This window comes from Streptomyces musisoli, assembly GCF_016741855.1.
Lineage (GTDB): Bacteria > Actinomycetota > Actinomycetes > Streptomycetales > Streptomycetaceae > Streptomyces > Streptomyces musisoli.
This window is the reverse complement of the sequence record NZ_JAERRH010000003.1, coordinates 112,810-169,078: the sequence shown is the minus strand read 5'-3', so window position 1 is coordinate 169,078 and position 56,269 is coordinate 112,810. Positions and strand designations below refer to the sequence as shown.

Here is a 56,269-nt window from a genome sequence, read left to right as displayed (position 1 = left end):
GGCAACTCCCGAGCCGAGATGCCAACGCCGGCGCCAAGCGCCCGAAGGGGCGCGGGGAACTGCGCGACCGGCCCAAACCGACCCGCGGCTGACCACGACCCGCACCGTCCGGCAACTCCCGAGCCGAGATGCCAACGCCGGCGCCAAGCGCCCGAAGGGGCGCGGGGAACTGCGCGACCAGCCCAAACCGACCCGCAGCTGACCACGACCCGCACGGACCCGCAGCTCCCCACGACCCGCACCGTCCCGCGCAGCTCCCCACGACCCAAACCGATCCGCAGCTCCCGGCCCAGTCGTCTCGCAGCTCCCCCCGGCCCCCGACCCAGTCGGCCCAAGCCGAGCGCAGCGGTTACGCGTCGCCGCCCGCCGCCCCCGGATCCGCCGCCGAGACGTCCAGCAGCTGGTACCGGTCGATGGCCTGCTTCAGCACCGACCGGTCGACCTTGCCCTCCCTCGCCAGCTCGGTCAGCACCGCGACCACGATCGACTGGGCGTCGATGTGGAAGAAGCGGCGCGCCGCGCCCCGGGTGTCGGCGAAGCCGAAGCCGTCGGCGCCGAGGGACTGGTACGTGCCGGGCACCCAGCGCGCGATCTGGTCCGGAACCGACCGCATCCAGTCGGACACGGCCACGAACGGACCCTCGGCCCCGCTGAGCTTGCGCGTCACGAACGGCACCCGCTGCTCCTCCTCCGGATGCAGCAGGTTGTGCTCCTCGCACTCCACGGCCTCGCGGCGCAGCTCGTTCCAGGAGGTCGCGGACCACACGTCCGCCTTGACGTTCCACTCCTCGCCGAGGATCTTCTGCGCCTCCAGCGCCCACGGCACCGCCACGCCCGACGCCATGATCTGCGCCGGGATCGAGCCGTCCGTGCCCTCGCCGATCCGGTGGACGCCCCTGACGATGCCCTCGACGTCCACGTTCGCCGGCTCGGCCGGGTGCCGGATGGGCTCGTTGTAGACGGTGAGGTAGTAGAAGACGTCCTCGCCGTGCGGGTGCTCGGCCGAGCTGCCGTACATCCGGCGCAGACCGTCCTGGACGATGTGCGCGATCTCGTAGGCGTACGCCGGGTCGTACGCGACGCACGCCGGGTTGGTGGACGCCAGCAGCTGCGAGTGGCCGTCGGCGTGCTGAAGTCCCTCGCCGGTCAGGGTCGTACGCCCGGCGGTCGCGCCCAGGACGAAACCGCGCGCCAGCTGATCCGCCATCTGCCAGAACTGGTCACCGGTGCGCTGGAAACCGAACATCGAATAGAAGACGTACACCGGGATCAGCGGCTCGCCGTGCGTGGCGTACGCCGAGCCCGCCGCGATCAGCGAGGCCGTGCAGCCCGCCTCGGAGATGCCGTCGTGCAGCATCTGCCCGGTCGGAGACTCCTTGTAGGCGAGCAGCAGCTCCCGGTCGACCGACTCGTACTGCTGGCCGAGCGGGTTGTAGATCTTCGCACTCGGGAAGAAGGAGTCCATGCCGAAGGTGCGGTACTCGTCCGGCGCGATCAGCACGAACCGCTTGCCGATCTCCTTGTCCCGCATGAGGTCCTTCAGAAGGCGCACAAAGGCCATCGTCGTCGCGATGGACTGCTGACCCGTGCCCTTCTTCACGGTCGCGTACGCCTTGTCGTCCGGCAGGGCGAGCGGCTGCGAGCGTACGACGCGCGTCGGGACGTAACCGCCGAGCCCCTTGCGGCGGTCGTGCATGTACTGGATCTCCTCGGTGTCCCGGCCGGGGTGGTAGTACGGCGGCGGGCCGGACTCCAGCTCCTTGTCGGAGATCGGCAGGTGCAGGCGGTCCCGGAAGCGCTTGAGGTCGTCGACCGTCAGCTTCTTCATCTGGTGCGTGGCGTTGCGGCCCTCGAAGTTCGGCCCCAGCGTCCAGCCCTTGATCGTCTTGGCCAGGATGACCGTCGGCTGGCCCTTGTGCTCCTTGGCCGCCTTGAACGCGGCGTAGATCTTGCGGTGGTCGTGACCGCCGCGGCCCAGGTGCAGGATCTGGTCGTCGGTCATGTTCTCGACCATCGCGCGCAGCCGGTGGTCGTCGCCGAAGAAATGCCGGCGGATGTAGTCGCCGGACTCGGTGGCGTACGTCTGGAACTGGCCGTCCGGGGTCGTGTTCATCTTGTTGACCAGCACGCCGTCGCGGTCCTGGGCGAGCAGCGGGTCCCAGGTGCGGTCCCAGACCAGCTTGATCACGTTCCAGCCGGCGCCCCGGAAGACCGACTCCAGCTCCTGGATGATCTTCCCGTTGCCGCGCACCGGGCCGTCCAGCCGCTGGAGGTTGCAGTTGACGACGAAGGTGAGGTTGTCCAGGCCCTCGCGCGCGGCGATGCTCAGCTGGCCGAGCGACTCCGGCTCGTCCATCTCGCCGTCCCCGAGGAACGCCCACACGTGCGATCCGGAGGTGTCCGCGATGCCGCGCGCCTGCATGTAGCGGTTCATCCGCGCCTGGTAGATCGCGCCGAGCGGGCCGAGGCCCATGGAGACGGTCGGGAACTCCCAGAAGTCCGGCATCGAGCGCGGGTGCGGGTAGCTGGACAGGGCGTTCGGGTACTTCGACTTCTCCTGGCGGAAGCCGTCCAGCTGCTCCTCGGTGAGCCGGTCGAGCAGGTAGGCGCGCGCGTAGATGCCGGGGGAGGCGTGGCCCTGGAAGAAGACCTGGTCGCCGCCGTCGCCCTCGTCCTTGCCGCGGAAGAAGTGGTTGAAGCCGACGTCGTACAGCGAGGCGGAGGAGGCGAAGGTGGCGATGTGGCCGCCGACGCCGATGCCCGGGCGCTGGGCGCGCGAGACCATCACGGCCGCGTTCCAGCGGGTCGCGTTCAGGATCCTGCGCTCGATCTCCTCGTTGCCGGGGAAGAACGGCTCACTCTTGGTGGGGATCGTGTTGACGTAGTCCGTGCTGCGCATCTCGGGCACGGCCACGCGCCTCTCGCGGGCCCGCTCGATCAGGCGCAGCATGAGATAGCGGGCCCGCTCCCGGCCGCGCTCGTCGACGGCGGCGTCGAGGGAGTCGAGCCACTCCTGGGTCTCTTCGGGATCGAAGTCAGGAACCTGACTCGGAAGGCCGCCAATGATGATCGGATTGCGATCGGATCCGGAAGCCACGCTGTTCCTTACCTGTCAGAGGGCCAGTTTTTTTGCACCTGCCTACACCGTTCCCCATCGTGTACCTCGGGAAGGCGTACGTCATCTCCATCGTCGTCCCCGCCGGTGCGCCACCGGTCAAAACGCAACGATACGCCCGGGGTGTGACGTGCATGGCAAAGTTGTTCGAGCGACGTAACACTGGATGATTCCGAACCGTGCAAACCGGGCACATCGGTGTGATGTGGGCTCCGGAAAAGCGCGATACGGTGCCAGGAGTTGCGGCGACACGGCCGGGATCATCACCGTTTCGACGGTCCCGACGGCCGGGTACTTGCGCGATCCGCCCCGTCCGTGTGGACTACGGCCAATGCTTCGCGCACGCGCGTGGCTGAGATATTCACCAAGACATGATCAGGAGGCAACCCGTGAGCGCGACCGCGGACCACGCGGAGGAGCGGACGAACCCTGCCGCCAGGCTGGGGTTCCAGCCCGGGCAGGTGGTCCAGGAGATCGGCTACGACGACGACGTCGACCAGGAGCTCCGCGAGGCCATCGAGGAAGCCGTCGAGGGCGACCTGATGGACGAGGACTACGACGACGTGGCCGACGCCGTCGTGCTCTGGTTCCGTGACGACGACGGCGACCTGACGGATGCGCTGGTGGATGCCACCACGTACATCGAAGAGGGCGGCGCGATCCTGCTCCTGACGCCGAAGACCGGCCGTTCGGGGTACGTGGAACCGAGCGACATCCAGGACGCCGTCACGACGGCCGGCCTGACGGCGTCCAAGAGCGTCAGCGTGGGCAAGGACTGGAGCGGCAGCCGGCTGGCGACGCCGAAGGCGGCCAAGTCCAAGAAGTGACCGCTTCGTCATCACCGGACGGGCCGGGATCACCCGGCCCGTCCGTCACTCCGCGGTGATCGCTGCGTAGGCTGGAGCCGGCTTTCTGCTCTGCTCTCATCCGAACGGCCCACCGAAGGGAAACACGACGATGGCGATCCAGGTCGGCGACAAGGCGCCCGACTTCGAGCTCAAGGACAACCACGGCCGGACCGTGAAGCTCTCCGACTTCCGCGGCGAGAAGAACGTGGTCCTGCTCTTCTACCCCTTCGCCTTCACCGGCGTGTGCACCGGCGAGCTGTGCGAGCTGCGCGACAACCTGCCGAAGTTCGCCGACCGCGACACCCAGCTGCTCGCGGTCTCCAACGACTCCATCCACACCCTGCGCGTCTTCGCCGAGCAGGAGGGCCTGGAGTACCCGCTGCTCAGCGACTTCTGGCCGCACGGCAACGTCTCGCGCGCGTACGGCGTCTTCGACGAGGACAAGGGCTGCGCCGTCCGGGGCACCTTCATCGTCGACAAGGAGGGCGTCGTGCGGTGGACCGTGGTCAACGGCCTGCCGGACGCCCGTGACCTCGGCGACTACGTGAAGGCGCTCGACACCCTGTGAGCCGGCCGGGGCCGACACCGGCGATTCACCGGCTCCAGGGTCTGCGGGGAGCGGGAACCCGTCACTAGGATCGGCTCGTTGATCCCATATCCGAAGCACGACGGGGCTTCCCGCCCCGGAACACCACATGGAGGACCCGTGGGAGTCAGCCTCAGCAAGGGCGGCAACGTATCGCTGACGAAGGAGGCCCCGGGCCTGACCGCCGTCATCGTCGGTCTCGGGTGGGACGTGCGCACCACGACCGGCACCGACTTCGACCTCGACGCCAGCGCGCTGCTGCTGAACAACTCCGGCAAGGTCGCGAGCGACCAGCACTTCGTCTTCTTCAACAACCTCAAGAGCCCCGACGGCTCGGTCGAGCACACCGGCGACAACATCACCGGTGAGGGCGAGGGCGACGACGAGCAGATCAAGGTCAACCTGGCCGGCGTCCCGGCCGACGTCGAGAAGATCGTCTTCCCGGTGTCGATCTACGACGCCGAGAACCGCCAGCAGTCCTTCGGCCAGGTCCGCAACGCGTTCATCCGCGTGGTGAACCAGGCGGGCGAGCAGGAGATCGCCCGCTACGACCTGAGCGAGGACGCCTCCACCGAGACCGCCATGGTCTTCGGCGAGCTGTACCGGCACGGGGCGGAGTGGAAGTTCCGCGCCATCGGCCAGGGCTACGCCTCCGGTCTGCGCGGTATCGCGCAGGACTTCGGCGTCAACGTCTGACGCGTCACGGCCCTCTAGTCCGGCGCCGCACCGTTTGGGGGCGGCGCCGGACGTGCAGGACAACCAAAGAAGCACCACCAGGGGAGGACCAGCATCATGGGCGTCACGCTCGCCAAGGGAGGCAACGTCTCCCTCTCCAAGGCCGCACCGAACCTCACCAACGTCCTGATCGGGCTCGGCTGGGACGCGCGCTCCACCACCGGCGCCCCCTTCGACCTGGACGCCAGCGCCCTGCTGTGCGGCGCCGGCAACCGGGTGCTGGGCGACGAGTGGTTCGTGTTCTACAACCAGCTCAAGAGCCCCGACGGCTCCGTGGAGCACACCGGTGACAACCTCACCGGTGAGGGCGAGGGTGACGACGAATCGATCCTGGTGGACCTCGCCAAGGTCCCGCCGCAGTGCGAGAAGATCATCTTCCCGGTCTCGATCCACATGGCGGACGAGCGCGGCCAGACCTTCGGCCAGGTCTCGAACGCCTTCATCCGCGTCGTCAACCAGGCCGACGGCCAGGAGCTGGCGCGCTACGACCTGAGCGAGGACGCCTCCACCGAGACCGCGATGATCTTCGGTGAGCTGTACCGGTACCAGGGCGAGTGGAAGTTCCGTGCAGTGGGTCAGGGGTACGCGTCGGGCTTGCGAGGCATCGCTCTAGACTTCGGAGTCAACGTTTCGTAAAGCCGAGTACGGCGCGGGGGAAACAGTCCCCCAGACTTCGTCTGGGAGGTACCCCCCAAACACGATGGGGTAGCCAGTGCTTCTCAAAACCTTCGGCTGGTCGTTCGCGGTCACCGCGCTCGGTCTGGTCGCGGCGGCGTTCTACGGGGGGTGGACCGCCTTCGGCGTCGTGGCGATCCTGGCCATCCTGGAGATCTCGCTGTCCTTCGACAACGCGGTGGTCAACGCCGGGATCCTGAAGAAGATGAATGCCTTCTGGCAGAAGATCTTCCTCACGGTCGGCGTCCTCATCGCCGTCTTCGGCATGCGACTGGTCTTCCCCGTCGTCATCGTCGCGATCAGCGCGAAGATGGGCCCGATCGAGGCCGTCGACCTCGCGCTCAACAACAAGGACCGCTACCAGGAACTGGTCACCGACGCCCACCCGGCGATCGCCGCCTTCGGCGGCATGTTCCTGTTGATGATCTTCCTCGACTTCATCTTCGAGGACCGGGACATCCAGTGGCTGCGCTGGATCGAGCGGCCCCTGGCCAAGCTCGGCAAGGTCGACATGCTGTCGGTCTGCATCGCCCTGATCGTCCTGCTCATCACCTCCTTCACCTTCGCCACCCACGCCCACCAGCACGGCGGCGCCCATGTGGACAAGGCCCAGACGGTCCTCATCGCCGGCATCGCCGGCCTGATCACGTACATGATCGTCGGCGGTCTCTCCGGCTACTTCGAGGACAAGCTGGAGGAAGAGGAGGAGCGCGAGCACGAGGAGGAGGAAGAGGCCGCCCGCAGCGGCAAGCAGAAGCCGGCGATCGTCCTGGCCGGCCAGGCCGCGTTCTTCATGTTCCTCTACCTGGAGGTCCTGGACGCGTCCTTCTCCTTCGACGGCGTGATCGGCGCCTTCGCCATCACCAACGACATCGTCCTGATGGCCCTCGGCCTCGGCATCGGCGCGATGTACGTCCGGTCGCTGACCGTGTACCTGGTCCGCCAGGGCACCCTCGACGACTACGTCTACCTCGAGCACGGCGCCCACTACGCCATCGGCGCCCTGGCCGTGATCCTCATGGTCACCATCCAGTACGAGATCCACGAGGTCATCACCGGTCTCGTCGGTGTCCTCCTGATCGCCTGGTCCTTCTTCTCCTCGGTCCGCCGCAACCGCGCGCTGGCCGCGTCCGGCGAGGGCACCGACGAGAAGGCCGAGGTCTCCTCCGGGGTGTGACACCCCGGCGGGTGAGGAACGCTCTGAGCGGGGCGGCCGACGCGGTCGGCCGCCCCGCCGGCGTCACAACGGGTTACTGGGGGCGGGAATGGGTTTCTTCGACGGGCTGCTGGGCGGGCGCGCCGCCGACTTCGACTCGGGCAACGCGTCGACCAACGCCATCGAGCTGACCAGGCGGCACCAGACGGTGTCCCTGACCAAGCAGGACGCGGCCACCGGTCACCTGCGCGTCAACCTCACCTGGCGGATGCGGACCTCCGACTTCGACGGAGCCCAGCGCACCAGCCTCTTCCGGCACCCCTTCAAGGCCCTGAAGCCGCCGGAGGTCCTCGGGCACGGCCAGAGCATGGTCAACGTCGACCTCGACCTCGGCTGCCTGTACGAGCTGACCGACGGCACGAAGGGCGTCGTACAGCCGCTCGGCGGCTACCTGGGGGACGTCAACGCACCGCCGTACATAAAACTCAGCGGCGACGACCGGTTCGGCTCGGCGTCGGGCGAGACGATGTACGTCAACCTCGACCACCGGGACGCCCTCAAGCGGATGCTGGTCTTCGTCTACATCTACGACCAGACCCCCGCCTTCGACCGTACCCACGCCATCGTCACCCTCTACCCGAGCAACGGACCCCGCATCGAGATAGGCCTGGACGAGCGCCACCCCCAGGCCCGCTCCTGCGCCGTGGTCATGATCGAGAACGTCAAGGACGAACTGATCGTCCGCCGCGAGGTGAAGTTCGTCTACGGCTTCCAGGGCGAACTGGACCGCCTCTACGGCTGGGGCCTTCAGTGGGGCCGGGGCTACAAGGCGAAGGCCGACCGCTAGGGCCTTCCGTCCGGATGGGGCCGTACCGATGCGCGGCCCCCGCAGCGTGGACGCGATCAGCCCGGACGACCCCCCGCCGCCGCACGGCCCCCGGTCCTCAGCCGGCGGGCGGCTCGACTACCGCCCGATGAACTGCGGCCCCTGCGGCGGCAGCCGGAAGTTCGGATCGGCACCCACCGGCACCTGCGCCGGCGGGGACTGGGGGTAGCCGTACGACGGCTGCGCGGAGGCCGGCTGCGGGTACCCGTACGCCGCCTGCGACGACGCCGGCTGCGGATAGCCGTACGCGGGCTGCTGCGCCGGCACCGCCGACGTCGGCTGCTCCGGAGGCAGCGGCAGGGACGCCGGCTCACCCGCGGCCCGGTCCTCCGCCGCCTCCGACTCGTCCACCGAGATGCCGAAGTCCGTGGCGAGCCCCTTCAGCCCGTTCGAGTAGCCCTCACCCAGCGCCCGGAACTTCCAGCCCTCCCCGCGCCGGTACAGCTCACCGCAGATCAGCGCCGTCTCCGCGCCCGTCTCCGGCTTGATGTCGAACCGGGCCAGCGGCTCCCCGTCGGCGGCCGCGTCGTACAGCAGGATCCCCAGGGCCGGCACCTGGTCGAAGGCGATCCCGTCCGCGGAGGCGACCAGCAGAATCCGGCCGACGCCCGGTTCGACGCCGGAGAGCTCTGTCTGGATCGTGTCGGTCAGCGTCTCGGCGATCCGCTTCTTGCCGAGCCGCCACACCTTCCCCGAGGGGTGCCGGGGCTGGTTGTAGAAGACGAAGTCCTCGTCGGAGCGCACACGGCCGTCAGAGCCCAGCAGCAGCGCCGACACGTCCACGTCCGGGACCCCCTGCCCGGGCGTCCAGCGCAGCACGGCGCGCACCGTGGTGGCCTCCAGCGGGACGTTCGACCCCTTCAGCATCGCGTGCGTCATGCGGTCATCCTGCCCTCTCGGTCCTGGTCACGACAATGCGGGGGGCTATGCGCCGACACGGGCGAGTCACCGGAAATTCATGCCCGCCGGGAACCCCCGACATGGATCCCTACGTACTATTACCGGCCACCCTTTACCGAACCCAGAGGCTCGGCTCGCATCTTGAGGGAGTCAAATGCGTCATTTCGGGCACATAGCCCCAGAGGTGCGACAGCGCCTCTTCCACCGGGAGCCGTGCGCGTTCACCGCCGACTCCCCGGCCCGGCTGCTCGCCGCGGCCCTGGGCGCCACGCTGTACAGCCCGGCCACCCGGCCCCGGCTCGCCGACGACATCCTCAAGCAGGCCGCGAGCGGCGTGGTCTCGATGGTGCTGTGCCTGGAGGACTCCATCGACGACGCGGACGTCGCGGCGGGCGAGGAGAACCTCGTCCGGCAGTTCGCCGACCTCGCCGCCCGGCCCGGCGCCCAGCCGCCGCTGCTGTTCATCCGGGTGCGCGCCCCCGAGCAGATCCCGGACCTGACCCACCGCCTCGGCCCGGCCGTGCGCCTGCTCTCCGGGTTCGTGCTGCCCAAGTTCACCGAAGAGCGCGGCACCCCCTTTTTGGACGCCCTGACCGCGGCCGAGAACGCCGGCGGCCGCCGGCTCTTCGCCATGCCGGTCCTGGAGTCGCCCGAGCTGCTCTACCGCGAGTCGCGCGTGGAGACCCTGGAAGGCATCTCCCGGGCCGTCGACAAGTACCGCGACCGGGTGCTGGCCCTCCGCCTCGGCGTCACCGACTTCTGCTCCTCCTACGGCCTGCGCCGCGCCCCGGACATGACCGCCTACGACGTCCAGATCGTCGCCTCGGTGATCGCCGACGTCGTGAACATGCTCGCCCGGGCCGACGGCACCGGCTTCACCGTCACCGGTCCGGTCTGGGAGTACTTCCGCGCGTCCGAGCGCATGTTCAAGCCACAGCTGAGGCAGAGCCCCTTCCTTGAGGTGCAGGCCGTCGAGCTGCGCGAGAGGCTCATCGAGCACGCCATGGACGGACTGCTCCGGGAGATCTCCCTCGACCAGGCCAACGGCCTGCTCGGCAAGACCTGCATCCACCCCTCCCACGTCCTGCCCGTGCACGCGCTCTCCGTGGTCAGCCACGAGGAGTTCAGCGACGCACAGGACATCCTGCGGCCGGAACGCGGCGGCGGGGGTGTACTCCGGTCGGCCTACACGAACAAGATGAACGAGGTGAAGCCGCACCGCGCCTGGGCCGAGCGGACCCTGCTGCGCGCCGAGGCGTTCGGCGTCGCCAAGGAGGACGTCGGCTTCGTGGAACTGCTCGCCGCCGGAATACCCGGCTGAACCTTTCGCCACCTCACCAAGGAACGCATGAACAACGCAGTGAACGACGGGGTCTGGTCCGGCACCTGGGTCGCCGAGCGGCTCGGGGTCGCACTCGTGGGCGACGACGGGCTGCCGGCCCTGCTCGGGCTGGCCCTGCGCCGCAACCCCAAGCGGGCCCACCTGCTGGTCTCGAACGTCCTCGGCAAGCACGTCCCCCAGTCGCCGTCCGTCGTCTACGACCACGGTCTGCGGCTGGGCCGCCGCGTCCGTGACCTGCTCGGCGACGCGGAGGCGGCCACCGCGGTCGTCCTCGGCTACGCGGAGACCGCGACCGGGCTGGGCCACGCGGTGGCCGACGGACTGGGTACGGCGCCGTACCTGCACTCCACCCGCCGGCCGGTGGCCGGGGTGGCCCCGGCGGGCGGCTTCGAGGAGTCGCATTCCCACGCCACGTCGCACCTGCTGCTCCCCGAGGACCCGCGGCTGCTGTCGGGCACCGGCCCGCTGGTTCTCGTCGACGACGAGTTCTCCACCGGCAACACCGTCCTGAACACCATCCGTGACCTGCACCAGCGCTATCCGCGACGGCGCTACGTGGTGGTCGCGCTGGTCGACATGCGTTCGCCCGAGGACACGGAACGCCTCCGGCGGTTCGCCGAGGGCCTCGGGGCACGGGTGGAGGTGATCGCCGCCGCCCGCGGGACCGTGACCCTGCCGGAGGGCGTCCTGGAGAAGGGCCAGGAGCTGGTCGCCCGGCACGAGTCCGCCGGCCCCGCCGCGGCCGGTCCGTCCGCCGGCCCCGCCGCGGCCGGTCCGTCCGCCGGCCCCGCCGCGGCCGGTCCCACGGCTCCGGGCGCCCCCGGGGAGCCGCCACGGCCGCACCGCGTCACCGAGGTCGACCTGCACTGGCCCCCCGGTCTCCCCGACGGCGGCCGGCACGGCTTCACGCCCGCCCACCGGGCCCGCCTGGAGGCCGCGCTGCCCGCCATGGCCGGCCGCATCTGCGAGGCCCTGCCCGACGGCGCCGGTCGCGTACTCGTCCTCGGCTTCGAGGAGCTGATGTACGCCCCGCTGCGCCTCGCCCACGAGCTGGAGCGGCTGACAGCGGCCGAGGTGCGCTTCTCCACCACCACTCGCTCGCCCGTCCTCGCGGTCGACGACCCCGGCTACGCTATCCGCAGCCGCCTGGTCTTCGCCGCCCACGACGACCCCGCCGACGGCCCCGGCGAGCGCTACGCCTACAACGTCGCCGGCGGCGGCTTCGACGCCGTGGTCGCCGTGGTCGACTCCGTCGCCGACACCCCCGCCCTGCACGCGCCCGACGGCCTGCTGGCCCGACTCGCCGCGCACGCCCCGCACGTCCTGCTCGCGGTCGTACCGTCGTACGTCCCGCACGCCCCCGAAAGGCCGGCCATGCTGCCCGAGCCCCTCCGCGGCCCCGCATTCTCCTCGTACGCACCGGAGGAGGTCGGCTGGCTGCTCCAGGACCTCTCCGCCGTCACCCTGGAGGCGCCGACCGAGGAGCGGGAGGAGGCCATCCAGAGCGGCGGCGCGCACTACGCCGAGTCGCTGCCGGTGGAGTACCAGCCCAGCGAGCAGTACCAGCGGCTGTTCCACGCGGCCCTCGACGCGTCGGCCGCCCGGATCGCCCGTGCCGTCGGCGTCGTGACCGAGACCGTCATCGCCGAGCGCTCGCCCCGCCCGGTGCTGGTCTCCCTGGCCCGCGCGGGCACCCCGGTCGGCATCCTCATGCGCCGCTGGGCCCGGTTCCGGCACGGACTGGACCTCCCGCACTACGCCGTCTCGATCGTGCGCGGCCGGGGCATCGACGCCAACGCGCTGCGCTGGCTCGCCGCCCACCACGACCCCCGGGACGTCGTCTTCGTCGACGGCTGGACCGGCAAGGGCGCCATCACCCGCGAACTCGCCCAAGCGGTGGAGGAGTTCGAGGCGAAGGAGGGCATCACCGGCTTCGACCCGGAGATCGCCGTCCTCGCCGACCCCGGCTCCTGCGTGCGCACCTACGGCACCCGCGAGGACTTCCTCATCCCCTCCGCCTGCCTGAACTCGACCGTCTCCGGCCTGATCTCGCGGACGGTCCTGCGCGCCGACCTCGTCGGCCCGGACGACTTCCACGGCGCCAAGTTCTACCGCGAACTCGCCGGCGCCGATGTCTCCGTGGCCTTCCTGGACGCCGTCTCCGCCCGCTTCCCCGAGGTGGCGGACACCGTCGAGGAGGCGGTGAAGGAGCTGCTGGCCGCCGACCGCACCCCGACCTGGGCGGGCTGGCGGGCGGTCGAGCGGATCAGCGAGGAGTACGGCATCCACGACGTGAACCTGGTCAAGCCCGGCGTCGGCGAGACCACCCGGGTGCTGCTGCGCCGGGTGCCGTGGAAGATCCTCGCCCGGGCGGGGGCCGGCGCCGACCTGGACCACGTGCGGCTGCTCGCCGAGCAGCGCGGCGTGCCGGTGGAGGAGGCCGGCGACCTGCCCTACACCTGCGTCGGGCTGATCCACCCCCGGTACACGCGGGGCGCCACGGGCGCCGACGGCAAGGCGGTGAAACTCTGATGCCGGTGCTGGTGGCGAGCGACCTCGACCGTACGCTCATCTACTCCTCGGCGGCCCTCGCGCTGACCATGCCGGACGCGCGGGCGCCCCGGCTGCTGTGCGTGGAGGTGCACGAGGCCAAGCCGCTCTCCTACATGACGGAGACCGCGGCCGGGCTGCTGGCCGACCTCGGCGACACGGCCGTCTTCGTGCCGACCACGACCCGGACGCGCAAGCAGTACCAGCGCATCAACCTGCCCGGCCCGCCGCCGAAGTACGCGATCTGCGCCAACGGCGGGCAGCTGCTGGTCGACGGGGTCACGGACGCCGGCTGGCACGCGGGCGTGCAGGCACGGCTCGCCGACGAGTGCGCGCCGCTGGCGGAGGTCCAGGAGCACCTGCTGCGCTCCGCCGACCCGGTGTGGGTGCGCAAGCACCGGGTCGCCGAGGACCTCTTCGCCTACCTGGTGGTCGAGCGCGAGCTGCTGCCCGCGGACTGGGTGAAGGAGCTGGCCGTGTGGGCGGAGAACCGCGGCTGGACGGTGTCCCTCCAGGGCCGCAAGATCTACGCCGTCCCGAAGCCGCTGACCAAGAGCGCGGCCGTCCGGGAGGTGGCGCGCCGCACCGGCGCGGAGCTGACCCTGGCCGCCGGGGACTCGCTGCTCGACGCGGACCTGCTGCTGGCGGCGGACCGGGGCTGGCGCCCCGGCCATGGCGAACTGGCCGACAGCGGCTGGGGCGCGCCGCGGATCGGCGCGCTGCCGGAGCGGGGCGTGCTGGCGGGGGAGCGCATCCTCAGGGAATTCCTGAGGGCGGCACGGGGGTCCACGGCAGGCTCCACGGCAGGGTCCACGGAAGTTGGCCAACATCCGTAGACCAACGGGTGCGGGCCAGCGGATGGGGGCCAACGCCCGTGGACCAACAGGTGTATACCAGCGCTCGTGGCGCTCGTGGGTCAACCCCCACAGGTGCAGGGGTGGGGCAACGGATGGAGGCCAACGGGCGTGGGCCAACGCCCGTAGACCAACACCTGTAGGCCAACGGGCGAAGGTCAACAACTGTGGAGCAAACCCGCACATCACCGGACGAAAGCCGACGGGCCCAGGTCAACACGCGTTGGCCAACGCCCGTCGGCTGCTCGGCGGGGGCAGGCTGCTCGGTGGGGGCGGGCTGCCCAGCCGCAGCAGCCTGCCGGCTGTAGCGGCCTGCCCAGCCGCAGCAGCCTGCCCGGCCTGCCCAGCCGTAGCGGTCCGCTCAGCCGCAGCAGCCTCCGCCGCAGCAGCCTCCGCCCCCGCCGGCCCGCGGGGCCGGCGCGGGGGCGTTCGACACGCCGCCCACAGACACCGTCGACAGCAGTTTCACCGTGTCGTCGTGGCCCGCGGGGCAGCTGGCGGGAGCGGCGGACTCCGCCATCGGACGGTTGAGTTCGAACGTGTCGCCGCAGGTCCGGCAGCGGTACTCGTAGCGAGGCATGTGCCCAGGTTAGCCGTCAAGGCCCGACCGGGGGCATCTCAATGTTTCATGAGTGTTGCTTTCTATCCGGCATATGTGCAGGGCATTCGAAAACGTTACTGATAATTTGTGAACGCCGTTGCGAGGATGCTCAGCTCACCCGCGCGAGCAAGACCTAGTGCGGAGGGAGACGCAGGCGTGACCGATGCGTCGCAGGGGGAGGACGGCCCCATGGGGGGTGGCCGTGGCGAGAAGCCATTGGACGCCGACGAGACGCTGCATCTGAGAGTCGAGGCTCTCAGGGCGGACGAGACGATGCAGTTGCGCGTTCCCGCGCCACCGGAGCCACCCGCTCCGGGCGGCGGCCGGGCGGAGCGCAGGCGCAGCACGCGCTCCGCCGGGCGGGGGGACGCCCCGGCCGCCGGCGCGGCCGCCGCCGCGGTCACGGGCGCGGTCGGCCGGTTGCTGGCCCCGCTGGCCCCGTACACGCGCCGAATAGCCCCCTACGCGCGCCGCCTGAAGCCGGTCTACCCGCGCCCCGGCCGCACCGGCTGGCGCCGCTGGATGCCCTCCTGGCGCCAGTGGATCGGCGCCGTCCTGACCTCGTTCGGACTGCTCGGCGCGTTCCTCGTCACCGCGTACGCGATGACGGACATACCGAGCAACCTGAACTCGTACGCGACCCAGCAGGACAACGTCTACTTCTGGTCGGACGGCACGCCCATGGCCCGCACGGGCTGGGTGCAGCGGCAGGCGATGCCGCTGAAGGACATCCCCCAGGACGTCCGCTGGGCGGTACTCGCCGCGGAGAACGAGAGCTTCTACTCGGACCCGGGCATATCCGCCAAGGGCATCACCCGGGCCGTGTTCCGCACTCTGGGGCAGGGGGACACCGAGGGTGGATCCACTATTACCCAGCAGTACGTGAAGAACGTTTATCTCACCCAGAACCAGACGATCAGCCGCAAATTCACCGAGGCCATGATCGCCCTCAAGCTCGACAACAAGATGAGCAAGGACGAGATCCTCGAGGGCTATCTGAACACCAGCTGGTTCGGCCGCGGCAGTTACGGCATCCAGCGCGCCGCGCAGGCCTACTACGGCAAGGACGTCAGCAAGCTCAACGCCTCCGAGGCGGCCATGCTCGCCTCGCTGCTCAAGGGCGCCGGCCTCTACGACCCCACCCTCGGCAAGGCCAACCACGCGCGGTCGGTGGAGCGCTGGTCCTGGATCCTCGACCGCATGGTCAAGATCGGCAAGCTGTCCCCGGAGGAACGGGCGAAGTACACGAAGTTCCCCGAACCGCTCAAGAGCAACCCGCTGTACAACACCGGTGCGCAGAGCGACTACCTGGTGGAGCTGGCGTCGCAGTACGCCAAGAAGGCCGGCCACCTGACGGACAAGCAGTTCGACCTGGGCGGCTACCAGATCTACACGACCTTCGACCGCAAGCGGGAGCGCACGCTCACCGACGCCGTCACCAAGGCCCGCAAGGACGCCAAGGCGGGCAATCCGGCGGCGGCGAAGAACGGGCACTACGGTGCAGCCTCGGTGGCCGCGGACGGCCGGATCCTCGCCGTCTACGGCGGCCCGGACCACCGCAAGCAGGGCTACAACGAGTCCAACGCGACCACGGTCCCGGCCGGCACCGCGTTCCTGCCGTTCGTCTACGCCGCCGGCCTCGAACACGGCGTGCACAAGACCCGCGGCGGACCCGCCACGCCGGTCACCCCCGACAGCGTCTACGACGGCGACGACGGCGTGCCCGTCACCACGCCCGAGGGCCCGTACTGGGACCGCAGCGGCAAGAAGGTCGCCGCGCACAACGACGGCGGGAAGTCGTACGGGGACATCACGCTGCGCGAGGCGCTCGCGAAGTCGGTCAACACGCCGTTCATGCAGCTCGGCATGGACGCCGGCCTGGACATGGTGCGCCAGACCGCCGAGGCGTCCGGACTGCTGTCCTCCAGCATGGGACCCCAGGTGCCCGCCCTGTCGCTGGGCAACTCCACGCCCAGCGCGATCCGGATGGCCAGCGGCTACGCCACCTTCGCCGCCGGCGGCAACCACACCGAGCCGTACTCGGTGCGCCGGATCACCCGCAACGGTTCCCCGATCGCCCTGGCCACCCCGCGCCCCAGACGCGCGGTCGGCGCCACGGTGGCCGAGCAGGTCACGGAGGCGCTCGGCGACTCCTTCCGCACGGCCCATCCCGACGCGGCGGCCGGCCGGTCCGGGGTGTCCGGTAAGGCCGGCGCCAACGACAAGGACACCGCCGCCTGGTACGTCGGGACGGCCGACTCCGTGTCCACCGCGATCGTCGTCTACCGGATCGACCTGGCCAAGTCCCTGGAGCCGCTGCCGCTCAAGGGCCTGGCCGGTACGTCCGCCAGCAGCGTCCCGTATGCCCTCTGGTCGGCCGCGACGGGTCTCGGCTGAGCCGTGACCCGTCCACCCTCCCTCCCGCAGAATGAGCCGCGCATGCCCCGCAAGATGTCGTCGTCGTCAGGCCGCCGCCGAGCCCCCCGCAGCCGCAGTACGCCCCGTGCCACCCGGCCACAGGTCCTGACGCTGGCCGCACTCCTCGTCGCGGCCTCGCTGGTGGCCGGGTTCCTGGCGCTGTCCGGCACGGACAGCAGCAGCACGCCGGCCGGTGCCGCGGGGAAGAAGCCCACGACCGCGCCGAAGGCCAGCCCGACCCCGGAGTGGGACGGCAAGACCAAGATCCTCGGCGACGGCTCCACCTCCTACACCGGGCCGCAGAAGGGGCAGTTGATACCGAAGCCACTCAAACCCGGTGAGAAGCCACCCCAGTTCGTGGTGTTCTCCTGGGACGGCGCGCTGGAGGGCAGCGACCACCTGTTCTCGCACTACCGGGAGCTGGCCAAGGAGTACAACGCCCACATGACCTTCTTCCTCACCGGCATCTACCTGCTGCCGAAGAGCAAGAAGGCCCTGTACCACGGCCCCATGCACTCCCCGGGCGACGCCGCGATCGACTACGCCACCGACGACCACATCCGCACCACGGTGGAGGAACTGGGCAAGGCGTACCAGGACGGCAACGAGATCGGCACCCACTTCAACGGCCACTTCTGCGGCGCCAAGGGCGGCGACGACTGGAGCGTGCAGGAGTGGAAGAGCGAGATCGACCAGTTCTACTCCTTCGTGGAGCACTGGAAGACCAACACCGGCTTCAAGGACGTCCCCGCGCTGCCCTTCGACTTCAAGAAGGAGGTCACCGGCGGCCGGGCGCCCTGCCTGGAGGGCCAGCCGAACCTGCTGAAGGCCATCAAGAGCTACGGCTGGCGCTACGACGCCAGTTCGCCCGGCGACTTCCAGATATGGCCGTCGAAGAAGAACGGCATCTGGGACTTCCCGCTTCAGATGCTGCCGTACGAGAGCGGCAAGTTCCAGGGCCTGTCCATGGACTTCAACTTCCTGTACAACCAGTCCGACGGGGAGACCCAGGGCGACGCCGCCAAGTTCCCCGAGTGGGAGCAGCAGACCGTCGACTCCTACATGGCCGGCTTCAACCGCGTCTACTACGGCAGCCGCGCCCCGCTGTTCGTCGGCAACCACTTCGAGGACTGGAACGGCGGCATCTACATGAAGTCCATCGACCAGGTGGTCAAGAACGTGTGCACCAAGGAGGGCGTGAAGTGCGTGTCCTTCAAGGAGCTAGCCGACTGGCTCGACGTGCAGAAGCCGGCGACCCTGGCCGCCCTGCGCACCCTCGACCCGGCCCAGTCGCCGGACTGGTCGGCGGTCGTCAAGTAACAAGTCAGCACGGCGGGTTCCACTTGTGCAACCCCCTTCACAACCGCCACTCCCGCCGTGCGAAGATGCCCCTCTCCCGGTATGTGTACCGGCGTAGAGGGGAACATCATTGAAATCAAGAAGACTGAGCCGTAAGCGGAGTCGTACCGCCATAATCACCGCCGCCGCTGCCTCGGTGGTCGCCGGTGTGGCCCTGGTGCCCAACTGGAGCGCCGGCGCGGCGGTGACCGACGACCCGACCGTGGACGCGGCGACCAAGGCGACCTTCCAGCGGCTGGCCGACGCGGTCTTCACCGACCGCACGCAGGCCCTGGTGAAGGGCGCCGACCAGGGGGACACCCGGCACACCTCCGGCTTCTCCGGCTCGGTGCGCCTGTCCGGCGGGCAGAACCAGGAGCAGAAGTCGGCGCTGGACGAGCTGCGCAGCCGCCGGGGCCGGCTCGCCCGACTGGGTGAGGCGTACCGCGCGGGCAGCACCAAGGTCACGCTCGACGCGACCCAGGTGAAGGGCCGGCACGCCAAGGTCGCCGTCACGGAGACCACGTCGCTGACCTACGACAAGGCGGGCGCCAAGAGCCCGAAGTCGACCGGCTTCACCGCTCACCACGAGCTGACCTTCACGGCGGACCGGCACGGCAACTGGCAGCTCACCGGCATCCAGGACACCGACCAGGGCTACCTCGCGGTGAACCAGGTCGCCAAGCCCGAGGTCGCCAAGGTGCGGACCACCGCCGACGACGGCCCGCCGAGCGCGGCCCGCTCGGCCACCACCTGGCCCGCGCCGGCCAACCGGAAGAACCTCACGGGGACCGGGTACGACTACAAGGCCATGGTGTCGTACGCGGCGAAGTACTGGAACCAGTACAACCCGGACTACCCCGACTTCAACGGTGCGGGAGCCGGCGGCGACTGCACCAACTTCGTCAGCCAGGCCCTGAAGGCCGGCGGCTGGAAGCACGTGCCGGGGTACACGAACGACTTCCACAAGTGGTTCGGCAACTCCGAGATCCAGTCGGACTCGTTCATCGGTGTCAACGAGTTCTCCTGGTTCGCCCTGTCCTCGAAGCGGGCCACCAGCCTCGCCAACGTCTACCAGCTGGACATCGGCGACGTGCTCCAGATGGACTTCAACCGGGACGGGTCGAAGGACCACTCGATGATCGTCACGTACCGTGACAGCCGGGGCGTGCCGTACGTCAGCTACCACTCGACCAACACCTACAACAGGTCGGTGGCCAGCCTCGTCGCCTCGTACCCGACCGCGGCGTTCTACGCCTACCGGACCTGATCCGGGGGCGGGCCCTGCCGCTCCTGTCCCTCCCGCAGTTCGTGCCGCGTCCGCTGCCCGGACGGGGAGGGCTCCGGGTGGCGGGCCCGCCAGTACGGGTTGTCGTGCGGCAGCGCCGAGCCGACCCGGCCGTACATGCCGAAGGTCATCAGCAGCAGACCCACGATGAAGCTGAAGAACACGTTCTGGATCTTGAACGCCAGGAAGTTGCTGTCCGTGTCCAGCAGGCCGAGGAACAGGAAGCCGTTCAGCAGGAACAGCACGCCGAGGATCATGTTCAGCGTCGAGGCGAAGTTCCCGCCGATCGCCATCCCGACCAGCAGCAGCGCGCCGATGCAGATCGACAGCACGCTGAGCGCGCCGTTGGAGTTCAGCCCGGCGACGGTGTTGCCACCGGTGTCGAAGAGGCCGATGTGGTTGATCAGGCCGAGGATGCCGAAGGCGACCAGGAAGCCGCCGATCAGGCCCGCACCGATCCGGTAGACCGTGTTGAGCCGGTGGTCGACCGGCAGGTGGTCGTCCAGCCGCGTGCGGCGGCGTTCCCCGGCGTTCCTCGTGTGCACCGTGTGTGTGGCCATGTCCGCCTCCTCGGGCGCTAGCGGAGGCCGTCCGTCCCATCAATATCCGCCTGCCCCGGCCCACCGGCAACACGCACGGATCAGTGGCCGGCGCCGCGCTCCTCGCGGATCTGCGCCACCACCCGTGCCACCGCCTGCCGCACCCCTTCCGTCTCGGTCAGGAAGTGCCAGTAGTCCGGATGCCGTCCCTCCAGCGTGTCGAGCGCCCGCTCCAGCCGGGCCACCGCGTCGTCCAGCGGCCGGGCGTGCCGCGGATCGGGGGTCGTACGGCCGGTCATGGCCAGCCGCTGCGCGTCCCGGATCGCGAACCGGGTCCGCTCGATCTCCGTATGCGGGTCCTTCTGTACCGCGTTCAGCCTGGTCAGCCGGTCGCCGGCGGCCGAAACGGCATCGTCGGTGGCGTTCAGCAGCGCCCGTACGGTCGACAGCAGCGAGGTGGCGTCCGGCCATCGCTGGGCGTCCCGCGCCGCCTGTGCCTCCCGGAGCTTCAGCTCGGCCTGCCGCACGTTCTCCGCGGCCAGTGCGGGCACCTGCTGGAGGTCCTGCCAGCAGGCGGCGGCGAACCGGCGCCGCAGCTCGCTGAGCACCGGATCCACCTGTCCGGCCCGGGTGGTCAGCGCCTGCGCCCTGGTCCGCAGGGACACCAGCCGGTGATCGATCTCGGCGGCCCGCTCCGGCAGCCGCTCGGCCTCGGCCCGGATCGCCCCGGCCTCCCGCTGCACCCGCTCGGCCCGCTCCAGCGTCGCCTGCACCCCGTCCTGCCCGGCGCCCTGGTTCAGCTTGGTCAGCTCCGGGGACAGGGCCGCCAGCCGCGCGGCCGGCTCGTCGGCCCGCAGGTTGCTCTCCCGCACGGCGTCCAGGGCGTTGCTCGCGGCCAGCAGCGACTGCCGGGCCCGCTCCACCGCGGGAGCCAGCCGGGCCAGCTGGGTCTCCGCCTTGCCGAGCAGCGGCCCGAGCGAGCCGCCGAACCGGTCCAGTTCCTGCCGGACCCGGAGCAGTTCGTCCTTGGCCGCGGTCAGTTCGGCGCGGGCCCTGGAGGCCGCGCCGGCCTCCAGGTCGACCCGGTCCAGATCATGGGCGTCCACGGCCTGGATGTACTGCCGGCTGACCTCGTCGATCCGGTGCCCGAGCGCCTCGAAGTCCAAGACGGCGCGGCGGGCGGCGGGGGAGTCGTCCACGGCCGAGATGGTCTCGATCGAGATCCGCAGATCCCGCTGGGCGGTGTCGAGTTCGTAGAACGCGGCCGCGGCGGCGTCCTTCGCGGCCTGTGCCTCGGCCCGCTGGCTCTCCGCCCGGCCGCCGAACCAGCGCCGGGTGCCGCCGCCGGCGAACGCGGCGGCCAGCACCGGCGCGGCCAGCACCGGCAGGATCAGCAGGGCGAGCGTGTCACCCCGGGCGGAGCGGCGGCGCCGGGCCCGGAGGGCGGACGACGGCGGGTACGGCGGTGTCGCTGGCGTGCCCGGTGTGGCCGTCACATCCCTCTCCCGTGCTGTGGTTCGCCCTGGGTGCTGTCATTCTCCCACCCGTTGAAGACGAACACACGGGCCGGTCAGTTCGCCGTCCGCACCGTGACTTTGCCGTCCGGGGCGTGCACCGGCACCCGGTGCGGACCGCCGTCGTCGCGGAGTGGGGAGACGGCCTCCGCGGCGGCCCCCGAGGTGCGGCGAAGACGGTTTGCGGTGCGGCGAAGACGGTTTGCGGTGCAGCCCACCGGGCAATGTAGGCTGTCGACCTGTCCCGGGTGCGTAGCTCAGGGGTAGAGCGCCTGCCTTACAAGCAGGATGTCGGCGGTTCGAAACCGTCCGCGCCCACACATCCGGCCCCTCGGAAGTCTCCGAGGGGCCGGTTCGTTTCCTCTCCCCCTTACTCCTGTGCGGCCGCCTCCTCGTGGGCGTGCTTCAGCCGGGAGCGGGCCGCCATGCGGTCCCCCGCCGCGACCTCGGCCCAGAAGCGGTGCGTGCTGACGAAGACCGCCAGCTCGTGCTCGCGCCGCCGCAGCTTCTCCACCTCGGCCTGCTCGTCCTCCGTCCAGCCGGGGGAGGCGGGCCGCTCCACCTTGCGCCAGCCGGTGTCGTCACTGAAGCCGTCCATCGGCTCGACCGACCAGGGCAACCGCTTGAGCAGGGCCGACAGCTCGGCCCGGACCTGATGCAGCTCCTCCTGACCGGCGAGGAGGTCACTGGGGAATTCATAGGTCGTAGCCACGCGGCAATGCTACGCCTGTTCGATTTTGGGTGGCGAGGTCGTACGGGGGCCCGGGGCGAGGTTCAGCCGAACGGGTGGCGCCGGGTCAGTGGCCGGAGTCCCGCAGCTCCCGCACCAGCCGTTCCGTCACCGGTACCGGAACGCCGTGCCGCTCGGCCGCGCGGAGCAACGCGCCGCCGATCGCGTCGAGTTCCAGCGGCCGGCCCGCCTCGGCGTCGCGCTGCATGGACGACTTGGCGGCCGGCGGGAAGGCGTCGTACCGGGCGAGGGCCCCGGCCGGGTCGGTGGGGGCGCCGCTGGCGCGGCCGACCGCGGCGGCCTCGGCGACCAGCGCCTCCAGCTCCGCACGGTGCCGGGTGCGGGCCTCGCCCAGCGGGACGCCGTACCGGGTGGTGAGCAGGGCGAACGGCGCGAGGAACGCCATCTTGGCCCACAGGGCCGCGGTCTCGTCCCCGGCCACCCGGGCGTTCACGCCGGAGGCCGTGAGGTGGTCGGCCAGCGCGTCGAGCCGGGCCCGGGGCACGGTCTGACCGGCCAGGTCGACCTCGGTGAACGGGCTGCCGTGTTCGATCACGCCCGGGGCGGTCCGGGTGGACTCCACGCGGATCACGGCCGGCGCGACCCGGTCGGGGCGGTACCCGGCGCGCAGGGCGGCGGGGTGTTCGACGCCGTTCAGGAGCGGTACGGCCAGGGCGTCGCCGAGAGCGGCGGGCGGGACCCGGGTGAGGGCGGCGTCGAGCGCGGTGTGCTTGACGGTGATCAGGCATGCGTCCACCGGCTCGCGCAGCTCGGTGTCCGCCTCGACGGGGGCGGTGAAGTCGCCGAACTGCGGGCTGCGGACCGTGATGCCGGTGCGGCGCAGGGCGTCGGCCGTGGCCTCCCGGGCCAGGCAGATCACGCGGTGGCCGGAGCGGGAGAGCAGGGCGGCGAGCAGGCCGCCGGTGCCGCCGGGGCCGAGGACGGCCACGGTGAGCGAGTTCGTCATGAAGTTGTTCCCTTCGACGGTCGGCCCCGGAGGTCGGTGGCCGCCTTCGCGTGATCTTCTCAGGGGGGCGGTGGGGCGCGCCAGACTGGAGGCATGTGCCGGAGTATCAAGACACTGCGACCGCCCGCCCTGCCCGAGGAGGCCACGGACGACGACATCCGCGCGGCCGCGCTGCAGTACGTACGGAAGGTCTCGGGCTTCCGGGCCCCCGCCGCCCACAACCGCGAGGTCTTCGAGGAGGCGGTGGACGCCGTGGCCCGCGCCACGGCGGAGCTGCTCGGCGGACTGGAGGTGCGGGGCCGGTCCGCGCGGGGCGCCGGATAGACGCGGCCCCGCACCGGCCGGGCGCCGGGCGGAGGCGGCCCCGCAGCGGCGGGGCGCCGGACGGGCGCGGCCCCGCGCGAGCGCGACCGCCGATGTGATCACTCTCATAGCGGCCCGGCCCGGACCCCATCTCCGATGAGCGGGCGAGGAGTTGCGCGGCCGGGCCGCCGCTGCCGCATGCCCGCGTGCCGTGCGTGGAAAGTTCACAACATGGCCAGATGTTGAACTTGCAAGCACTGATTAGGTGTGCCTAACCTATGGCTCCGTTCGGTACCGCCGCCCCCACGACCGGCCTCCCCAGTCCCCGGCCGGCCCGACAGACACCGAAGAGGAGTCATCCCTCATGTCCGCACGTCTCAACGCCGCTCAGCCCTATGTCCTCGGGGTCTTCCGCATCGTCATCGGCCTGCTCTTCGCGGTGCACGGCGCCGCCTCCCTGTTCGGCGTCCTCGGCGGCGCCGCCGGCACCGGCGGCACGATCGCGGCCGGCACCTGGCCCGGCTGGTACGCGGCCGTGATCCAGCTGGCCGCCGGTGCCCTGGTGCTGCTCGGCCTCGGCACCCGCGGTGCCGCGCTGATCGCCTCCGGCTCGATGGCGTACGCCTACTTCGACGTCCACCAGCAGGCCGCCCTGTGGCCCATCCAGAACGGCGGCGAGCTGTCGGTGCTGTTCTGCTGGGCGTTCTTCCTGCTGGTCTTCACCGGCTCCGGCGCCTTCGGCCTGGACCGGGTCGTCGGCCGGCGTGCGGCGGCGGACGACCGGCCCGCGGCGGAGCGGACCACGGTCGCGGCCTGACCGGCGCGGACGGCCACCGCGCCGTGAACATCCTGTGATCACCCCACACACCCCCCGCGAACCTCCTGTCACACCCCCGGCGTACGCTGTATGGCTGTCAACGGGGGAGTGACGGGAGTCGTCGTGTTCGAGAGCGTGGGGTCGCTGGCGGCCGGACCATGGATCTATGCCGTGGTGGCCGTGTCGGTGCTGCTCGACGTGTTCCTGCCGGTACTGCCCAGCGGGGTGCTCGTCATCACCGCCGGCACGGCGGCCGCGGCGGGCTCCGGTGCGGCGACGGGCCGGGTCCCGCACGAGGTGCCGGACATCCTGGCCCTGATCCTGTGCGCCGCGACCGCCTCGGTGCTGGGCGACGCCGTGGCCTACCGGCTGGCCTGGCGGGGCGGGGAGCGGCTGGACCGGGCGATAGCCCGCTCCCGGCGGCTGACCACCGCGCAGGAACGTCTCGGTGACGCGCTCGCCCGGGGCGGTGGCGCGCTGGTCGTACTCGCCCGCTTCGCCCCCGCCGGCCGCTCGGTCGTCTCGTTCTGCGCTGGCGCCGCCCATCGCCGCGCCCGCGACTTCCTGCCCTGGTCCGCCCTGGCCGGCCTGTCCTGGGCCGCGTACAGCGTGGCGCTCGGCTACTACGGCGCCCAGTGGCTGGGCGCGACCTGGCTGGCCACGGGGGTGTCGGTCGCCGCACTGTTCGGAGCGGGCGCGGTGGCGGGCTTCGTGATGCGCCGCAGGCCGGTCTCCTGACGGGACCTGTGCGCGTCGCTGAACGGCTCGCCGCGGAGCCCGGCGCCGGGTGCGGGGTGCGGGGTGCGGCTCCGGCGCGAGGAGCGGCCTGCCGGGGCGGGCCCGCGGCCGGCGTGCGGCCGCGGACCCTGTGGCGCTGTCGGCGGTGCGGGGTCTCAGCAGCTCGCCAGGTAGTTCGTCAGCGCGCTCTTCTCGGCGGAGTCGACCGAGAGGTCGTAGTAGTACTTCACCTGGACCCAGGCGCGGACGTAGGTGCAGCGGTACGCCGTGCGGGACGGCATCCAGGTGGCCGGGTCCTGGTCGCCCTTGGCCTGGTTGACGTTGTCGGTGACCGCGAGGAGCTGGGGGTGGGTGACGTCGTTGGCGAAGGCCTGGCGCTGGGCGGTGGTCCACTTGCTCGCGCCGGAGTCCCATGCCTCGGCGAGCGGGACGAGGTGGTCGATGTCGAGGTCGGAGGCGGCGGTCCAGGTGGCCCCGTCGTAGGGGGAGTACCAGCTGCCGCTGGTGGCGGTGCAGGCGGAGTTGGTGACCACGTTGGAGCCGTCCCGCTTGAGGATCCATTCGCGGGTGTTGCAGGTGCCGGAGATGGTGATCCAGAGCGGGAAGAGGTCGCGGTCGTAGCCGGTGCGGTTCTCGGTGGCCACGGTGAGCTGGGAGAGGTAGCTGCGGGCGGTGGCGGCGCTGACCGGCGTGGGGAGGGCGGCGGAGGCGCTCGGGGCGTTGAACAGGGCGACGGAGGCCAGCAGGCCGGTGAGGGCCGCGAGTATGCTCGTCCGTCGACGCGCGTAGAACTTCCGCATGAGTGAACTCCCTGGTGGGGTGGGGGTGTTGGACGCGAGCGAGGGAATGCTCGCGGGGTCGCGTGACCGGGGGGTGAGCGCTTGGTTAGAAGTTAGTGACGCGTTCATGTCACGACAAGGTTTATGGGCGAACTTTCACATCCCGTACGATGGGTGGCGCAGAAGGGGAGTAGCTCTTCGCCGGACCGTCGACATACTGCTCAGCGAGCCTGAGCCGGCGCCCGGAGGCGGACCGTCGTTCATCGAGGTCGGCCAGCGAGACCTTCGGCAAGCAGTGCACGCCCGTGCCCCCCGGTACGGGTGCCATGTGTGCTGCCATGCCGAGGTGTCATCGTGTGACGTACCGCACTCTCGGTGGGGCAGCCCGACCGATTGAGGACCCTTGATCAGCATCACCGTGACGGCGCTCGTCTTCGGCGTCATCTTCCTCGCCGAACTGCCGGACAAGACCGCACTCGCCGGGCTCGTCCTCGGCACCCGCTACCGCGCCTCGTACGTCTTCGCGGGCGTCGCCGCCGCCTTCCTGCTGCATGTCGTGCTCGCCGTGGCGGCCGGCAGCGTGCTGAACCTGCTGCCGCAGCAGATCGTGCACGCCCTCACCGGCGTCCTGTTCCTCGGTGGTGCCGCGGTGCTGCTGCTGAAGAAGGGCGAGGAGGAGGAAGAGGTGAAGAAGCCCGCCGACCAGTCCTTCTGGAAGGTCGCGGGCACGGGCTTCATGCTCATCCTGGTCGCCGAGTTCGGTGATCTCACCCAGATCATGACCGCCAACCTCGCCGCCCGCTACGACGACCCGGTCTCCGTCGGGCTCGGGGCCGTGCTCGGTCTGTGGGCCGTCGCCGGACTCGGCATCGTCGGCGGAAAGGCCCTGATGAAGCGGGTGCCGCTGCGGCTGATCACGCAGATCGCGGCGCTGCTGATGCTGGCGCTCGGCGTGTGGAGCCTGTGGGAGGCCGTGCGCGGCTGAGGCGAACGGCGGATGAATGCTCGCCGGAGGGTGTGGCGGAATCGCGGGCGGGTTTTGTACCGTGAGGGAACAAAGTGGCTCCCGCCCGTTTTCCCTGACCGGCGGGCGGGGCCGCCTTGTCCCGCCCGTCGCCCCTCCGGCACGGGGTCTTCACGCACCTGGAGCTGCCGATGCCGGCCACCGCCACGCCCACTGTCCTCACCGCCCGCGCCCTCCTACTGGACATGGACGGCACCCTCGTCAACTCGGACGCCGTCGTCGAGCGCATCTGGCGGCGCTGGGCCGAGCGGAACGGGCTGGACGGCGACGAGGTGATGAGCGTCGTGCACGGGCGGCAGGGCCACGCCTCGATGGCGTTGCTGCTTCCCGGCCGGCCCGTGGAGGAGAACCTCGCCGACAACGCCCGGATGCTCGCGGAGGAGACCGCCGACACCGACGGCGTGATCGAGATCGCCGGCGCCGGAGCGTTTCTCGCCTCGCTGGACGGGCTCCCGCACGCGCTGGTGACCTCCGCCGACGTCGCCCTGGCCACCGCCCGGATGGACGCCGCCGGGCTGCGTCTGCCCGCGGTGCGGGTCACCGCCGAGTCGGTGGGCGCGAGCAAGCCCGACCCCGAGGGTTTCCTGAAGGGCGCGGCGGAGCTGGGTGTCGACCCGGCCGACTGCGTCGTCTTCGAGGACTCCGGGGCGGGTATCGCGGCGGGGCGTGCGGCGGGGATGCGGGTCGTGGGCGTCGGTCCGCGGGCCGTCCGCCACGAGCCCGACGTGGCGGTGCGGGATCTCACGCAGGTACGGGTCGAGGCGGCGGCCGACGGCACGGTTCGGCTGCGCCTGGGCTGAGCGGGGGTCCGGTGCGTGCTGTTCTTGGCGCGGGGGCGTTGGGGGTGGGCGCGCGGTTCGTCGTCGGGTGCGGGTGGGTGGTGGCTGGTCGCGCAGTTCCTCGCGCCCCTGGGTGGGTGTCGTGGGCCGGGGTTGTGGGGTGCGGGTGGGTGCGTGGTTTTTCGGTTCTCTGGGTGGGTTACGGGGGTGTCGTTTCGCTTTCCAGGCTCTTTCGGGTTGCCGGGCCGTACTCGCCGAGGGTGTCGTCCAGCAGGCCGCGGGCGAGTTGGTAGGTGCGTACGGCGTCTTCCACCGGGCGGGTGTAGACGCCGTCGATCCGGTCGCCGTAGAGGTTCAACTGGCGCAGGCGCAGTTCTAGTTCGGTGACCTCCGGGCCCGTGTCGCCGCGTCGCAGCACCGGTGCCACGGAGGGTGTGGTCCGCGAGGGGCCCGGCGTCGTCGCCGACGGGCTGGGCGAGGGCGTTCGGGAGGCGCCGGCCGACGTCGTGGGGGTCGGTGACGGCGATGGTGACGCGGTCGTGGTGGAAGGGCTGGGGTCCGCCGATGCCGACGGCGAGGGGGAGGGAGGGGGCGCCGACGAGCGGGGGGCGACGGGCGGGGCCGGCGCCGCGGCCGAGGCGGGCGCGTGTGTGGTCGCGTCCGGAATGCGCTCCCTGACCTCCTGGGCCGCCCGGTCGCGGGCCGGCGCGTGGTAGGACAGCAGCGCGAAACCGGCCGCTGCGACGATCGCCGCCCCCGCGCCCCCCGCGGCCAGCAGCACGGTACGGCGCGAGCGGCGCCGCGACCGCCCGGCCTCGGGCGCACCCGGCGCGGTCACCAGGGCCCCGTCGCCGGCCCCATGAGCCCTATCGCTCCTGGTCCCGTCCCCCGCAACCGCCCAGCCGCTCCCGCCGCCCGCGACGGTCCGGTCGGTCCTGTCGGTCATGGCGGTCATGGCGGTTCGGTCCGTGCCGCTGGTCCCGTGCGCGACGGTCCGGTCGGTGCCACCCGTCACATCCGCCGTGGCGCTCCAGTTCGCCCCGAGGGCGCCTCCGGTCCCTCCGGTCCCTCCGGTCCCTCCGGTCCCTCCGGTCCCATCGGCCCGACCGGTCCCATCGGCCCGGTCGGTTTCACCGGTCGCCTGTGTTCCGTCGGTCGGGTCCGGGTGCAGGTCCGGCCGGGGTGTCTGGGGTGGGGTGGGCGGGGGTGTGTGCGGGGCCTCCACGTAGGGGCGTATGCGCAGGGGATCGAAGTCCTCCGCCGCTGCCGCCTCGGCCGTGCGTGCCTCACGCAGTGCCTCGGAGGCCCGTTCCGTGCAGTCGCACGACGGCGTGTTGTCCGGCCCCCTCGGTGCCCCGCACTCCGGGCACGTCGCCCCCTGCCTCCCAGTCACGCTTTCGGCCCCTCCCCTCGGGAACTACAGAGAATATGCGGATCTCCCTCACAATCCGCGGGACTCGACAGGCCATAAGCGGTGACACCGATCACGATGGAAGAGGTGCACCCGAGCCCCGGGAGGTCTCCATGACCCTGGACACGCACGGCACGGCACAGGGCGCACGGCGCGGCGAAGGCGTTCCGGGCGGCGTGCTGGTCCCGATCGGCGCCCTGCTGCTCGGCCTGCTGCTCGCCGCCCTCGACCAGACGATCGTGGCGACCGCGCTGCCGACGATCGTGAGCGACCTCGGGGGCCTCGAACACCTCTCCTGGGTCGTCACCGCCTATCTGCTGGCGTCGACCGCCGCGACCCCGCTGTGGGGCAAGCTGGGCGACCAGTACGGCCGCAAGCGGCTGTTCCAGGCCGCCATCGTGATCTTCCTGATCGGCTCGGCGCTGTGCGGCATGGCGCAGGACATGCCCCAGCTCATCGCCTACCGGGCGCTCCAGGGCCTGGGCGGCGGCGGGCTGATGGTGCTGTCCATGGCGATCGTCGGAGACATCGTGCCGCCGCGCGAACGCGGCCGCTACCAGGGCCTGTTCGGCGCCGTGTTCGGTGCGACCAGCGTGCTCGGGCCGCTGCTCGGCGGAGTCTTCACCGAGCACGTCAGCTGGCGCTGGGTGTTCTACGTCAACCTGCCCGTCGGCGTGGTCGCGCTCGCCGTGATCGCCACCGCCCTGCACCTCCCGCGCCGCACCGCCCACCATGTCATCGACTACCTGGGGACCTTCCTGATCGCGGCCGTCGCCACCTGTCTGGTGCTGGTCGCCTCGCTCGGCGGCACCACCTGGCCCTGGGACTCGGCCCAGGTCATCGGGCTCGCCGTGCTGGGTGTCGTGCTCGCCGTCGCGTTCGTCGCCGTCGAGCGGCGGGCCGCCGAACCCGTGCTGCCGCTCAAGCTGTTCCGCATCCGCACCTTCACCCTGGCCGCCGTCATCAGCTTCATCGTCGGCTTCGCCATGTTCGGCGCGATGACCTACCTGCCGACCTTCCTCCAGGTCGTGCACGGCATCTCGCCCACCCTGTCCGGCGTGCACATGCTGCCGATGGTCGTCGGCCTGCTGCTGTCGTCCACGGTCTCCGGGCAGATCGTCAGCCGCACCGGCCGCTGGAAGGTGTTCCCGGTCGCCGGCACCGCCGTCACCACCCTCGGTCTGCTGCTCCTGCACCGGCTCGACGAGCACAGCCCGACCGCCGAGATGAGCGTCTACTTCTTCGTCTTCGGCCTCGGACTCGGCCTGGTCATGCAGGTCCTGGTGCTCATCGTGCAGAACGCCGTCTCGTACGAGGACCTGGGCGTGGCCACCTCCGGCGCGACCTTCTTCCGCTCCATCGGCGCCTCCTTCGGCGTGGCCATCTTCGGCACCGTCTTCGCGAGCCGCCTCGGCGTCGAACTCACCGACGCCCTCCGGGGCGTACGCCTGCCGCCCGGCGTCACCGCCGGCGCGCTGCAGGCCGACCCGCGGGGCATCGCCGCCCTGCCCCCCACTCTGCGCCCGGCGGCCCTGCACGCCTACGCCACCGCCATCACCGACGTCTTCCTCTACGCCGCGCCCGTCGCCCTCCTCGGCTTCCTGCTGGCCTGGTTCCTGAAGGAGGACCGGCTGCGCGGCTCGGTCACCGCGCCGGACGTCTCCGAGACCATCCCGCCCAACCCGGTCGAGCGTTCCTCCTACGACGAGTGCTGCCGGGCCCTGTCCGTGCTCGGCACCCGCGAGGGCCGCCGCGAGATCTACCGGAAGATCACCGAACGGGCCGGGTACGACCTGCTGCCCGCGGCCAGCTGGCTGCTGCTGCGCGTCCGCCGCTACGGTTCCGTGGAGCCGGGGGTGCTGGCCGAACGCACCGCGGTCCCGATCCAGGTGGTCATGGCCGCCGCCCGCCAGGTCGAGGAGCGGCGGCTCGCCGAGCGCCAGGGCCTGGACCTCGTCCTGACCGACGCCGGCCGCGAGGTCGCCGAACGGCTGGCCGCGGCCCGCGAGCAGTCCCTGGCCGAGCTGCTCGGCGACTGGTGGCGGCCCGGCCGCTCGCCCGACCTCACCCAGCTGGTCCGGGAGCTGACCGGCGAGCTGTGCGGCGCCGAACGCGAACGCCCGCACGACGGCGGTACGGTCACTCGGGTCGGCTGACCGCGTCCGTCGTCCCCAGTTCCTTGCGGAACCAGTGTTCGGCGTACGGGTCGGTGTTGTGCGGGCCGGTCTCGGTGTAGCCGAGGCGGGCGTACAGGGCGCGGGCCTCGACCAGGTCACCGCGGGTGTCGAGGACGACCCGCCGGGCGCCCAGCAGGCGGGCGGCCAGCTCGGCGGCGGCCACCAGCCGCGCGGCCCCGTTCAGGCCGCGCAGCCCCGGCAGCACGAACACCCGGGTGAGCTCGGCGGTGTCCGGGTCCAGCAGCCGTACGCCCGCCGAGCCGGCCGGTGTGCCGTCGTACCGTCCGATGAGCAACCGACCGGTCGGCGGGGCGAGTTCGGTGCCCGGCCGGGCCGCGATCTCCCGTTCCAGCTCGTCCGGGTCGGTCCGGCGCCCCTCGTGCAGCAGGTACCAGCGGTCGCTGACCTCGGTGTAGTACGCCCGCCACAGCGCGGTGGCGGCCGGTGAGTCGTAGGGCTCGGGGGCGATCGTCCACGTCATGACGGCCATTGTCGGGAGCCGTGCCCTACGCCCCGCAACCCGATTTGTGCGGCCCCCGGCGCGGCCGGCACCAGGGCTGCGTGCCCCTCGGCGCGCCGGGGAAGGCCGTTTGTCCGCCGGGTTCCGGGTCACCCGAAGGGAGAACCGGCCGGCGGGGCCGGTCCGACCGGAAGGCAAGCATGTCCACAGGGTTGATCATTCTGCTGATCGTGATCGCGGCGGTCGTGGTCCTCGGCGCGGCCACCCTGTTCCTGCGCAGCCGCGGACGGCACGGCGGCGGCCTGAAGCGGCGCTTCGGGCCCGAGTACGAGCGGACCGTGGCGATGCACGACGGGGACACCAAGGCCGCCGAACGAGAGCTGACCGAGCGCGTCGAACGCCACGGTGACCTGCACGAACGGCCGCTGGACGGCGCCGAACGACAGCGGTACGCGGACCGCTGGACGGCCGTGCAGGAGCGCTTCGTCGACTCCCCGCGGGAGGCGGTGGCCGAGGCCGACCGGCTGCTCGGCGAAGTGGCCGCGGTGCGCGGCTACCCCGACGGCGGGCGGTACGACGAACAGCTCGCCGCCCTGTCCGTGCACCACGCCGACCACGTCGACGGCTACCGGCAGGTGCACCGCGTGGCCACCGGGGCCGACGGCGGCGCGGGCGAGGACGGTACCCGGACCGAGGAGATGCGTTCGGCGCTGCTCGGCGCCCGCGCCCTCTTCGACGACCTGACGAGCGCCGACTCCGGGCGGCACCGGGCTCCGGGCGGCACGGGCCGCTCCACGGCCCCTGCCGGGAGCCGCTCCCACGCCCGCTCGCACACCCCGTGGGCCCTTCACCGGAGCCGACCGAAGGAGAGCTGAGCCCCATGCCGGACAGGACGAGCGACCCGGGCGACGCCCGGCGCCCCCCACAGGGGCCGGCCGGCGAGGCCGTGCCGGGAGACGAGCGGACAGCGCAGGACGAGTGGGCGCCGGGGGACGCGGCGCCGGGACGGCGCGTGCCGAGAGAGCCCCGGTCCGAGGAACGGCTGCCCGGGGAGCCGGCGCCCGGCGGGCCCGCGGGCCGGCTGCCCGGTTCGACCGGCCCCGGCCGGGAGGGCCTCACGGGCGACGACCGGGCCCCGGAGTACACACCCCAGCCGCCGCCCGGACCGGCGGGAGTACCCGAGTCCACGAGGCAGGCCACGGCACCGGGCGAGGGGCAGGCCGGCCCGGTTACGAGCCGGACGGCACCGGGTGAAGGCCGGACCGGACCGGCCACGATGCAGACGGCACCGGGTGAAGGGCAGACCGGGCCGGCTACGAGCCGGACGGCGCCGGAGGAGGGCCAGACCGGGGCGGCTACGAGCCGGACGGCGCCGGGTGAGGGGCAGGCCGGCGCGGGTGCCGGGCAGTGGCACGGCACGGAAGGGCTGCGTCCCGGTACGGAGGACCTGGGCCCGGGGGTCGACGCGGGCTTCACCGCCAGCCACCGTACGGAGCGGGCGCTGATCGAGGAGGAGGGCCGGATGCCGGACAACGGTCTGGGCGCGCCCGCCCCTGGCAGCACGGGCCGACGGGAGGCCGGCACGACCGGCTCCCCGGCACCGGACACCTGGCCGACGGCCCCCGGCAGCCCCACGGCCACCGGCGAATCGGCGGCCCCCGGCAGCCCGGCCTCGGGCGGGACCGCGGCCCCCAGCAGCCCCGGAGCCCCCGGCGGAACCGCGGCCCCCGGCGGTATGCCGCTCTCCGGCGGCACCACCGCTCCGGCCGGCACCGGGGCGTCCGGTACGCCCACGACCCCTGACGCCTCACCGACCGGCGGGGCGGCCGCCCCCGCTCCATCCGGCACCGGTGCGCCGCTGCTCCCCCATGACGAGACCGAGCAGTGGGAGCGGCGGATGCGGGAGCTCGTCGGCGGTTTCGTCGACGAACCCAGGGAGGCCGTCGAGCAGGCCGACCGGACGCTGGAGGAGATCGCCGCGCGGTTCAGCGAGGCCGTGACCCGGCGGCGCCGCACCCTGCGGATGTCCTGGGAGGGCACCGAGGGCCGCGGATCCGGCGCCGAGACCGACACCGAACGGCTACGGCTCGCCCTGCGCGACTACCGCGAACTCGCCGGACGCCTGCTGCACGGCTGACCGCGCGCGACGCCCGGGTGTTCACCGGACGCCGGCTGCGCGGCTGACCGTGCGCGACGCCCGGGTGTTCACCGGACGCCTCTTGCACGGCTGACCATGCGCCCGGTTGACCGTGCGCGACGCCCGGGTCTTCGCCGGACGCCGGTTGCGCGGCTGATCGTGCGCGAATGCCCGGGGGTTGCCCGGCGCGTCTGTTGCGGCTGACCATGCGCGATGGCCGGAAGTCCGCCGGACGCCTCTTGCGCGGTCGGCCTGGGCGATGGCCGGGGACTCGCCGGGCGCCTGCTAGACGGCCGGCCCCGGGGGGTTTCCCTCGGCGGTGGACCTGCGCTGCCGCCATTCGCGTACGACCTCTTCCACGTCGTACGGCTTCTTCCCCAGGGGAGGGCCGGGCGGCGGCTTGAACATCATGTCCTTGATCCGCACGTTGACGTCCTCGATGATCTTCCGGGCGATCCGCTCCGAGGGCGCCGCGTAGGCCGCCGCCAGCGCGTCCTCCGCCTCTTTGCGCAGCGCGAGCGTGGGCGGCAGCACGGCCAGCCCCTCCCGCACCATCTTCCGCCTGACCCACCACAGTTCGTCGTACGCGGACTCGATCTCCGCGGGCAGCGGCGCCCCCGCACCCGGCAGCCGGTCGAACTCGCCGCGCCCCTGCGCGTCCCGGATCTGCTTGTCCACCCAGGACTCGAACGGAACACCCGGTGGCTTTCGCTCGGTCATGGACCCATTGTGCCGGACGGGACCGCCTCGGGCGTTTTATCATGCGGCGGCGGTACGGCAATCCGCCCACCGTACAAGGACGTTTCAGGGGGAGCGCTCGTGCTCGAACTCACCATGGCCGCCGTCTCCGGGGCGGACGCGGGTGCCACGGCCGGTATGACGATGGCCGAGGCGCCCAGCGAGCCCGGCGCCGTGCTGCGGGTCGGCCGGGACGCGGCGATGTGCCGGCTGGTCACCCCCGAGGACTGGCTGTTCGTTTCCCGCGTCCACCTGGAGTTCGTGTGCGGCCAGGACGGCACCTGGCAGCTGACCTGGCTGCGCGGCTCACAGCCCGACCCGGCGTCCGAGGTCCGGATCGTCCTGGCCCAGAGCGTGCACCCCGTCGGCTACGGCGCGGCCGTACGGCTGCCGCGCGGCGGATCCGGCGAGATCATCGTCCAGGACCGCACCGAGCCGCGCAGCGTCAACATCGGCTTCTACCACGAGGTCTGAGCCCCGCCCGCGTCCTGGCCCGGGCTCAGCCCAGCACCCGGGCCAGCGCGAAACCGTCGTGGCCCTTGCCGCCGACCGTCTGGAGCGCGGTGCCGCTCAGCCGCGGGTGGCCGGCGATCAGCTCGATCGCGGCGCGGGTGCCGACCACGTCCGGGTCGGTGCTGCCCGCGTCGGTCACCCGGCCGCCGCGCACCACGTTGTCCACCACGATCAGGCTGCCCGCCCGGCTGAGCCGCAGCGCCCACTCCACGTAGTGCGCGTTGTTGGCCTTGTCCGCGTCGATGAAGACCAGGTCGAAGGGGGCCGGGTTCTCGTCGGCGAGCTTGGGCAGCGACTCCAGGGCCGGGCCCACGCGCACCTCCACGATCCGCTCCAGGCCGGCGCGGGCGATGTTGCGGGTGGCCACGTCCGCGTGCTTGGCGCTGTACTCCAGCGAGACCAGCCTGCCGTCCTCGGGCAGGGCACGGGCCATCCAGATCGTGCTGTACCCGCCGAGGGTGCCGATCTCCAGGATGTTCCTGGCGCCCTGCACCTGGGCGAGCAGCTGGAGGAACTTCCCCTGCGCGGCGGTGACGGCGATGCTGGGCAGCCCGGCGGCCTCACTGTCCCGCAAGGCCGCCCGCAACGCATCGTCGTCCGGTGAGAGATGGCTGATGAAGTAGTCGTCGACGTCTTCCCAGAGCTGCGACCCGCTCATAGCGCCTGCTGCCTTTCCCGAGTGTCTTCCGGAGGCTGTACCGCCCTGCCCGCTTCGATGATCTCAGCCCAGCGGCGCGGGCGGGGCGACCGGCGGCGGCGGAGTCACCGGCCGCCGCGAGCGCCGTACGACGACCAGGGCGGCGGCCGCGACGACGACGGCCAGTGTGCCGCCGACCGTCAGCGACCAGGCCGGGATCCCGGCGACCCGGAGCAGCTCGTCCTCGTAGATCACCTGCTGGACCGGCGTGTCCGCGGCCGCCCGGCGCAGCTCGTGGTCGCCAAGGATGCGGGCGGGGTCGGGGAAGCTCTGGGTGAGGGCCGTCAGGTAGGGGGTGCCGGCGGCCAGCTTCCCCAGGGCGCCCTCGTGGGTGCCGAGCCGCCCGGCGAACAGCACGTCGGGCGGTGAGCCGCCGATGGTCCCGCTCGTCTCCATGCGGTGCGCGGCGAGGACGTACAGGCCGAGCGACTGCGGGGTGGTGGCCAGCCGGGACAGGCGCATCGGGTAGACCGGCCGGTCGGCGGCGAAGGTGAGGTGCAGCGGGTCGAGGGCGCCGTGCAGCGCGGTGCCGTGCGTGTCGGGGGCGAGGCGGACGGCGACGTACTCCCAGTGGCGGTCCACGTACGGCCGCAGGGCGGTCTTCAGCCGGGCGGGGAGCGAGAAGCCGTGGTCGCGCAGCCAGTCCTGGAGGGCCGCCGGGTCGGTGGCGGTCAGGCGGGCCACGTCGAAGGGGCCGAGCCGCTGGCGGCCGACGACGCCGACGCCGGTGCCGCCGGGGGCGGGGAGCGCGGCGTCGCCGGCCAGGTGGCGGCCGTCGAAGGGCCACTCGCCGTTCTCCGGCCAGAAGTGGTAGCGGGTGCGGTGCACGGGGGCGACCGCCTCGGCCAGCTGGTCGAAGAGGGCGGCGTCGCCGAGGCGGACGGTCGCCCGGTGCGGGACCGGCATGATCCAGGCGGCGTGCTCGGCGTCGCCGTCGACCGTCAGCCGCATCACGATCTGCTCCTGCCGGCCGTCCCAGCGCAGGACCGACCGCTCGTCGGAGACGGCGATGCGGGTGGCCGGATCGGGCACCATGGCGCCGCAGCCGCAGGCGTACGCGGGGGCGATGAGCCAGGTCAGCTGGATGCCGAGCAGGGACAGGACGACCGCGAGCAGGCGTGCGCGTGCGGCGTGGGTGGCGAGCACTGTTCCGTTGACCCCCGTCGTTGCCGGTGACGGGGGTACAGACGGCTGCGGTGCCGCGACGGTTCCGCCGGCCGGCGCAGCTCCCGGTTCACCTGTCATCCGTCCGCATATGTCCGAAAGACGACAGCCCCGCGAGGGGCCGGTTGCGTCGCGGGGGCGCGACAAGGATCACACCGAGCAGGGCGGATGGCGCTGCGTGAGCGGGCAGACGTACCTGCGTATCCGCGTTTTAGCTGCACTCTGCATGTAAACGCGTACGGCACGTAAAGGGCAGAAGTCACCCTATGGTCGTTTTTCGGCCCGGCGTACGTCACCGCCGCCGTCTCGGGCCCGTCCCTGTCCCCGTCGAAAGGTAGGCGAGCCCCGTTTTGGCGACCGCCACAGCAGTCATCCCGCATCAGAAGACCCGTAGCGCCACCAAGGCCCACGACGTCACCGTCACCGATCCCGCGCTGGTCAAGCGCGCCGTCAAGGCGGCGGCGCTCGGCAACGCGATGGAATGGTTCGACTTCGGTGTCTACAGCTACATCGCGGTCACCCTGGGCAAGGTCTTCTTCCCGTCCGGCAACCCGACCGCCCAGCTGCTGTCGACGTTCGGCGCCTTCGCGGCGGCCTTCCTGGTCCGCCCGCTCGGCGGCATGGTCTTCGGCCCGCTCGGCGACCGCGTGGGCCGTCAGAAGGTCCTCGCCGTCACCATGATCATGATGGCGGCGGGCACGTTCGCGATCGGCCTGATCCCGTCCTACGCGACGATCGGTGTCGGCGCGCCGATCCTGCTGCTGGCCGCCCGCCTGGTCCAGGGCTTCTCCACCGGCGGCGAGTACGCCGGCGCGTCCACCTTCATCGCCGAGTACGCGCCGGACAAGAAGCGCGGCTTCTTCGGCAGCTGGCTGGAGTTCGGCACGCTGGCCGGTTACATCGGCGGTGCGGGCCTGGTCACCCTGATGACCGCCCTGCTCTCCTCCGACGACCTCACCTCCTGGGGCTGGCGCATCCCGTTCCTGATCGCGGGCCCGATGGGCATCATCGGCCTGTACCTGCGGATGCGGCTGGAGGAGACCCCGGCGTTCGCGGCGGAGGTCGAGAAGGCGGAGGCCGCGCGGCCCAAGGTGCCGCTGCGCGAGATGGTCGCGGGCCAGTGGAAGGCGCTGCTGCTGTGCATGGGCCTGGTGCTGGTCTTCAACGTCACCGACTACATGCTGCTGTCGTACATGCCGAGCTACCTCACCAGTGAGCTGAAGTACGACGAGACGCACGGTCTGCTGGTCGTGCTCGGTGTGATGGTCCTGATGATGATCGTCCAGCCGTTCGCGGGCGCCCTGACCGACCGGATCGGCCGCCGCCCGGTGATCGCGGCGGGCTGCGCGGGCTTCCTGTTCCTGTCCGTCCCCGCCCTGCTGCTGATCCGCGACGGCAGCCTGCTGGCCGTGGGGCTGGGCATGGGCGCCCTGGGCCTGCTGCTGGTGTGCTTCACGGCGGCCATGCCGGCCGCGCTGCCCGCCCTCTTCCCGACCCGGGTGCGCTACGGCTCCCTGTCGATCGGCTTCAACGTGTCGGTGTCCCTGTTCGGCGGTACGACGCCGCTGGTGGTCACCGCGCTGATCGGGGCGACGGGCAACATGATGATGCCCGCCTACTACATGATGGCCGCGGCCGTGATCGGCGGGTTCGCCGTGTGGCGCATGTCGGAGTCGGCGGGCCGCCCCCTGCCGGGTTCCGCGCCCTCGGTCGAGGGCCGGTAGGCCCCACGGGAAGACGACGCGGACACGGCCGGCCCCGGGCACACAGCCCCGGGCCGGCCGCGGCCGTTCCGCAGGCCCCACGCTCACGCTTCGGCCACCGGGTGGACGGCGTCCGGGAACCCGCACTCGAACCAGACCGTCTTCCCGCCGCCCACGCCCGGTGACACGCCCCACTTGTCCACGACGGCGTCGAGCAGGGCCAGACCGCGACCGCCCTCCGACTCCTCGTCCACGTCCGGCCGCAGACGGGGCAGGAGGGCGTGGCCATCGGTCACTTCGGCCCGCACCGCCGCCGTCCGCCGCGCCACGACGAGCGTGCAGCGGCGGTCGGGCACGTGCCGCACGACGTTGGTGACCAGCTCGCCGACGCCCAGCTCCACGGCGAAGACCAGCCCGGGCAGCTCCCACTCGTGGAGCAGCGAGCGGACGACGCGGCGGATGTGACGTACGGAGTGCTCGCCGACGGTGAGGTACATGCGGTACTGGGGGGTGTGGGGAATGTCGAGGTTCACGGTACGAGGCTGACCTCCCGTCACTACGCTGGGCTACAGGACGGATACAACGGGTCCGGCTGTGGGCCCTGTCGTACGAGAGGGGGCCGACCGTGGCCCACATCAACACCCTCGACCCGGGCGCCTCACCGCTCGACTACTACGGCTTCGAACTGCGCCGCTACCGGGAGGCCGCCGGCCTGACCCAGCGGCAACTGGGGGAGATCGTCAACTACACGGGGTCGCTCGTCGGTCAGGTGGAGACGGCGCGTAAATTGCCGACGCCTGAGTTCAGTGAGCGCGTGGATGCGGCGCTGGGGACGGGTGGGCTACTGACACGACTCGTCCCATTGGTGATGCGAAGCCAACTTCCGGCGTGGTTTCAGCAGGTGGCTGAGCTGGAGGCAAGGGCCACCCAGATCAACACCTTCCACACGCACCTGTTTCACGGCCTGTTGCAGACCCCGGCATACGCATGTGCCGTGCTTGGCGTGCTCGACCAGACCAGGCTCGACGACCGTACTGCCGCGCGTATGGCTCGCCAGCTCATCTTCGAGAAGCAGGAACCCCCGTCCTTCTGGGCAATCATCAGCGAGGGTGCGCTGCTTCAAGAGATCGGTGATAAGGACGTCATGCGGGAGCAACTCGCACATCTGCTGGCGTTCGAGGACAACCCCCTGATCAACATCCAGATCCTGCCGTTCAAGGCCGGCGCGCACGCGGGGCTGCAAGGCTCGTTCGACCTCTACCACTTCGAGCACGACCCGGCCATCGTGTACACGGAGGGCTATGGCGGCAGCGGGCATCCGACCGCCGACCGAGGCACCGTCAACAAGTGCTCACTCCGTTACGATCATCTTCAGGCTGCCGCACTGTCCCTCCGGGACTCGGTGAAGCTGATTCGGCGAGTGATGGAGGACCGCTATGGAGACCAACTGGCGTAAGTCCAGCTACAGCGGCGACGAGGGCGGCTCGTGCGTCGAATGCGCGCCCCTCGGTGGTCTGTCTTGGCGCAAGTCCTCGTACAGCGGTGACCAGGGCGGTGATTGCGTAGAGGTCGCCGACACCCCCTGCGCCACCCTGGCCATCCGCGACTCCAAGAACCCGGCGGGCCCGATCCTCACCGTCGGTCCCGCCACGTTCACCGCCTTCGTGTCCTGGGCGTCGGCTACAGCCGCTGAATGATCGTCCCGGTCGCCAGCCCGCCGCCCGCGCACATGGTGATCAGCGCGAACTCCTTGTCCGCGCGCTCCAGTTCGTGCAGGGCGGTGGTGATCAGGCGGGCGCCCGTCGCGCCGACCGGGTGGCCGAGGGCGATCGCACCGCCGTTGACGTTGACCTTGTCCAGGTTCTGTTCGAAGACCTGAGCCCAGCTCAACACCACCGACGCGAACGCCTCGTTGATCTCCACGAGGTCGATGTCCTTGAGGGACATGCCCGCCTTGCCGAGCACGGCCCTGGTCGCGTCTATCGGCCCGTCCAGGTGGAAGTGCGGGTCGGCGCCCACCAGGGCCTGCGCGACGATGCGCGCCCGCGGCTTCAGCTTCAGGGCGCGGGCCATCCGCTTCGACGCCCACATGATCGCCGCCGCGCCGTCCGAGATCTGCGACGAGTTGCCGGCCGTGTGGACCGCCCTCGGCATCACCGGCTTCAGGCCCGCCAGCGCCTCCATCGAGGTGTCCCGCAGCCCCTCGTCCTTGTCGACCAGGCGCCACATGCCCTGTCCGGCGTGCTGCTCCTCCTCGGTCGTGGGCACCTGGACGGCGAAGGTCTCGCGCTTGTAACGTTCCTCCGCCCAGGCGAGGGCCGCCCGCTCCTGTGAGCGCAGGCCGAGCGTGTCGACGCTCTCCCGGGTCAGGCCCCGGTGCCGGGCGATGCGTTCGGCCGCCTCGAACTGGTTGGGCAGGTCGACGTTCCACTCGTCGGGGAACGGCTTGCCCGGGCCGTGCTTGGAGCCGGAGCCCAGCGGGACCCGGGACATCGCCTCGACGCCGCAGCTGATGCCCACGTCGATCACGCCCGCCGCGACCATGTTGGCCACCATGTGGGAGGCCTGCTGCGAGGACCCGCACTGGCAGTCGACCGTCGTCGCCGCCGTCTCGTACGGCAGCCCCATGGTCAGCCAGGCCGTGCGCGCGGGGTTCATGGACTGCTCACCGGCGTGTGTCACCGTGCCGCCGACGATCTGCTCCACCGCGTCGGCGGGGATGCCGGTGCGGCCCAGGAGTTCACGGTAGGTCTCGCCCAGCAGGTAGGCGGGGTGCAGGTTGGCGAGCGCGCCGCCGCGCTTGCCGATCGGGGTGCGGACGGCTTCGACGATCACGGGTTCGGCGGCCATGGGTGCGGGTCCTCTCCGAGAGGGCTCTCCTCCAGAACTAGTACGCGTTCTAGTTCTGCTCAGCAGTCTGCTGACGTGACGTCCATCACCGCAAGGGTCTTGCAGGTGTCGAGGGCGCGATCTGCGCGACTTCCGCACGGATTGGGGGCGCCGTACCTCTTGCGGCTTGTAGAACCCGTTACTACCTTCACGGCACCCGCTGATGGACCGTCAGATGGCTGGAGACGCCGATGCCCTGTCCAGCGCTGCCCGACGGGTTCGACCTCACCGACCCCGACCTGCTGCACCACCGCGTGCCCCTCCCGGAGTTCGCCGAACTGCGCCGGACCGAACCGGTCCGCCGGATCCCGCAGCCGCACGGTCTCGCGGGCTTCGCCGACACCGGCTACTGGGCCGTGACCAGGCACGCCGACGTCAAGTACGTCTCCACGCACCCGGAACTCTTCTCCTCCTCCCTGAACACCGCGATCATCCGCTTCAACGAGCACATCGAGCGCGACGCGATCGACGCGCAGCGGCTGATCCTGCTCAACATGGATCCTCCGGAACATACGCGGGTGCGCCAGATAGTGCAGCGAGGGTTCACGCCACGCTCCATCCGTGCCCTGGAGGACCGGCTGCGCGCCCGCGCCGAGGCGATCGTCGCCGCCGCCCGCGCCGGCTCCGGCCCCTTCGACTTCGTCACCGAGGTCGCCTGCGAGCTGCCCCTCCAGGCCATCGCCGAGCTGATCGGCGTCCCGCAGGAGGACCGGTCCAAGATCTTCGACTGGTCCAACAGGATGATCGCCTACGACGACCCCGAGTACGCCATCACGCAGGAGGTCGGCGCCCGGTCGGCCGCCGAGATCATCGCCTACGCCATGAACATGGCCGCCGAACGCAAGCGGTGTCCCGCCCACGACATCGTGACGACCCTGGTGGCGGCGGAGGACGAGGGCAACCTGAACTCCGACGAGTTCGGCTTCTTCGTGCTGATGCTCGCGGTGGCCGGCAATGAGACCACCCGCAACGCGATCACCCATGGCATGCACGCCTTCCTCACCCACCCCGACCAGTGGGACCTCTTCAAGCGCGAGCGCCCCTCGACCACGGCCGAGGAGATCGTCCGCTGGGCGACCCCGGTCAACGCCTTCCAGCGGACGGCGGCCCAGGACACCGAACTGGGCGGTGTGCCGATCCGGAAGGGCGACCGGGTCGGCCTGTTCTACGCCTCCGCCAACCACGACCCCGAGGTCTTCACCGACCCCGACGCGTTCGACATCACCCGTGATCCCAACCCCCACCTGGGCTTCGGCGGAGGCGGTCCCCACTACTGCCTCGGCAAGTCCCTGGCGGTGCTGGAGATCGACCTGATCTTCGGGGCGATAGCCGACGCGATGCCCGGACTGCGCCTGGCGGGGAACCCGCGCCGGCTGCGCTCGGCCTGGATCAACGGGGTGAAGGAACTCCGCGTCGTGGCCGGCTGAGGCGTGGCGCTCCTCACTCCCGGCCCGAGGCCACCACCGCCATCGTCCCGGTCACCAGCGCCGCGAGCAGCAGCGGGACGCCCAGGCCGTGGTGCAGGACCAGCCACGCGCCCAGGCAGGCGCCGCCGGCCAGGGCGAGCACCGAGGCCGTGCGGCGCGGGGAGCGGTCGCCGGTGCCGGCGCCGAGGCGGGACTCCGCGGCCAGGCCGGTCAGGGTCATGGTGAGCACCGTGGTGGTGAGGTCGGGCACGCCCAGTTTGCGGACCGTGGCGTTGCGCAGGCCCATCGCGTAGGCCGTGAGGGCGATCAGGGCGTACCGGGTGCCGGCGGTGCCCGGCCAGGCGAACGCCACGGCCGCCGAGGCGCCGACCAGCACCGCCTCCGCCGCCAGGATCAGCCGGGCCCACCTGCGACGGGAGCCCGAGCCGTGGCGGGCCGCCACCCGGCCGCCGGTCACCGCGCCCAGCAGGAAGCAGACCAGGGAGGCGGCCGTGTGGGGCACGGAGAAGCCGGGGGCACCCGCCGCGGCGAAGCCGAGGACGACGACGTTGCCGGTCATGTTGGCGGTGAAGACCCGGCCGAGGCCCAGATAGCCGACGGCGTCGATCAGACCGCTGACCACGGTCAGCGCCAGCAGCACGGTGACCAGCCGCAGCCCGCGCGGCTCCGGGTCCCGCGCCGGTGGCGTCGGCGTCGTCATCGCTCCTCCGAAGGTGTCCCGGCGCAGCCTGCGTCCGCGGTGTCCAGGGGGTGACACGGGACACGCGGGGAACGGGGGAAAGCAGCCCGGTCGGCCCATCCACGAGGAGCCCGCGGCCACGGCCGGCCGCGCCCGGACACGCACGCACCCCCGCCCGGACATGCACGCACCCCCGCCCGGGCATGCGTGCGCACTTGCCCGGACATGCGCGCGCACCCTCGCCCGGTGCGGGCGAGGGTGCGGGTGTCGGCGGTGGCGCGGCCCGGTGGGGGCCGGCCAGGTGCCGGGCGTCGGTGCGGCGGCTCAGTACCAGCCGTTGGCCTGCCAGAAGTCCCAGGCCTTGACCGGGCTGCCGTAGCGGGAGTTCATGTAGTCCAGACCCCACTTGATCTGGGTGGCCGGGTTGGTCTTCCAGTCGGCGCCGGCGGAGGACATCTTCGAGCCCGGCAGGGCCTGGACCAGGCCGTAGGCGCCCGAGGAGCTGTTGGTGGCGGACGGGTTCCAGCCGCTCTCATGCGAGACGATCTTGCTGAACGCGTTGAACTGCGCGGCGTCCGGGATCATCTTGTGCGCGATGGCCTGAGCGGAGGAGGCCGAGGCAGGGGCGGCGGCCTGGGCGGGGGCCGCGGTCAGAGCCAGACCGGCGGTGGCGGCGGCCACGGCGGCGGTGGTGAGGGCCTTCTTCGGGGAAGCGATGCGGCGGATGAAGGAGACGGACACGGAGAACCTCTTGCGTCGGGGACAGGGGATCGCCCGCATGGGATGGACCACGCGCTGTGGCCGGTATGCGTCGGCGCCGCGGCCCGGGTGGGCTCGTGGCGCCTGGCGACGTCCTCAAGACAAGCAGGCCCGGAACCTGTCCGCAATGACCCCCTTTACTAGTTGTGGCCGGATCGAAGGGAAACGTCCGCTCTGTGGCGTGGCTCTCAATCCCCAGGTCAGAAGGGGCGCAGGAGGGGGTGAATCGGACAAATCGACCTACGGTCCGGGGTCGTAGGTGACGTGCGTCATGTGGGGTGGTTCACCGGCTCGCTCACCCCGCGCACACGCCTTCTCACCGTGCGGGACCGTCGAATGTGACCGCGGTCTCGAAAGCGGCCCGCCGCGTGGCCCGCCGCAGCGCCCGCAGCACCGCCGGCCCGAGGGCGAGGGTCAGCACGACCGTGCACAGGGCCCGGCCCAGGTCCCAGCCGAGCGAGGTGGCCACGCAGTACGCGACGAAACGGGCCAGGTTGGTGGTGACCGGGGCGCCGGCGGCGAAGGAGATGTTCGAGGCCGCGCCGCCCAGGAAGGGCCAGCCGGCCAGGTTCATGACCGTGCCGTAGGCGAAGGCCGCGAGGAAGCCGTAGCCGGCGAGCATCAGCAGCTCGCCCCGGCCGCGCAGCCGCTCCCACCTGCTCGCCCCCGCCCGGACAAGGGGGACCCCCGCGGGGCCCGGCAGCAGACCGGCACCCATGGTGAACCAGCCCATCGACAGCATCTGGAACGGCAGCCACGGTCCGACACCGCCGGTGAGCAGCGCCGACGCGAACATCGTCACCGACCCCAGCACGAACCCGAAGCCGGGGCCGAGCACCCGCCCGCTCAGCACCATCAGGAAGAACATCGGCTCGATCCCCGCCGTGCCCGCGCCGATCGGCCGCAGCGCCGCCCCCGTCGCGGCCAGCACGCCCAGCATGGCCACGGCCTTCGGGCCGAGGGCCGACTCCGAGATCGTCGCCGCCACGACCGCCACCAGCAGCACCAGCAGACCCGCGAAGAGCCAGGGCGCGTCCTGGGCGTGGGCGGTCAGCTGCGAGTCGGGCGGGGCGAGGAACGGCCAGCAGAAGGCGACCACTCCCACCGCGCTGGTCAGGGCCAGCGCGGCGAGCGAGCGGGGGCCGAGCCGGACGGCGTGCACGCGTGCGGGGCGGCTCACGCCAGCGCCTCCCGTACCTCGGTCACGGTCAGCCACTGCTGCGGGGCCAGGATCTTCGTCACCTGCGGCGCGAAGGACGGCGAGGACACCACGATCTCGGCCGTCGGGCCGTCGGCGATCACCTCGCCCTCGGCGAGCAGCACCACCCGGTGGGCCAGCTCGGCGGCCAGCTCCACGTCGTGCGTGGCCAGCACGATCGCGTGCCCCTCGGCCGCCAGCCCGCGCAGTACGGCGACCAGGCGGGCCTTGGCCGCGTAGTCCAGGCCGCGGGTCGGCTCGTCCAGCAGGAGCAGGGGAGGACGGGCGGTGAGGATCACGGCCAGCGCGAGCGCCAGGCACTGGCCCTCGGACAGGTCCCGGGGGTGCGTGTCGTCCGCGATGTCCGGAAGCAGGCCGGTCACCAGGGCCCGGCAGGTGCCGGGCTCGGCACCCGCGTCCCGGTCGGCGGCGGCGCACTCGGCGGCCACCGTGTCGGCGTACAGCAGATCGCGCGGGTCCTGGGGGACGAGAGCGACCTGGCGTATGAGGTCGTGGGGCGGGGTGCGGTGGGGGACCAGCCCGCCGGCCCGGACGGTTCCACCGGACGGTTCCACCAGTCCGACGAGCGAGCCGAGCAGCGTGGACTTCCCGGCGCCGTTGCGGCCCATGAGGGCGACGGTCTCGCCGGGGCCCACGGCCAGGTCCACGTCGCGGAGGGCCTGGACGCGGTCGCGGCGCACGGAGAGGGAGCGCACCTCGGCGGTGAGCGCCGCGGGCTCGGGGGCGGGGGAGGGACGGCGCCGGAAGAAACGACGGCGCCCCACGCCGTCACCGGCCACCCCGGAAGCCACCGCCCCGCGCCGGCCGCCCCCCACCGCCTCCGGCCCGGCCACCGGCCGGGACGCGACTCGGGCGGCACGGTCCGCGGTGGTGGTGGGCGGGGTGGCACGGGTGTCCGCGGTGGTGGTGGCACGGTTGCCCGCGGCCTCGGCGCCCACGGCGGTCGCGGTGGCGCCGTTGCCCGCGGTCGTGGTGGGCGCGGTGTGACGGTCGGTCGCGGTCGTGGTGGGCGCGGTGTGGTGGTCGGTCGTGGTCGCGGCCAGGCGTTCGCGGAGGGCGTCGGCGCGGCGGCGCGCGTCACGGACGGTCAGGGGCAGGGGGGACCAGCCGGCCAGCCGGCCCAGGGCCACCACCGGGGGATACACCGGGGAGACCGCCATCACCTCGGACGGGGTGCCGGCCACCGGGGCGGCGCCGGGGGCGGGCAGCAGGACGACGCGGTCGGCGTACTGGATCACCCGTTCCAGACGGTGCTCGGCCATCAGGACCGTCGTCCCCAGGTCGTGCACCAGCCGTTGCAGCACGGCCAGCACCTCCTCCGCGGCGGCCGGGTCCAGCGCCGAGGTCGGCTCGTCCAGGACCAGCACCCGCGGGTGCGGGGTGAGCACCGAGCCGATCGCGACCCGCTGCCGCTGCCCGCCGGAGAGGGTGGCGATCGGACGGTCGCGCAGTCCGGCGAGGCCCAGCAGGTCGAGGGTCTCCTCGACCCGGCGCCGCATCACCTCCGGAGCGAGCCCCAGCGACTCCATGCCGTAGGCGAGTTCGTCCTCCACGGTGTCCGTCACGAAGTGCGCGAGCGGATCCTGGCCCACCGTGCCGACCACGTCGGCGAGTTCGCGTGGCTGGTGGGTACGGGTGTCCCGGCCGGCCACCGTCACACGGCCGCGCAGGGTGCCGCCGGTGAAGTGCGGGACCAGCCCGCTGACCGCGCCCAGCACGGTGGACTTGCCGACCCCGGACGAGCCGGCCAGCAGCACCAGTTCGCCCTCCGCCACCTCCAGGTCGACACCGGCGACGGTGGGTCCGGCGGCGCCCTCGTACGTCACGCTGACATCCTCGAAGCGGATCACGAGTGCTCCCTGGGAACGGGCTGGGGGACGGCGAAGGCGGGCAGCAGGGCGAGCAGGACGGCCGCGGCGGGCCAGAGCGGCAGCGTGGGCGGGACGAGGGGGACGACCCCGGGGTGCAGGGCCCCCGGATCGTGGGCGGAGGCCAGCGTCAGCAGTGCGGCCACCGCGACGCCCGAGCCCGTGACCAGCCAGGCACGCAGATCCCACGGGTCCGGGCGGTACCGGGTGCGCAGCGAACGCCGGCCGCCCAGCCGCAGGCCCGCCAGCGCGGCGACGACCCCGGCCAGCAGCAGGGGAAGGCCGTACACGCCCCCCTCGGCCGTCAGCAGCCCGTACGTTCCGGCGCACACGCCGAGCAGCCCGCCGAGGGTGAGTGCGGCCGTCGTACGGCGGACGGGGGCGGGGACGTCGGCGGTACGGCCGTAGCCGCGGGCCTCCATCGCGGCGGCCAGCGCCACCGAGCGCTCCAACGCGCCCTCCAGGACCGGCAGTCCGACCTGGAGCAGGCCCCGGACGCCGCGGTCCGGACGGCCGCGCAGCCGGCGGGCGGCGCGCAGCCGCTGGACGTCGGCGATCAGGTGGGGCGCGAAGGTGAGGGCGACGACCACGGCCACGCCCGTCTCGTACAGGGCGCCGGGCAGGGACTTCAGCAGGCGGCTGGGGCTGGCCAGGGCGTTCGCCGCGCCGACGCAGATGAGGAGGGTGGCGAGCTTCAGGCCGTCGTAGGCGGCGAAGACGACCGCCTCGGCGGTCACCCTGCCGCCCAGCCGGATGCCCTGCGCCCAGTGCGGCAGCGGGACTTCGGGGAGGGTGAGCAGGGTGTGGGTGCCGGGGATGGGGGAACCGAGGGCCACCGCGAACAGGACGCGGACGAGGATGACGGCGAGGGCGAGCCGGGCGAAGGCGGTGTAGGAGCGGGACCAGGGGGCGGAGGAGCGGTGCGTCGCCACGACGTAGGCGGAGGCCGCGATGAGGAGGGCGAGGAGGAGGGGGTTGGTGGTGCGGGTGGCGGCGGTACCGAGCCCGAGGGCCCACAGCCACCAGGCACCGGGATGCACGGTCACCCGACGCCGACCCCACCCGCAGCCAGGACACGCCCGCCCGAGGCTACGGCGTGATTCGAGTGGGGCCGACGCCGACTCCCCAGGGGCGCGGGGAACTGCGCGACCGTCCACGGCGGACCCGCAGCCGCAAGACGGCCCGCAGCCAGGACACGCCCGCCCGCCGCTACGGCGCGATTCGAGTGACGCCGACGCCGACTCCCCAGGGGCGCGGGGAACTGCGCGACCGTCCACGGCGGACCCGCAGTCACACGACGGCGCGCAGCCAGGACACGCCCGCCCGAGGCTGCGGCGCGATTCGAGTGGGGCCGACGCCGACTCCCCAGGGGCGCGGGGAACTGCGCGAGCGTCCACAGCGGACCCGCAGCCGCACGACGGCCCGCACCGCACGTCACTCGGCCTCCCGCCGCGCGGCACCGCGGCGCCGCGCCTGCCAGGCCGCTGCCGCCGCCAGCAGGGCGACCGCCGCCGCGCCGACCGGAAGCCCCAGGGACGGGCCGCCGTCGTCCGACCCGTCCGACCCGTCCGACCCGCCCTTCCCCCTCGTGGCACCCTCCGCCTCGTTCTTCGCGGCACCGCCCGCGGAGACCTGCTCCCCGCACCCCTTCACCGGATACCCGGCGATCGCGCACAGCAGGGCGTTGGTGTCGTACCGGAGCGGCTTGGCCACGGCGGCCAGCGCGTCCGCGCTCGTCGCGTCGGACGACACCCGCGCGCACGCCGTACGCCGGCCCGGCGGCGTCTCGCCGGACGGCGCGTCCGCGGGCGTGCCGAAGTCGAGGACCACGGCCACCCGCTTCGTCCCGGACTTCACCGGGGTACCCGCACAGATCGTGTCGAAGTCCGCCGTACCGCGCGGCCGGCTCGCGTCCGCCGAGTCCTCGCTCACCGCGAACCGGAAGCCCTCGACCGCCCCGTCGTCGGGACGTGCGGACGACGGGCCCTGCGTGGCGTACGTCCACTGGCCACCGGTGCGCTCCCAGAAGGACCAGTAGCGGTACCCGGTGGCCCCGGCCTGCCCGGCGGAGCCGAGGAGCAGCAGCACGGCGACGAGCACCGGCACGGCACGGCGGACGGCGGTCACGGCTGCCGCTTCTTGCGGCCGCTGAGCAGGAAGCCGATGCCGATGCCGGCGACGAGACAGGCGCCGACGGTCCACCAGACGCCGCTCTTCGAGTCCTCCTCCTGCGCCGCCGCCTTGTGCTCGGCCGCGGGCATGTGCGGGGCCGGACCCAGCGCGTTCAGGGAGCTGACCAGGCTGGTGCCGTCGAAGTCACCCGGCTGCTCGCCGACGGCGTGCGCGGCGAGGATCAGCTGGGCGTACGCCGCCGGGCCGCTCTGCGTCGCCCACTGGCCGGCGTTCTTCTCCAGCCAGGCGTACGCCTTCTCGGCCGGCTCGGTCCGGCCGTCCGCGGCGAGCGCGACGACGGCGTCCGCGGTGTTGCCGAAGTCGGGCTGGTCCTTGGCGCCGGGCAGGGTGGACTGGAGGTGGCCGCTCTTCGCGACGGCCGCGGCCAGGTACGCGCCGGCGTTGTCCGCCACCTGCTCCCGAGTCGGGTGGCCTGCCTCGACGCAGGCGTCCTTCGCCGGGGCCTTGCCGGCCTCCGCCACGAAGCCCTTGCCGAGCGCGCCCAGCAGGCCGGCCGCGGTCGCGTCCGCGTTGGCGAGCAACTTGCCCTTCTTGTCCGGCTGGAAGGCGAGGGCGCCGCCGCCGTCCTGGTCGCAGGGGACGGCCCAGGCGGGCAGCGCGTCGTACGGGGACTTGCCGGACTTGCGGACGTCCGCCGGGTCCGTGCCGGCCGCGGCCAGCGCGCCGATGACGACGGACGTCGAGTTGGCGTCGCTGGGGTCGCCCGCGAAGTAACTCCAGCCGCCGTCCTTGTTCTGCACGGACTTCAGCCACGCCACGGCCTTGGCCACGGCACCGCCGTGTCCACCGGTCGCGGCCAGGGCCTGGACGGCGGCGGCCGTGCTGTTGGTGTCGGCCGTGACCTTGTCGTCGCAGGGCTTCGCGGGGGTGGCGCGGAAGGCGGCGAAGGAGCCGTTGGCGCACTGCTGCCCGGTGAGCCAGTCCACGGCCGCGGCGGCCGGCCGGTAGCCGAGCGTCCGCTGGGCGACCAGCGTCAGCGACTGCCGCCACACGCCGTCGTACGTCGGGTCCCCCTTGCCGTACAGCCCGGACGGGACGGTCACCTTGGGGGACGGGGACGAGCCGGCGGCCGTGGCGGGCGCGGCGGCGGCCAGCACGCCTACGGCGGCGAGAGCCGCGGCACTGCGGCGGACGTTCATGGTCGGCGACTGCCTCTCCTGCGGGGAGCCGGGCAGCGCACGGGACACCCCGGGCGGCTCGGCTCCGTAGACCTCGACGGTGCCGTGCGCGGCGGGCCGCCTGCGCACGCGAGCCGGTCAACGTCCCGCCCGGGGCGGTCCGGCTCACCGCCCGGCGGACCGGGGACGGCTTAACGGTTGCAGGTCAGCGCCGGAATTGCACCGGCTTCCCCCCGTACGGGTGTGATGACGACTCGGCCACTTTACCGGCACCCCGGAACGGCCCGAGGGGTGGCCGTGGGCACACGGTCCCGGTGACCGGCGTCACGGCGCCGGGGAGACCACCGACAACCGAAGCCCGAACGGCCGGCCCGCCCCCTGCACGTACGGGCCCCCTCGGCCCCCACCCGCCCGGCTGCCGGAGCCCGAACGGCCGGTCCGGATCTGATGTACCGGGGTTCCCCGGCCGTCACGGTCCGGCAACCGGAGCCCGGGAGCCCGAGAGGCCGGTCCGGGCCCCGGACGCACGGGATTTCTCGGTCGCCCACCCCCCCGGGCTGTTGGTGCAGTGGGGGTTTGTTCGGCCGCCCGCACCCGGCTGTCGAAGGCCGTCGTGGCGCGGGCGGGGCTCAGGCCGCGTATGTCTGGGTCGTCGGTGTCACCGTCGCCGTCAGGTGGCGGGCCAGGCGGCGCAGGGTGTCCTCGCACTCCGCGGCGTCCTCGCCCGTCGCCACCCAGTGGGCGAGGCGGTCGGTGAGGTCCGCGTGCGGGGCCGCCGTCACCGTGTCGCCGGCCCGCCGGGTGAGCACCATGCGCTCCGCGGCCGGCTCGTGTGCGGCGGCGGGGTCCAGCCACAGGTCGGTCAGGCGGCCGGTCATGGCCGGGTAGGCGAACTGGACGGCGGCGGCCCGCTGCAGGGTCGGGGTCACGTCCGGGAGCCCGCCGGTGGCCAGCGTGGCGGCGGCCCCGGCCAGGTCGACCCCGGTGGCCCGCTCCACCAGCAGTGGGATCAGGTCGCCGGGCAGATGCGGGGCCACGCCCAGGACGCGCGGGCCGCGGGCGGTCAGCCGCAGCGTGAGGTGCGCGACCGTGTGGGTGAGGCCGACGGCGCGTACGGCCCGCTCGACGCACTGGCGCAGGAACCGGTTGTGCAGCAGCCCGTCGTGGGCGTGGACGCAGTGCCGCAGCGGGCGGCGGGCGGGCGCCGGACCCGGGGTCGTACGGGTCAGCGCGACGATGCGGACCTCGTCGTCCAGGACGACGGCCTCGGCGGACACCAGCGGGCCCTCCGTGGCCCCGGGATCCTCGGGCCCGGCCGTCGGCACCCCGTGCCGCGCCAGCAGTGCCCGTACGGCGGTGGGGTCGGCGCAGACCGCGGCCGTCTCGTACGCCAGGCCCGGTAACCCCAGCCGGCCGGCGATCCGCGCGGCGGTGAGCAGATGTCCGCCGGACCAGGTCAGCACGCCGCCGATAGGGTCCCCGGCCGCGTACCGCAGCACCGCCTCGGCCGTCGGCGCCTCCCCGGCCGGGTCGGCCGCGAGATGGCCGGACGCGTACGGGCGGGCCCAGCCGGGCGGATCCGGGTCGACCAGGAGTACCGGGCGGACCGCGGCGATCCGCGCCAGCGAGAACTCGCCGCAGATGTCCCGGCGGCCGGCCCCGAGGAGGACGACGGGCTGCGCCATGGGTGCCTGGCCTTCCTCGGGGGGTACGGAGGTCGAGAAAACGCCCCCGGTGCCGCTCCCCCATAGGCGGCACCCGGGGCGGGTCGGATCTTGCTCTCCGTGCAGTGATCCTCACCCACCGCGCCCTCAACTGTCAACGATTGCTGCGTATTCAGGCAGGGAGCCTTGTCACGTCTGGTCGCCGCTCGGGTGAGCGGGTAGCCTCACGCCCAGTCACCGAACGGATGACACGCCCAGGGGGGACCTCGGTGAGTGACGCCTACGCCGCGCTGGCCGAAGTCCTGGACCGGCTGGGCGAGCTGACCGGCCGGCCCGGCCGGCTGCCGGAGGCCCTCGACGTGGCCGGCCTCTCGTACCGCACCGGGATCCCCGTCGGCACCGTCGTCGAACTGCTCTCCGGGGGCCGGGCCGCCGAGACCTGCCTCGCCCAACGCGTACGGCAGCGGCTGGACTTCATCCGGGAGACCCGGCGCCGCCCGGACGGCAAGCGGTACTCGCTGGACGAACTGGCCAGGATCGCCGGGACCAGCCGGCAGTGGCTGAGCGAGTGGCGCAAGAGCGGGATGCCGAGCCTGGAACACGCCGACCGGCTGCGCCGGTTCTTCGGCCTGCCCGCGGGCTTCTTCACGGCCGACGAGCCGGAGGCGCTGCACGAAGCGCTGCAACCGGTGGTGCAGAGCCTGGAGGCCGAGGCGGACCCGCTGCTGCGGCTGCGCGAGAGCGGGCTGATACGGCTGGCCGCCCGGGCCCCGCAGATGAACGCCCGGCAACTCGCCACCCTGGCCGACCTGGCCGAGATGATCATCGCCTCGGAGCGGGCGGGGGACGCCGGCCGTGCCTGAACAGTCCGCCGGCCCGAGGCACCCGCGACCGCCGTCCGCGAAGCCCGGGAAGTCCCCCAAGCGCTTCCTCGACCGGCTGGTGCGCGACACCGTCCGCACCCTCACCCCGCCGACCGACCCGAAGGCGTTCCTGCACGCGCTGTGCGCCACCCTCAGCCCGCAGCTGGACCGCCCGGTCCGGCTGCGGTTCGTCGCCTTCCCGGCGGGCCTGGACATCTCCGGTGTCACCCTCGCCCGGGACGAGGACTACGTCGTCGTGGTCGAGGACCGGGCCCCGGACCCGCACAAGTTCGTCATCACCGGGCACGAGATCGGCCACATCCACTACGGCACGCTGGACGTGCACTACCCGGCCGGTCTGCCCGCCGCCGCCCGCCGGCTGCTGGCCCGCGCCGAGGAGGACATCCCCTGGGAGCGGGTGGCCGCCATGGCCACCCGCTCGCCCGCCGCGGCGGCGGCCGAGGCCGAGTGGGAGGCCGAGGAGTGCGGGCTGCGCCTCGCGGCGAAGTTCTCCAAGGTCGTCGGGCCCGGCGCGGCCGGCCGGATGACCCAGGACACCCTCACCGACCGGCTCTCCTCCTCGCTGGGCAACATCGGCGGGCCCTGATGAGCTGGGACATCGCCGGCTCCTTCGCCGCCTACGCCGTCCCGGCCGTCCTGCTCGCCGTAGCCTTCGTGATCAAACTGCCGTTGCTGCGGCGCGCCTGGCAGGACCCGATCCTGCGGGCCACCGCACTGCTGCTCGGCATCGGCGCGATCGTCTTCGCCTCGCTGCCGCCGGCCAACCTGCACCGCATCAACGTGTCCACGGGCGTCCCCAACTTCGCCAGTCTGTTCGTGTATTCCCTGCTGACCGTGTACTGCGGCGCCTGCCTGTGGCTCATCATCACCTGGCGCGAGCCGCCGTCCGCCGCGCGCCGCCGGCGCACCCGCCTCGTCTGGATGGCGTACGCCGTCATCATCGTCGGCCTGTGGACGACGTTCCGGCTCGGCGACCACCGCGAGGAGCGGCTGCGCGACTTCGACACCTACTACGCCGACACGCCCTGGATGCGCGAGTTCGTGCTGCTCTACCTCCTCGCCCACCTGGTGTCCGCGCTGGTCGCGGCCGGCATGCTGTGGGCCTGGTTCCGGGAGCTGGAGGACACCTGGCTGCGCCGGGCGGTGATCTTCCTCCAGGAGGCGTACGCCCTCGGGCTCGTCTTCGACATCGCCAAACTCGCGGCGATCGGCGCCCGGTGGAGCGGCCGGGACTGGGACTGGCTGTCGACGTACGTGGCACCGCCGTTCGCCATCGTCGAGGCGGTCCTGGTGTCCGTGGCCTTCATCGCCGGCCAGGCCGGCCCGCTGGTGGCGGAGCGCCGACGGCTGGTGGGCACCTACCGGCGCCTGAAGCCGCTGTGGCAGACGATGCTGACGGTCAGCGCTCCGGCGGCGCCCGCGACCGGCCGGGTCAGCGGTGCCGCCCTCCGTCTGGAGCTGCGCCGGGCCGCCATCAACGACGGCCTCCTCAGGCTGGCGCCGCACCTGTGCGGGGTCCGGCGGGAGCGGCTGTGGCGGGCGGCGTCGGCGGCGGGCTACCCGGAGCCCGTCGCGCGGAGCATCGCGGCGGCGGTCGACATCCATGTCGCGGCCGAGCTGCTGTACGCGCCGCCGGGCGACCGCGTCCGTCCGCTGCCGACGGGCGGGCGCCCGGGGATCGCCTGTGTGGCCGACGGCGAACTGGAGGCCGTCGCCGACGTGTTGAGGTCCCACGCGGCGGCCGTCGAGAGGTTCCGCCGGCAGGCGATCGCCGCGGAAGGCCCCGGCACACACGGTTGACCGCCCGCCCGCCGTACGCTGCCCGGACCCCGCGGAAGGTTTCACACCGCGACGTACGCCACCGGCTCGCTCCCCGGCACCGGCTCGGCGCGGCCCAGCTTCACCAGGCGGCGCAGGTGGGACTCGGCCTCGGAGACCGCGATGGTCCGGGAGCCGTAGGGGATGTCGGCCCAGGGGCGGTTCCACTCCATGCGTTCGGCGAGCCGCCAGGGGGTGAGGGGCTCGGCGAGGAGGGCGAGGAGGTTGGACAGGCGGCTCTCGTGGTGGCCGAGCAGCACCCGTACCCGCCCCGGGGCGTCGGTGAAGGCGTGCTGGTGCGCCGGGAGGACCTCGGCGGGGGCGAGCCGCCCGATCCGCTCCAGGGAGTCCAGATAGTCGCCGAGGGGATCCGTCACGGTCGCGTCGTCGGGGTCCTCGTACAGCCCGATGTGCGGGGTGATGCCGGGCAGCAGGTGATCGCCGCTGAACAGGCGGCCGTGGCCCGGGAGCCGGGCCGGATGCTCCTCCTCCAGGTGCAGGCAGACATGGCCGGGCGTGTGCCCCGGCGTCCAGACCGCGCGCAGCCGGCGGCCCGGCAGGTCGAGCAGTTCACCCGGGACGATGTCCCGGTCCGGGAGGGCGGGCGAGAGGCCGGGCAGCGACCGGCCGCGGGGCGCCCGCAGGGGAGCGACGTGCTCCTCGGGTGCCCCGGCCGCCGTCAGCTTGGCGGCCATGTACGAGAACCACCGCTCCGGCCGGCTCTCCCGCGCCCGGCGCACGATCGCCGCGTCGGCGGCGTGCAGCGCCACCCAGGCGCCGGACGCCTCGCGCACCCGCGCCGAGAGTCCGTGGTGGTCCGGGTGGTGGTGCGTGACGACGACGCCGTAGACCTCCCGGACCGCCGTACCGCAGTCCGTCAGTCCCGCCGCGAGCGTGTCCCAGGAGGCGGGGTCGTCCCAGCCGGTGTCGATCAGGACCGGGCCCCGGTCGGTGTCCACCACGTACACCAGCGTGTGACCGAGGGGGTTGTCCGGGATGGGCACCTGAACGGACCGTACGCCCCCGCCGTGATCGAACGTCTTCGTCATCAGGCTCCTCCGCCCCCACCGCCCGCAGCCTTGGACCACGGCCACTATAGCGGGAACTGATGAGGCGTCAGATCGAATCGGAACGGAAGCCGGACCGGCCGCCGCACGTCGGCGGGCGGAGGGGGCGGGCCGGCCGGCGGGGGTGGCCGCGCAGGCCGGCCGCCCGCGGTTGCGTCACGCTTTCGGACTATTAGAGTGGAAATATCCCACATGCGATTAT

53 protein-coding genes and 1 tRNA gene are annotated in these 56,269 nt (G+C 72.3%); 30 read left to right on the top strand and 24 right to left on the bottom strand.

Annotated features, from left to right (window positions below; genetic code table 11):
- Positions 1 to 349: 349 nt before the first annotated feature.
- Positions 350 to 3,097 (bottom strand): pyruvate dehydrogenase (acetyl-transferring), homodimeric type, encoded by a 2,748-nt coding sequence (aceE, locus tag JK361_RS08995; RefSeq protein WP_201815187.1) that lies wholly within the window; start codon positions 3,095 to 3,097, stop codon positions 350 to 352.
- Between the two features lie 407 nt (positions 3,098 to 3,504).
- On the opposite strand from aceE, the gene JK361_RS08990 reads away from it, so the two are divergent.
- From JK361_RS08990 to JK361_RS08965, 6 genes are all read left to right on the top strand, one after another.
- A complete protein-coding gene (locus tag JK361_RS08990; RefSeq protein ID WP_184960750.1) occupies positions 3,505 to 3,942 on the top strand; it encodes a DUF3052 domain-containing protein in 438 nt (145 codons plus the stop codon).
- A gap of 130 nt (positions 3,943 to 4,072) precedes the next feature.
- A complete protein-coding gene (locus JK361_RS08985) occupies positions 4,073 to 4,531 on the top strand; it encodes a peroxiredoxin (RefSeq protein WP_201815186.1) in 459 nt (152 codons plus the stop codon).
- Between the two features lie 138 nt (positions 4,532 to 4,669).
- Positions 4,670 to 5,245, top strand: coding sequence for a calcium homeostasis/redox stress adaptation protein (locus tag JK361_RS08980; protein WP_201815185.1), 576 nt, complete (start codon positions 4,670 to 4,672; stop codon positions 5,243 to 5,245).
- Positions 5,246 to 5,341: 96 nt separating this feature from the next.
- Positions 5,342 to 5,920: a TerD family protein gene (locus tag JK361_RS08975; RefSeq protein ID WP_201815184.1), complete on the top strand. Its 579-nt coding sequence runs from the start codon at positions 5,342 to 5,344 to the stop codon at positions 5,918 to 5,920.
- Positions 5,921 to 5,996: 76 nt separating this feature from the next.
- Positions 5,997 to 7,136, top strand: coding sequence for a DUF475 domain-containing protein (locus JK361_RS08970; protein WP_201815183.1), 1,140 nt, complete (start codon positions 5,997 to 5,999; stop codon positions 7,134 to 7,136).
- 88 nt (positions 7,137 to 7,224) lie between these two features.
- Complete coding sequence (locus JK361_RS08965; protein WP_201815182.1) at positions 7,225 to 7,962, top strand: TerD family protein; 738 nt, start codon at positions 7,225 to 7,227, stop codon at positions 7,960 to 7,962.
- A gap of 117 nt (positions 7,963 to 8,079) precedes the next feature.
- On the opposite strand, the gene JK361_RS08960 is transcribed toward JK361_RS08965, so the two are convergent.
- The gene (locus tag JK361_RS08960; RefSeq protein ID WP_201815181.1) at positions 8,080 to 8,880 is read right to left on the bottom strand and encodes a TerD family protein; all 801 of its coding nucleotides are present in this window, start codon (positions 8,878 to 8,880) and stop codon (positions 8,080 to 8,082) included.
- A gap of 175 nt (positions 8,881 to 9,055) precedes the next feature.
- On the opposite strand from JK361_RS08960, the gene JK361_RS08955 reads away from it, so the two are divergent.
- Genes JK361_RS08955 through JK361_RS08945 form a run of 3 tightly spaced genes read left to right on the top strand, consistent with a single transcriptional unit; the run spans position 9,056 to position 13,629 of the window.
- On the top strand, positions 9,056 to 10,222 hold the full coding sequence (locus JK361_RS08955) for an HpcH/HpaI aldolase/citrate lyase family protein (protein WP_201815180.1): 1,167 nt from the start codon (positions 9,056 to 9,058) through the stop codon (positions 10,220 to 10,222).
- A 27-nt stretch (positions 10,223 to 10,249) separates the two neighbouring features.
- Positions 10,250 to 12,775, top strand: coding sequence for a phosphoribosyltransferase (locus JK361_RS08950; protein WP_201815179.1), 2,526 nt, complete (start codon positions 10,250 to 10,252; stop codon positions 12,773 to 12,775).
- On the top strand, positions 12,775 to 13,629 hold the full coding sequence (locus tag JK361_RS08945; protein ID WP_201815178.1) for an HAD family hydrolase: 855 nt from the start codon (positions 12,775 to 12,777) through the stop codon (positions 13,627 to 13,629). Before JK361_RS08950 ends, JK361_RS08945 begins: the two co-directional genes overlap by 1 nt.
- A gap of 379 nt (positions 13,630 to 14,008) precedes the next feature.
- Here the strand turns inward: JK361_RS08945 and JK361_RS08940 are convergent, their stop codons facing one another.
- Positions 14,009 to 14,227, bottom strand: coding sequence for an FmdB family zinc ribbon protein (locus JK361_RS08940; protein WP_201815177.1), 219 nt, complete (start codon positions 14,225 to 14,227; stop codon positions 14,009 to 14,011).
- A 210-nt stretch (positions 14,228 to 14,437) separates the two neighbouring features.
- On the opposite strand from JK361_RS08940, the gene JK361_RS08935 reads away from it, so the two are divergent.
- The 3 genes from JK361_RS08935 to JK361_RS08925 all read left to right on the top strand — a co-directional run bounded on the left by JK361_RS08935 (position 14,438) and on the right by JK361_RS08925 (position 19,274).
- The gene (locus JK361_RS08935; RefSeq protein WP_201816012.1) at positions 14,438 to 16,645 is read left to right on the top strand and encodes a transglycosylase domain-containing protein; all 2,208 of its coding nucleotides are present in this window, start codon (positions 14,438 to 14,440) and stop codon (positions 16,643 to 16,645) included.
- 42 nt (positions 16,646 to 16,687) lie between these two features.
- A complete protein-coding gene (locus tag JK361_RS08930; protein WP_372448697.1) occupies positions 16,688 to 17,986 on the top strand; it encodes a polysaccharide deacetylase family protein in 1,299 nt (432 codons plus the stop codon).
- A gap of 175 nt (positions 17,987 to 18,161) precedes the next feature.
- A complete protein-coding gene (locus JK361_RS08925; RefSeq protein ID WP_307787227.1) occupies positions 18,162 to 19,274 on the top strand; it encodes an amidase domain-containing protein in 1,113 nt (370 codons plus the stop codon).
- Here the strand turns inward: JK361_RS08925 and JK361_RS08920 are convergent.
- On the bottom strand, positions 19,262 to 19,852 hold the full coding sequence (locus JK361_RS08920) for a DUF4383 domain-containing protein (protein WP_201815175.1): 591 nt from the start codon (positions 19,850 to 19,852) through the stop codon (positions 19,262 to 19,264). The two genes, JK361_RS08925 and JK361_RS08920, sit on opposite strands and share 13 nt — an antisense overlap.
- Before the next feature lie 80 nt (positions 19,853 to 19,932).
- Positions 19,933 to 21,327 (bottom strand): coiled-coil domain-containing protein, encoded by a 1,395-nt coding sequence (locus tag JK361_RS08915; RefSeq protein ID WP_201815174.1) that lies wholly within the window; start codon positions 21,325 to 21,327, stop codon positions 19,933 to 19,935.
- A gap of 264 nt (positions 21,328 to 21,591) precedes the next feature.
- On the opposite strand from JK361_RS08915, the gene JK361_RS08910 reads away from it, so the two are divergent.
- Positions 21,592 to 21,663, top strand: a tRNA-Val gene (locus tag JK361_RS08910).
- Positions 21,664 to 21,715: 52 nt separating this feature from the next.
- On the opposite strand, the gene JK361_RS08905 is transcribed toward JK361_RS08910, so the two are convergent.
- Together JK361_RS08905 and JK361_RS08900 are read right to left on the bottom strand one after the other, a co-directional pair.
- Positions 21,716 to 22,057, bottom strand: coding sequence for a DUF8825 domain-containing protein (locus JK361_RS08905; RefSeq protein ID WP_201815173.1), 342 nt, complete (start codon positions 22,055 to 22,057; stop codon positions 21,716 to 21,718).
- Positions 22,058 to 22,142: 85 nt separating this feature from the next.
- Positions 22,143 to 23,042, bottom strand: a complete 900-nt coding sequence (locus JK361_RS08900) for a ketopantoate reductase family protein (RefSeq protein ID WP_201815172.1) — start codon at positions 23,040 to 23,042, stop codon at positions 22,143 to 22,145.
- 93 nt (positions 23,043 to 23,135) lie between these two features.
- Here JK361_RS08900 and JK361_RS08895 point away from each other — a divergent pair, with 93 nt between their 5' ends.
- The 3 genes from JK361_RS08895 to JK361_RS08885 all read left to right on the top strand — a co-directional run bounded on the left by JK361_RS08895 (position 23,136) and on the right by JK361_RS08885 (position 24,900).
- Complete coding sequence (locus JK361_RS08895; protein WP_201815171.1) at positions 23,136 to 23,366, top strand: DUF2277 domain-containing protein; 231 nt, start codon at positions 23,136 to 23,138, stop codon at positions 23,364 to 23,366.
- 343 nt (positions 23,367 to 23,709) lie between these two features.
- Positions 23,710 to 24,162: a DoxX family protein gene (locus JK361_RS08890; protein WP_201815170.1), complete on the top strand. Its 453-nt coding sequence runs from the start codon at positions 23,710 to 23,712 to the stop codon at positions 24,160 to 24,162.
- Positions 24,163 to 24,285: 123 nt separating this feature from the next.
- Entirely contained in the window at positions 24,286 to 24,900 is a 615-nt protein-coding gene (locus JK361_RS08885) for a DedA family protein (protein WP_201815169.1), read from the top strand.
- A gap of 155 nt (positions 24,901 to 25,055) precedes the next feature.
- On the opposite strand, the gene JK361_RS08880 is transcribed toward JK361_RS08885, so the two are convergent.
- Positions 25,056 to 25,700, bottom strand: a complete 645-nt coding sequence (locus JK361_RS08880) for an HNH endonuclease family protein (RefSeq protein WP_201815168.1) — start codon at positions 25,698 to 25,700, stop codon at positions 25,056 to 25,058.
- A gap of 382 nt (positions 25,701 to 26,082) precedes the next feature.
- On the opposite strand from JK361_RS08880, the gene JK361_RS08875 reads away from it, so the two are divergent.
- Positions 26,083 to 26,664 (top strand): TMEM165/GDT1 family protein, encoded by a 582-nt coding sequence (locus tag JK361_RS08875; RefSeq protein ID WP_201815167.1) that lies wholly within the window; start codon positions 26,083 to 26,085, stop codon positions 26,662 to 26,664.
- A 170-nt stretch (positions 26,665 to 26,834) separates the two neighbouring features.
- Positions 26,835 to 27,503 (top strand): HAD-IA family hydrolase, encoded by a 669-nt coding sequence (locus JK361_RS08870; protein ID WP_201815166.1) that lies wholly within the window; start codon positions 26,835 to 26,837, stop codon positions 27,501 to 27,503.
- Between the two features lie 178 nt (positions 27,504 to 27,681).
- Here JK361_RS08870 and JK361_RS42370 read toward each other — a convergent pair whose 3' ends face one another.
- Complete coding sequence (locus JK361_RS42370; protein ID WP_307787226.1) at positions 27,682 to 27,909, bottom strand: peptidoglycan-binding domain-containing protein; 228 nt, start codon at positions 27,907 to 27,909, stop codon at positions 27,682 to 27,684.
- Between the two features lie 7 nt (positions 27,910 to 27,916).
- Between JK361_RS42370 and JK361_RS42365 the strand changes: the two genes are divergently transcribed.
- Together JK361_RS42365 and JK361_RS08860 are read left to right on the top strand one after the other, a co-directional pair.
- On the top strand, positions 27,917 to 28,198 hold the full coding sequence (locus JK361_RS42365) for a hypothetical protein (RefSeq protein ID WP_236052707.1): 282 nt from the start codon (positions 27,917 to 27,919) through the stop codon (positions 28,196 to 28,198).
- A gap of 808 nt (positions 28,199 to 29,006) precedes the next feature.
- A complete protein-coding gene (locus JK361_RS08860) occupies positions 29,007 to 31,049 on the top strand; it encodes an MDR family MFS transporter (RefSeq protein ID WP_201815164.1) in 2,043 nt (680 codons plus the stop codon).
- Here JK361_RS08860 and JK361_RS08855 read toward each other — a convergent pair.
- Positions 31,033 to 31,551, bottom strand: a complete 519-nt coding sequence (locus JK361_RS08855) for a GNAT family N-acetyltransferase (RefSeq protein ID WP_201815163.1) — start codon at positions 31,549 to 31,551, stop codon at positions 31,033 to 31,035. The genes JK361_RS08860 and JK361_RS08855 overlap by 17 nt on opposite strands.
- A gap of 179 nt (positions 31,552 to 31,730) precedes the next feature.
- Here JK361_RS08855 and JK361_RS08850 point away from each other — a divergent pair, with 179 nt between their 5' ends.
- Positions 31,731 to 32,405: a hypothetical protein gene (locus JK361_RS08850; RefSeq protein ID WP_201815162.1), complete on the top strand. Its 675-nt coding sequence runs from the start codon at positions 31,731 to 31,733 to the stop codon at positions 32,403 to 32,405.
- Positions 32,406 to 32,410: 5 nt separating this feature from the next.
- Positions 32,411 to 33,667 carry a hypothetical protein gene (locus JK361_RS42360; RefSeq protein WP_307787225.1) on the top strand — a complete coding sequence of 419 codons (1,257 nt, stop codon included), beginning with the start codon at positions 32,411 to 32,413 and terminating at the stop codon, positions 33,665 to 33,667.
- Positions 33,668 to 33,952: 285 nt separating this feature from the next.
- Here JK361_RS42360 and JK361_RS08840 read toward each other — a convergent pair whose 3' ends face one another.
- Positions 33,953 to 34,387, bottom strand: a complete 435-nt coding sequence (locus JK361_RS08840; protein WP_201815161.1) for a DnaJ family domain-containing protein — start codon at positions 34,385 to 34,387, stop codon at positions 33,953 to 33,955.
- A gap of 99 nt (positions 34,388 to 34,486) precedes the next feature.
- Between JK361_RS08840 and JK361_RS08835 the strand changes: the two genes are divergently transcribed.
- Positions 34,487 to 34,879, top strand: coding sequence for a hypothetical protein (locus tag JK361_RS08835; RefSeq protein WP_201815160.1), 393 nt, complete (start codon positions 34,487 to 34,489; stop codon positions 34,877 to 34,879).
- A 25-nt stretch (positions 34,880 to 34,904) separates the two neighbouring features.
- On the opposite strand, the gene JK361_RS08830 is transcribed toward JK361_RS08835, so the two are convergent.
- Together JK361_RS08830 and JK361_RS08825 are read right to left on the bottom strand one after the other, a co-directional pair.
- Positions 34,905 to 35,576 carry an O-methyltransferase gene (locus JK361_RS08830; RefSeq protein WP_201815159.1) on the bottom strand — a complete coding sequence of 224 codons (672 nt, stop codon included), beginning with the start codon at positions 35,574 to 35,576 and terminating at the stop codon, positions 34,905 to 34,907.
- Between the two features lie 63 nt (positions 35,577 to 35,639).
- Positions 35,640 to 36,761, bottom strand: coding sequence for a DUF2330 domain-containing protein (locus JK361_RS08825; RefSeq protein ID WP_307787224.1), 1,122 nt, complete (start codon positions 36,759 to 36,761; stop codon positions 35,640 to 35,642).
- Positions 36,762 to 37,129: 368 nt separating this feature from the next.
- Here JK361_RS08825 and proP point away from each other — a divergent pair, with 368 nt between their 5' ends.
- Positions 37,130 to 38,503 carry a glycine betaine/L-proline transporter ProP gene (gene proP, locus JK361_RS08820; RefSeq protein ID WP_201815157.1) on the top strand — a complete coding sequence of 458 codons (1,374 nt, stop codon included), beginning with the start codon at positions 37,130 to 37,132 and terminating at the stop codon, positions 38,501 to 38,503.
- 83 nt (positions 38,504 to 38,586) lie between these two features.
- Here the strand turns inward: proP and JK361_RS08815 are convergent, their stop codons facing one another.
- Positions 38,587 to 39,015, bottom strand: a complete 429-nt coding sequence (locus JK361_RS08815; protein ID WP_372448696.1) for an ATP-binding protein — start codon at positions 39,013 to 39,015, stop codon at positions 38,587 to 38,589.
- A 92-nt stretch (positions 39,016 to 39,107) separates the two neighbouring features.
- Here JK361_RS08815 and JK361_RS08810 point away from each other — a divergent pair, with 92 nt between their 5' ends.
- Together JK361_RS08810 and JK361_RS08805 are read left to right on the top strand one after the other, a co-directional pair.
- A complete protein-coding gene (locus tag JK361_RS08810) occupies positions 39,108 to 39,938 on the top strand; it encodes a helix-turn-helix domain-containing protein (protein ID WP_201815156.1) in 831 nt (276 codons plus the stop codon).
- Positions 39,919 to 40,179, top strand: a complete 261-nt coding sequence (locus JK361_RS08805; RefSeq protein ID WP_201815155.1) for a DUF397 domain-containing protein — start codon at positions 39,919 to 39,921, stop codon at positions 40,177 to 40,179. The genes JK361_RS08810 and JK361_RS08805 overlap by 20 nt, the downstream gene beginning before the upstream one ends.
- Here the strand turns inward: JK361_RS08805 and JK361_RS08800 are convergent.
- Entirely contained in the window at positions 40,163 to 41,332 is a 1,170-nt protein-coding gene (locus tag JK361_RS08800; protein ID WP_201815154.1) for a steroid 3-ketoacyl-CoA thiolase, read from the bottom strand. The genes JK361_RS08805 and JK361_RS08800 overlap by 17 nt on opposite strands.
- 230 nt (positions 41,333 to 41,562) lie before the next feature.
- Here JK361_RS08800 and JK361_RS08795 point away from each other — a divergent pair, with 230 nt between their 5' ends.
- Positions 41,563 to 42,798, top strand: a complete 1,236-nt coding sequence (locus JK361_RS08795) for a cytochrome P450 (RefSeq protein WP_201815153.1) — start codon at positions 41,563 to 41,565, stop codon at positions 42,796 to 42,798.
- Between the two features lie 13 nt (positions 42,799 to 42,811).
- On the opposite strand, the gene JK361_RS08790 is transcribed toward JK361_RS08795, so the two are convergent.
- The 8 genes from JK361_RS08790 to JK361_RS08755 all read right to left on the bottom strand — a co-directional run bounded on the left by JK361_RS08790 (position 42,812) and on the right by JK361_RS08755 (position 52,319).
- Positions 42,812 to 43,498: a YoaK family protein gene (locus JK361_RS08790; protein WP_201815152.1), complete on the bottom strand. Its 687-nt coding sequence runs from the start codon at positions 43,496 to 43,498 to the stop codon at positions 42,812 to 42,814.
- Positions 43,499 to 43,801: 303 nt separating this feature from the next.
- Positions 43,802 to 44,218 (bottom strand): aggregation-promoting factor C-terminal-like domain-containing protein, encoded by a 417-nt coding sequence (locus tag JK361_RS08785; protein ID WP_201815151.1) that lies wholly within the window; start codon positions 44,216 to 44,218, stop codon positions 43,802 to 43,804.
- 334 nt (positions 44,219 to 44,552) lie between these two features.
- Positions 44,553 to 45,416: an ECF transporter S component gene (locus JK361_RS08780; protein ID WP_307787223.1), complete on the bottom strand. Its 864-nt coding sequence runs from the start codon at positions 45,414 to 45,416 to the stop codon at positions 44,553 to 44,555.
- Entirely contained in the window at positions 45,413 to 47,305 is a 1,893-nt protein-coding gene (locus JK361_RS08775) for an ABC transporter ATP-binding protein (RefSeq protein ID WP_201815149.1), read from the bottom strand. Before JK361_RS08775 ends, JK361_RS08780 begins: the two co-directional genes overlap by 4 nt.
- Positions 47,302 to 48,369, bottom strand: coding sequence for a CbiQ family ECF transporter T component (locus JK361_RS08770; protein WP_307787222.1), 1,068 nt, complete (start codon positions 48,367 to 48,369; stop codon positions 47,302 to 47,304). The genes JK361_RS08775 and JK361_RS08770 overlap by 4 nt, the downstream gene beginning before the upstream one ends.
- A 388-nt stretch (positions 48,370 to 48,757) precedes the next feature.
- Entirely contained in the window at positions 48,758 to 49,450 is a 693-nt protein-coding gene (locus JK361_RS08765; protein WP_201815148.1) for an SCO2322 family protein, read from the bottom strand.
- A complete protein-coding gene (locus tag JK361_RS08760) occupies positions 49,447 to 50,655 on the bottom strand; it encodes an SCO2321 family membrane protein (protein ID WP_201815985.1) in 1,209 nt (402 codons plus the stop codon). The genes JK361_RS08765 and JK361_RS08760 overlap by 4 nt, the downstream gene beginning before the upstream one ends.
- Positions 50,656 to 51,263: 608 nt before the next feature.
- A complete protein-coding gene (locus JK361_RS08755) occupies positions 51,264 to 52,319 on the bottom strand; it encodes an ATP-grasp domain-containing protein (RefSeq protein WP_201815147.1) in 1,056 nt (351 codons plus the stop codon).
- Positions 52,320 to 52,567: 248 nt separating this feature from the next.
- Between JK361_RS08755 and JK361_RS08750 the strand changes: the two genes are divergently transcribed.
- Genes JK361_RS08750 through JK361_RS08740 form a run of 3 tightly spaced genes read left to right on the top strand, consistent with a single transcriptional unit; the run spans position 52,568 to position 54,982 of the window.
- Positions 52,568 to 53,161 (top strand): helix-turn-helix domain-containing protein, encoded by a 594-nt coding sequence (locus JK361_RS08750; protein ID WP_201815146.1) that lies wholly within the window; start codon positions 52,568 to 52,570, stop codon positions 53,159 to 53,161.
- Positions 53,154 to 53,768 carry a hypothetical protein gene (locus JK361_RS08745; protein WP_307787221.1) on the top strand — a complete coding sequence of 205 codons (615 nt, stop codon included), beginning with the start codon at positions 53,154 to 53,156 and terminating at the stop codon, positions 53,766 to 53,768. Before JK361_RS08750 ends, JK361_RS08745 begins: the two co-directional genes overlap by 8 nt.
- Complete coding sequence (locus JK361_RS08740) at positions 53,768 to 54,982, top strand: MAB_1171c family putative transporter (protein WP_201815145.1); 1,215 nt, start codon at positions 53,768 to 53,770, stop codon at positions 54,980 to 54,982. The genes JK361_RS08745 and JK361_RS08740 overlap by 1 nt, the downstream gene beginning before the upstream one ends.
- A gap of 41 nt (positions 54,983 to 55,023) precedes the next feature.
- Here JK361_RS08740 and JK361_RS08735 read toward each other — a convergent pair whose 3' ends face one another.
- Complete coding sequence (locus JK361_RS08735; RefSeq protein ID WP_201815144.1) at positions 55,024 to 56,049, bottom strand: Strvi_7410 family MBL fold metallo-hydrolase; 1,026 nt, start codon at positions 56,047 to 56,049, stop codon at positions 55,024 to 55,026.
- Positions 56,050 to 56,269: the final 220 nt, after the last annotated feature.

Excerpts from the sequence above, each read along its gene's own strand:
- JK361_RS08735 (WP_201815144.1), bottom strand. The coding sequence starts at position 56,049 with ATGACGAAGACGTTCGATCACGGCGGGGGCGTACGGTCCGTTCAGGTG.
- JK361_RS08950 (WP_201815179.1), top strand. The coding sequence starts at position 10,250 with ATGAACAACGCAGTGAACGACGGGGTCTGGTCCGGCACCTGGGTCGCC.
- JK361_RS08975 (WP_201815184.1), top strand. The coding sequence starts at position 5,342 with ATGGGCGTCACGCTCGCCAAGGGAGGCAACGTCTCCCTCTCCAAGGCC.
- JK361_RS08760 (WP_201815985.1), bottom strand. The coding sequence starts at position 50,655 with ATGAACGTCCGCCGCAGTGCCGCGGCTCTCGCCGCCGTAGGCGTGCTG.
- JK361_RS08755 (WP_201815147.1), bottom strand. The coding sequence starts at position 52,319 with ATGGCGCAGCCCGTCGTCCTCCTCGGGGCCGGCCGCCGGGACATCTGC.
- JK361_RS08955 (WP_201815180.1), top strand. The coding sequence starts at position 9,056 with ATGCGTCATTTCGGGCACATAGCCCCAGAGGTGCGACAGCGCCTCTTC.
- JK361_RS08960 (WP_201815181.1), bottom strand. The coding sequence starts at position 8,880 with ATGACGCACGCGATGCTGAAGGGGTCGAACGTCCCGCTGGAGGCCACC.
- JK361_RS08985 (WP_201815186.1), top strand. The coding sequence starts at position 4,073 with ATGGCGATCCAGGTCGGCGACAAGGCGCCCGACTTCGAGCTCAAGGAC.
- JK361_RS08800 (WP_201815154.1), bottom strand. The coding sequence starts at position 41,332 with ATGGCCGCCGAACCCGTGATCGTCGAAGCCGTCCGCACCCCGATCGGC.
- JK361_RS42360 (WP_307787225.1), top strand. The coding sequence starts at position 32,411 with ATGCCGGACAGGACGAGCGACCCGGGCGACGCCCGGCGCCCCCCACAG.
- JK361_RS08940 (WP_201815177.1), bottom strand. The coding sequence starts at position 14,227 with ATGCCTCGCTACGAGTACCGCTGCCGGACCTGCGGCGACACGTTCGAA.
- JK361_RS08830 (WP_201815159.1), bottom strand. The coding sequence starts at position 35,576 with ATGAGCGGGTCGCAGCTCTGGGAAGACGTCGACGACTACTTCATCAGC.
- JK361_RS08860 (WP_201815164.1), top strand. The coding sequence starts at position 29,007 with ATGACCCTGGACACGCACGGCACGGCACAGGGCGCACGGCGCGGCGAA.
- JK361_RS08855 (WP_201815163.1), bottom strand. The coding sequence starts at position 31,551 with ATGACGTGGACGATCGCCCCCGAGCCCTACGACTCACCGGCCGCCACC.
- JK361_RS08790 (WP_201815152.1), bottom strand. The coding sequence starts at position 43,498 with ATGACGACGCCGACGCCACCGGCGCGGGACCCGGAGCCGCGCGGGCTG.
- JK361_RS08870 (WP_201815166.1), top strand. The coding sequence starts at position 26,835 with ATGCCGGCCACCGCCACGCCCACTGTCCTCACCGCCCGCGCCCTCCTA.
- JK361_RS08850 (WP_201815162.1), top strand. The coding sequence starts at position 31,731 with ATGTCCACAGGGTTGATCATTCTGCTGATCGTGATCGCGGCGGTCGTG.
- JK361_RS08920 (WP_201815175.1), bottom strand. The coding sequence starts at position 19,852 with ATGGCCACACACACGGTGCACACGAGGAACGCCGGGGAACGCCGCCGC.
- JK361_RS08880 (WP_201815168.1), bottom strand. The coding sequence starts at position 25,700 with ATGCGGAAGTTCTACGCGCGTCGACGGACGAGCATACTCGCGGCCCTC.
- JK361_RS08805 (WP_201815155.1), top strand. The coding sequence starts at position 39,919 with ATGGAGACCAACTGGCGTAAGTCCAGCTACAGCGGCGACGAGGGCGGC.
- JK361_RS08900 (WP_201815172.1), bottom strand. The coding sequence starts at position 23,042 with ATGACGAACTCGCTCACCGTGGCCGTCCTCGGCCCCGGCGGCACCGGC.
- JK361_RS08895 (WP_201815171.1), top strand. The coding sequence starts at position 23,136 with ATGTGCCGGAGTATCAAGACACTGCGACCGCCCGCCCTGCCCGAGGAG.
- JK361_RS08935 (WP_201816012.1), top strand. The coding sequence starts at position 14,438 with ATGGGGGGTGGCCGTGGCGAGAAGCCATTGGACGCCGACGAGACGCTG.
- JK361_RS08840 (WP_201815161.1), bottom strand. The coding sequence starts at position 34,387 with ATGACCGAGCGAAAGCCACCGGGTGTTCCGTTCGAGTCCTGGGTGGAC.
- JK361_RS08930 (WP_372448697.1), top strand. The coding sequence starts at position 16,688 with ATGCCCCGCAAGATGTCGTCGTCGTCAGGCCGCCGCCGAGCCCCCCGC.
- JK361_RS08890 (WP_201815170.1), top strand. The coding sequence starts at position 23,710 with ATGTCCGCACGTCTCAACGCCGCTCAGCCCTATGTCCTCGGGGTCTTC.
- JK361_RS08965 (WP_201815182.1), top strand. The coding sequence starts at position 7,225 with ATGGGTTTCTTCGACGGGCTGCTGGGCGGGCGCGCCGCCGACTTCGAC.
- JK361_RS08945 (WP_201815178.1), top strand. The coding sequence starts at position 12,775 with ATGCCGGTGCTGGTGGCGAGCGACCTCGACCGTACGCTCATCTACTCC.
- JK361_RS08740 (WP_201815145.1), top strand. The coding sequence starts at position 53,768 with ATGAGCTGGGACATCGCCGGCTCCTTCGCCGCCTACGCCGTCCCGGCC.
- JK361_RS08795 (WP_201815153.1), top strand. The coding sequence starts at position 41,563 with ATGCCCTGTCCAGCGCTGCCCGACGGGTTCGACCTCACCGACCCCGAC.